General features: G+C 40.8%; 62 protein-coding genes and 1 pseudogene (2 of these 63 only partly in view). 33 read left to right on the top strand and 30 right to left on the bottom strand.

The features are described 5' to 3' along the window. Positions 1-316 carry the 3' portion of a C40 family peptidase gene (locus tag C6Y01_RS05020; RefSeq protein ID WP_034663692.1) on the top strand. It extends 518 nt beyond the left edge of the window, so the window shows 316 of its 834 coding nt (coding positions 519-834); its start codon lies beyond the left edge, outside the window; its stop codon occupies positions 314-316. 140 nt (positions 317-456) lie between these two features. Here the strand turns inward: C6Y01_RS05020 and C6Y01_RS05015 are convergent, their stop codons facing one another. From C6Y01_RS05015 to C6Y01_RS05005, 3 genes are read right to left on the bottom strand one after another with little or no spacing between them, the layout of a single operon-like run. After that, positions 457-747 (bottom strand): hypothetical protein, encoded by a 291-nt coding sequence (locus tag C6Y01_RS05015; RefSeq protein ID WP_034663689.1) that lies wholly within the window; start codon positions 745-747, stop codon positions 457-459. Continuing rightward, positions 735-1,793, bottom strand: a complete 1,059-nt coding sequence (locus tag C6Y01_RS05010) for an anti-sigma factor (protein ID WP_034663685.1) — start codon at positions 1,791-1,793, stop codon at positions 735-737. Before C6Y01_RS05010 ends, C6Y01_RS05015 begins: the two co-directional genes overlap by 13 nt. Next, positions 1,786-2,277 (bottom strand): sigma-70 family RNA polymerase sigma factor, encoded by a 492-nt coding sequence (locus C6Y01_RS05005; RefSeq protein ID WP_003211938.1) that lies wholly within the window; start codon positions 2,275-2,277, stop codon positions 1,786-1,788. The genes C6Y01_RS05010 and C6Y01_RS05005 overlap by 8 nt, the downstream gene beginning before the upstream one ends. 372 nt (positions 2,278-2,649) lie before the next feature. Between C6Y01_RS05005 and C6Y01_RS05000 the strand changes: the two genes are divergently transcribed. Further along, positions 2,650-3,252, top strand: coding sequence for a lysophospholipid acyltransferase family protein (locus tag C6Y01_RS05000; RefSeq protein ID WP_034663683.1), 603 nt, complete (start codon positions 2,650-2,652; stop codon positions 3,250-3,252). Positions 3,253-3,292: 40 nt separating this feature from the next. Here C6Y01_RS05000 and C6Y01_RS04995 read toward each other — a convergent pair whose 3' ends face one another. Both C6Y01_RS04995 and C6Y01_RS04990 read right to left on the bottom strand, forming a co-directional pair. Next, on the bottom strand, positions 3,293-4,624 hold the full coding sequence (locus C6Y01_RS04995; RefSeq protein WP_012009419.1) for a hemolysin family protein: 1,332 nt from the start codon (positions 4,622-4,624) through the stop codon (positions 3,293-3,295). A 58-nt stretch (positions 4,625-4,682) separates the two neighbouring features. Beyond that, complete coding sequence (locus C6Y01_RS04990; protein WP_034620022.1) at positions 4,683-5,123, bottom strand: MerR family transcriptional regulator; 441 nt, start codon at positions 5,121-5,123, stop codon at positions 4,683-4,685. Positions 5,124-5,457: 334 nt separating this feature from the next. Here C6Y01_RS04990 and C6Y01_RS04985 point away from each other — a divergent pair, with 334 nt between their 5' ends. Beyond that, positions 5,458-6,840, top strand: coding sequence for a hemolysin family protein (locus tag C6Y01_RS04985; protein ID WP_034663680.1), 1,383 nt, complete (start codon positions 5,458-5,460; stop codon positions 6,838-6,840). Positions 6,841-6,929: 89 nt separating this feature from the next. Continuing rightward, positions 6,930-7,322 (top strand): hypothetical protein, encoded by a 393-nt coding sequence (locus C6Y01_RS04980; RefSeq protein ID WP_024425732.1) that lies wholly within the window; start codon positions 6,930-6,932, stop codon positions 7,320-7,322. On the opposite strand, the gene crcB (C6Y01_RS04975) is transcribed toward C6Y01_RS04980, so the two are convergent. Genes crcB (C6Y01_RS04975) through C6Y01_RS04965 form a run of 3 tightly spaced genes read right to left on the bottom strand, consistent with a single transcriptional unit; the run spans position 7,319 to position 8,802 of the window. Beyond that, positions 7,319-7,684 carry a fluoride efflux transporter CrcB gene (gene crcB, locus C6Y01_RS04975; RefSeq protein ID WP_095284958.1) on the bottom strand — a complete coding sequence of 122 codons (366 nt, stop codon included), beginning with the start codon at positions 7,682-7,684 and terminating at the stop codon, positions 7,319-7,321. The two genes, C6Y01_RS04980 and crcB (C6Y01_RS04975), sit on opposite strands and share 4 nt — an antisense overlap. Continuing rightward, a complete protein-coding gene (gene crcB, locus C6Y01_RS04970; protein WP_060595870.1) occupies positions 7,685-8,080 on the bottom strand; it encodes a fluoride efflux transporter CrcB in 396 nt (131 codons plus the stop codon). 5 nt (positions 8,081-8,085) lie between these two features. Next, the gene (locus C6Y01_RS04965) at positions 8,086-8,802 is read right to left on the bottom strand and encodes a glycerophosphodiester phosphodiesterase (RefSeq protein WP_034663667.1); all 717 of its coding nucleotides are present in this window, start codon (positions 8,800-8,802) and stop codon (positions 8,086-8,088) included. A gap of 306 nt (positions 8,803-9,108) precedes the next feature. Between C6Y01_RS04965 and C6Y01_RS04960 the strand changes: the two genes are divergently transcribed. The 3 genes from C6Y01_RS04960 (at position 9,109) to C6Y01_RS04950 (ending at position 11,224) form a co-directional block, all read left to right on the top strand. Next, entirely contained in the window at positions 9,109-9,210 is a 102-nt protein-coding gene (locus C6Y01_RS04960) for a YhdX family protein (RefSeq protein ID WP_017360338.1), read from the top strand. Positions 9,211-9,374: 164 nt separating this feature from the next. Continuing rightward, positions 9,375-10,463 (top strand): mechanosensitive ion channel family protein, encoded by a 1,089-nt coding sequence (locus C6Y01_RS04955; RefSeq protein ID WP_034663662.1) that lies wholly within the window; start codon positions 9,375-9,377, stop codon positions 10,461-10,463. A gap of 29 nt (positions 10,464-10,492) precedes the next feature. Next, a complete protein-coding gene (locus tag C6Y01_RS04950; protein ID WP_411266052.1) occupies positions 10,493-11,224 on the top strand; it encodes an NAD-dependent protein deacylase in 732 nt (243 codons plus the stop codon). 43 nt (positions 11,225-11,267) lie between these two features. On the opposite strand, the gene C6Y01_RS04945 is transcribed toward C6Y01_RS04950, so the two are convergent. Beyond that, positions 11,268-12,122, bottom strand: coding sequence for a polysaccharide deacetylase family protein (locus tag C6Y01_RS04945; protein ID WP_034663654.1), 855 nt, complete (start codon positions 12,120-12,122; stop codon positions 11,268-11,270). 296 nt (positions 12,123-12,418) lie between these two features. Here C6Y01_RS04945 and dat point away from each other — a divergent pair, with 296 nt between their 5' ends. Beyond that, positions 12,419-13,276: a D-amino-acid transaminase gene (gene dat / locus C6Y01_RS04940; RefSeq protein WP_034663651.1), complete on the top strand. Its 858-nt coding sequence runs from the start codon at positions 12,419-12,421 to the stop codon at positions 13,274-13,276. A 46-nt stretch (positions 13,277-13,322) separates the two neighbouring features. Here the strand turns inward: dat and C6Y01_RS04935 are convergent, their stop codons facing one another. Continuing rightward, a complete protein-coding gene (locus tag C6Y01_RS04935; protein WP_003210990.1) occupies positions 13,323-13,829 on the bottom strand; it encodes a universal stress protein in 507 nt (168 codons plus the stop codon). A 557-nt stretch (positions 13,830-14,386) separates the two neighbouring features. Here C6Y01_RS04935 and bmrC point away from each other — a divergent pair. Next, positions 14,387-16,144 (top strand): multidrug ABC transporter ATP-binding protein BmrC, encoded by a 1,758-nt coding sequence (gene bmrC, locus C6Y01_RS04930; protein ID WP_106037889.1) that lies wholly within the window; start codon positions 14,387-14,389, stop codon positions 16,142-16,144. Further along, positions 16,141-18,156, top strand: coding sequence for an ABC transporter ATP-binding protein (locus C6Y01_RS04925; RefSeq protein WP_034663643.1), 2,016 nt, complete (start codon positions 16,141-16,143; stop codon positions 18,154-18,156). The genes bmrC and C6Y01_RS04925 overlap by 4 nt, the downstream gene beginning before the upstream one ends. 119 nt (positions 18,157-18,275) lie before the next feature. On the opposite strand, the gene C6Y01_RS04920 is transcribed toward C6Y01_RS04925, so the two are convergent. The 7 genes from C6Y01_RS04920 to C6Y01_RS04890 form a co-directional block, all read right to left on the bottom strand. Beyond that, positions 18,276-18,893, bottom strand: coding sequence for an NAD(P)-dependent oxidoreductase (locus C6Y01_RS04920; RefSeq protein ID WP_034663640.1), 618 nt, complete (start codon positions 18,891-18,893; stop codon positions 18,276-18,278). 288 nt (positions 18,894-19,181) lie between these two features. Further along, entirely contained in the window at positions 19,182-19,385 is a 204-nt protein-coding gene (locus C6Y01_RS04915) for an alpha/beta-type small acid-soluble spore protein (protein ID WP_034663637.1), read from the bottom strand. A gap of 233 nt (positions 19,386-19,618) precedes the next feature. Further along, the gene (locus C6Y01_RS04910) at positions 19,619-20,725 is read right to left on the bottom strand and encodes an ABC transporter ATP-binding protein (protein ID WP_034663634.1); all 1,107 of its coding nucleotides are present in this window, start codon (positions 20,723-20,725) and stop codon (positions 19,619-19,621) included. A gap of 139 nt (positions 20,726-20,864) precedes the next feature. Then, complete coding sequence (locus tag C6Y01_RS04905) at positions 20,865-21,740, bottom strand: helix-turn-helix domain-containing protein (RefSeq protein ID WP_106037888.1); 876 nt, start codon at positions 21,738-21,740, stop codon at positions 20,865-20,867. 20 nt (positions 21,741-21,760) lie between these two features. Continuing rightward, positions 21,761-21,970 (bottom strand): YheE family protein, encoded by a 210-nt coding sequence (locus C6Y01_RS04900; RefSeq protein WP_003211787.1) that lies wholly within the window; start codon positions 21,968-21,970, stop codon positions 21,761-21,763. A gap of 155 nt (positions 21,971-22,125) precedes the next feature. Continuing rightward, complete coding sequence (locus tag C6Y01_RS04895) at positions 22,126-23,484, bottom strand: YheC/YheD family endospore coat-associated protein (protein WP_106037887.1); 1,359 nt, start codon at positions 23,482-23,484, stop codon at positions 22,126-22,128. Beyond that, a complete protein-coding gene (locus tag C6Y01_RS04890) occupies positions 23,441-24,544 on the bottom strand; it encodes a YheC/YheD family protein (RefSeq protein WP_106037886.1) in 1,104 nt (367 codons plus the stop codon). The genes C6Y01_RS04895 and C6Y01_RS04890 overlap by 44 nt, the downstream gene beginning before the upstream one ends. A gap of 214 nt (positions 24,545-24,758) precedes the next feature. Here C6Y01_RS04890 and C6Y01_RS04885 point away from each other — a divergent pair, with 214 nt between their 5' ends. The 5 genes from C6Y01_RS04885 to C6Y01_RS04865 all read left to right on the top strand — a co-directional run bounded on the left by C6Y01_RS04885 (position 24,759) and on the right by C6Y01_RS04865 (position 30,650). After that, on the top strand, positions 24,759-25,892 hold the full coding sequence (locus tag C6Y01_RS04885; protein WP_106037885.1) for a DUF445 domain-containing protein: 1,134 nt from the start codon (positions 24,759-24,761) through the stop codon (positions 25,890-25,892). Positions 25,893-26,013: 121 nt separating this feature from the next. Then, positions 26,014-26,373 (top strand): YlbF/YmcA family competence regulator, encoded by a 360-nt coding sequence (locus C6Y01_RS04880; RefSeq protein WP_034663625.1) that lies wholly within the window; start codon positions 26,014-26,016, stop codon positions 26,371-26,373. 446 nt (positions 26,374-26,819) lie between these two features. After that, a complete protein-coding gene (locus C6Y01_RS04875; RefSeq protein WP_034663623.1) occupies positions 26,820-27,686 on the top strand; it encodes a Cof-type HAD-IIB family hydrolase in 867 nt (288 codons plus the stop codon). A 114-nt stretch (positions 27,687-27,800) separates the two neighbouring features. After that, positions 27,801-29,300 carry a coproporphyrinogen III oxidase gene (locus C6Y01_RS04870; RefSeq protein ID WP_034663621.1) on the top strand — a complete coding sequence of 500 codons (1,500 nt, stop codon included), beginning with the start codon at positions 27,801-27,803 and terminating at the stop codon, positions 29,298-29,300. 75 nt (positions 29,301-29,375) lie between these two features. Further along, entirely contained in the window at positions 29,376-30,650 is a 1,275-nt protein-coding gene (locus C6Y01_RS04865; protein WP_095284967.1) for a lysine N(6)-hydroxylase/L-ornithine N(5)-oxygenase family protein, read from the top strand. Positions 30,651-30,685: 35 nt separating this feature from the next. Here C6Y01_RS04865 and C6Y01_RS04860 read toward each other — a convergent pair whose 3' ends face one another. Continuing rightward, on the bottom strand, positions 30,686-31,909 hold the full coding sequence (locus C6Y01_RS04860) for a cation:proton antiporter (RefSeq protein ID WP_034663616.1): 1,224 nt from the start codon (positions 31,907-31,909) through the stop codon (positions 30,686-30,688). A gap of 3 nt (positions 31,910-31,912) precedes the next feature. Beyond that, positions 31,913-32,410: a cation:proton antiporter regulatory subunit gene (locus tag C6Y01_RS04855; RefSeq protein WP_034663613.1), complete on the bottom strand. Its 498-nt coding sequence runs from the start codon at positions 32,408-32,410 to the stop codon at positions 31,913-31,915. A gap of 352 nt (positions 32,411-32,762) precedes the next feature. Between C6Y01_RS04855 and C6Y01_RS18890 the strand changes: the two genes are divergently transcribed. Then, positions 32,763-32,951, top strand: coding sequence for a hypothetical protein (locus C6Y01_RS18890; RefSeq protein WP_080869524.1), 189 nt, complete (start codon positions 32,763-32,765; stop codon positions 32,949-32,951). A 29-nt stretch (positions 32,952-32,980) separates the two neighbouring features. Further along, positions 32,981-33,754, top strand: a complete 774-nt coding sequence (locus C6Y01_RS04840) for an enoyl-CoA hydratase (protein ID WP_080869535.1) — start codon at positions 32,981-32,983, stop codon at positions 33,752-33,754. Between the two features lie 31 nt (positions 33,755-33,785). Here C6Y01_RS04840 and C6Y01_RS04835 read toward each other — a convergent pair whose 3' ends face one another. Next, positions 33,786-33,974: a YhzD family protein gene (locus tag C6Y01_RS04835; RefSeq protein ID WP_034663606.1), complete on the bottom strand. Its 189-nt coding sequence runs from the start codon at positions 33,972-33,974 to the stop codon at positions 33,786-33,788. Between the two features lie 172 nt (positions 33,975-34,146). Between C6Y01_RS04835 and C6Y01_RS04830 the strand changes: the two genes are divergently transcribed. The 4 genes from C6Y01_RS04830 to C6Y01_RS04815 all read left to right on the top strand — a co-directional run bounded on the left by C6Y01_RS04830 (position 34,147) and on the right by C6Y01_RS04815 (position 39,521). Further along, positions 34,147-35,361 (top strand): metallophosphoesterase family protein, encoded by a 1,215-nt coding sequence (locus tag C6Y01_RS04830; protein ID WP_034663603.1) that lies wholly within the window; start codon positions 34,147-34,149, stop codon positions 35,359-35,361. A gap of 16 nt (positions 35,362-35,377) precedes the next feature. Beyond that, positions 35,378-38,167: an ATP-binding protein gene (locus tag C6Y01_RS04825; protein ID WP_095284970.1), complete on the top strand. Its 2,790-nt coding sequence runs from the start codon at positions 35,378-35,380 to the stop codon at positions 38,165-38,167. 62 nt (positions 38,168-38,229) lie between these two features. After that, positions 38,230-39,177 carry a 3'-5' exoribonuclease YhaM gene (gene yhaM / locus C6Y01_RS04820; RefSeq protein ID WP_034663598.1) on the top strand — a complete coding sequence of 316 codons (948 nt, stop codon included), beginning with the start codon at positions 38,230-38,232 and terminating at the stop codon, positions 39,175-39,177. Positions 39,178-39,293: 116 nt separating this feature from the next. Beyond that, positions 39,294-39,521, top strand: a complete 228-nt coding sequence (locus tag C6Y01_RS04815) for a sporulation YhaL family protein (protein ID WP_034663596.1) — start codon at positions 39,294-39,296, stop codon at positions 39,519-39,521. Positions 39,522-39,568: 47 nt separating this feature from the next. On the opposite strand, the gene C6Y01_RS04810 is transcribed toward C6Y01_RS04815, so the two are convergent. After that, complete coding sequence (locus C6Y01_RS04810) at positions 39,569-40,453, bottom strand: peptidylprolyl isomerase (protein ID WP_003211354.1); 885 nt, start codon at positions 40,451-40,453, stop codon at positions 39,569-39,571. 161 nt (positions 40,454-40,614) lie between these two features. Here C6Y01_RS04810 and C6Y01_RS04805 point away from each other — a divergent pair, with 161 nt between their 5' ends. Continuing rightward, entirely contained in the window at positions 40,615-40,701 is an 87-nt protein-coding gene (locus C6Y01_RS04805; RefSeq protein ID WP_008361129.1) for a YjcZ family sporulation protein, read from the top strand. A gap of 145 nt (positions 40,702-40,846) precedes the next feature. After that, entirely contained in the window at positions 40,847-40,936 is a 90-nt protein-coding gene (locus C6Y01_RS04800; RefSeq protein ID WP_017360317.1) for a YjcZ family sporulation protein, read from the top strand. Between the two features lie 53 nt (positions 40,937-40,989). Here the strand turns inward: C6Y01_RS04800 and C6Y01_RS19030 are convergent, their stop codons facing one another. Both C6Y01_RS19030 and C6Y01_RS04790 read right to left on the bottom strand, forming a co-directional pair. Beyond that, positions 40,990-41,175, bottom strand: coding sequence for a hypothetical protein (locus tag C6Y01_RS19030; protein WP_072368131.1), 186 nt, complete (start codon positions 41,173-41,175; stop codon positions 40,990-40,992). An 82-nt stretch (positions 41,176-41,257) separates the two neighbouring features. Beyond that, positions 41,258-41,776 carry a DUF3267 domain-containing protein gene (locus C6Y01_RS04790; RefSeq protein WP_034663593.1) on the bottom strand — a complete coding sequence of 173 codons (519 nt, stop codon included), beginning with the start codon at positions 41,774-41,776 and terminating at the stop codon, positions 41,258-41,260. A gap of 232 nt (positions 41,777-42,008) precedes the next feature. Between C6Y01_RS04790 and C6Y01_RS04785 the strand changes: the two genes are divergently transcribed. After that, entirely contained in the window at positions 42,009-42,353 is a 345-nt protein-coding gene (locus tag C6Y01_RS04785; RefSeq protein ID WP_034663590.1) for a YhaI family protein, read from the top strand. On the opposite strand, the gene C6Y01_RS04780 is transcribed toward C6Y01_RS04785, so the two are convergent. Together C6Y01_RS04780 and C6Y01_RS04775 are read right to left on the bottom strand one after the other, a co-directional pair. Next, positions 42,331-42,951 (bottom strand): HTH-type transcriptional regulator Hpr, encoded by a 621-nt coding sequence (locus C6Y01_RS04780; protein ID WP_034663587.1) that lies wholly within the window; start codon positions 42,949-42,951, stop codon positions 42,331-42,333. The genes C6Y01_RS04785 and C6Y01_RS04780 overlap by 23 nt on opposite strands. A gap of 187 nt (positions 42,952-43,138) precedes the next feature. Further along, entirely contained in the window at positions 43,139-43,495 is a 357-nt protein-coding gene (locus C6Y01_RS04775; protein ID WP_034663584.1) for a YtxH domain-containing protein, read from the bottom strand. Positions 43,496-43,623: 128 nt separating this feature from the next. Between C6Y01_RS04775 and yhzF the strand changes: the two genes are divergently transcribed. After that, positions 43,624-43,815 carry a membrane protein YhzF gene (gene yhzF, locus C6Y01_RS04770; RefSeq protein WP_003211362.1) on the top strand — a complete coding sequence of 64 codons (192 nt, stop codon included), beginning with the start codon at positions 43,624-43,626 and terminating at the stop codon, positions 43,813-43,815. A 49-nt stretch (positions 43,816-43,864) separates the two neighbouring features. On the opposite strand, the gene C6Y01_RS04765 is transcribed toward yhzF, so the two are convergent. From C6Y01_RS04765 to C6Y01_RS04755, 3 genes are all read right to left on the bottom strand, one after another. Next, positions 43,865-44,383, bottom strand: coding sequence for a tryptophan transporter (locus tag C6Y01_RS04765; protein WP_024425455.1), 519 nt, complete (start codon positions 44,381-44,383; stop codon positions 43,865-43,867). 125 nt (positions 44,384-44,508) lie between these two features. Then, a complete protein-coding gene (serC, locus tag C6Y01_RS04760; RefSeq protein ID WP_106037884.1) occupies positions 44,509-45,588 on the bottom strand; it encodes a 3-phosphoserine/phosphohydroxythreonine transaminase in 1,080 nt (359 codons plus the stop codon). Positions 45,589-45,748: 160 nt separating this feature from the next. After that, positions 45,749-46,177: an HIT family protein gene (locus tag C6Y01_RS04755; RefSeq protein ID WP_034663580.1), complete on the bottom strand. Its 429-nt coding sequence runs from the start codon at positions 46,175-46,177 to the stop codon at positions 45,749-45,751. Positions 46,178-46,664: 487 nt separating this feature from the next. Between C6Y01_RS04755 and C6Y01_RS04750 the strand changes: the two genes are divergently transcribed. From C6Y01_RS04750 to C6Y01_RS04740, 3 genes and pseudogenes are all read left to right on the top strand, one after another. Continuing rightward, positions 46,665-47,405: an ABC transporter ATP-binding protein gene (locus C6Y01_RS04750; RefSeq protein WP_003212171.1), complete on the top strand. Its 741-nt coding sequence runs from the start codon at positions 46,665-46,667 to the stop codon at positions 47,403-47,405. Continuing rightward, the gene (locus tag C6Y01_RS04745; protein ID WP_106037883.1) at positions 47,398-48,618 is read left to right on the top strand and encodes an ABC transporter permease; all 1,221 of its coding nucleotides are present in this window, start codon (positions 47,398-47,400) and stop codon (positions 48,616-48,618) included. The genes C6Y01_RS04750 and C6Y01_RS04745 overlap by 8 nt, the downstream gene beginning before the upstream one ends. A gap of 53 nt (positions 48,619-48,671) precedes the next feature. After that, positions 48,672-49,378 (top strand): annotated as a pseudogene (locus tag C6Y01_RS04740) (EcsC family protein). Positions 49,379-49,603: 225 nt separating this feature from the next. Here C6Y01_RS04740 and C6Y01_RS04735 read toward each other — a convergent pair. Further along, positions 49,604-50,791, bottom strand: coding sequence for a M20 family metallopeptidase (locus tag C6Y01_RS04735; RefSeq protein ID WP_060595923.1), 1,188 nt, complete (start codon positions 50,789-50,791; stop codon positions 49,604-49,606). 283 nt (positions 50,792-51,074) lie between these two features. On the opposite strand from C6Y01_RS04735, the gene C6Y01_RS19025 reads away from it, so the two are divergent. Then, on the top strand, positions 51,075-51,227 hold the full coding sequence (locus tag C6Y01_RS19025; protein WP_223249501.1) for a hypothetical protein: 153 nt from the start codon (positions 51,075-51,077) through the stop codon (positions 51,225-51,227). 64 nt (positions 51,228-51,291) lie between these two features. Here C6Y01_RS19025 and C6Y01_RS04725 read toward each other — a convergent pair whose 3' ends face one another. Further along, positions 51,292-51,777: an antibiotic biosynthesis monooxygenase family protein gene (locus C6Y01_RS04725; RefSeq protein WP_106037882.1), complete on the bottom strand. Its 486-nt coding sequence runs from the start codon at positions 51,775-51,777 to the stop codon at positions 51,292-51,294. Between the two features lie 127 nt (positions 51,778-51,904). Between C6Y01_RS04725 and C6Y01_RS04720 the strand changes: the two genes are divergently transcribed. The 4 genes from C6Y01_RS04720 to hemY all read left to right on the top strand — a co-directional run. Further along, a complete protein-coding gene (locus tag C6Y01_RS04720) occupies positions 51,905-54,040 on the top strand; it encodes a transglycosylase domain-containing protein (protein WP_034663567.1) in 2,136 nt (711 codons plus the stop codon). A 124-nt stretch (positions 54,041-54,164) separates the two neighbouring features. Beyond that, positions 54,165-55,223 carry a uroporphyrinogen decarboxylase gene (gene hemE, locus C6Y01_RS04715; protein ID WP_034663562.1) on the top strand — a complete coding sequence of 353 codons (1,059 nt, stop codon included), beginning with the start codon at positions 54,165-54,167 and terminating at the stop codon, positions 55,221-55,223. 32 nt (positions 55,224-55,255) lie between these two features. Beyond that, entirely contained in the window at positions 55,256-56,194 is a 939-nt protein-coding gene (hemH, locus tag C6Y01_RS04710; protein WP_034663560.1) for a ferrochelatase, read from the top strand. Positions 56,195-56,216: 22 nt separating this feature from the next. Further along, positions 56,217-57,188, top strand: partial view of a protoporphyrinogen oxidase gene (hemY, locus tag C6Y01_RS04705; RefSeq protein WP_095284976.1) — the 5' portion only. The gene runs 441 nt beyond the window's last position; the window shows 972 of its 1,413 coding nt (coding positions 1-972); it begins with the start codon at positions 56,217-56,219; its stop codon lies off the right edge, out of view.

Here is a 57,188-nt window from a genome sequence, read left to right as displayed (position 1 = left end):
CACACCATATAGATGGGGTGGAACGACACCAAAGGGTTTTGATTGCAGCGGGTTTATGTGGTATATCATTAACAAACAAAAAAAGATTTCAAGACAAACAACTGAAGGTTTCTGGGGATCAATGAAAAGCGTATCAACACCAAAGGTTGGCGATTTTGTGTTCTTTACAACATATAAATCGGGTCCATCTCACATGGGTGTCTACATTGGGAACAACAAGTTTATTCATGCTGCTTCTGATGGTGTGACGATCAGTAATATGAATTCAAGCTACTGGAAGCCGATTTACCTTGGAGCGAAAACATTTGTGAACTAATTTATTCTAAGAGACTGCTTATGAAGCAGTCTTTTTTTATTTGCGCTGTAGACTTACCGTTGGGTATATTTAAGAAAATACCAAAAAGCCAGTGCTGCTTGGCGTTAGTCAAGTAACACTGGCTATTCATCTAATGAGATTTAAAAACCTAATTGAAGATCGACATCGATCGATACGATGGTGTAGACACAAACAATAACAAAGATATTCAGTACGACACCAAGGAACCCTGGGCCCGTACGGCCTTTTTTAATGAACAGTTCAATAATGCCAAATGGAACTGCGGCCATTGCAAAAGGAAGCATCTGAAAAGAATAAAATGTCACGTTGCTGATAATGGCGAGGTTCAGCATGAGCAGGGATAATATCGCTGTACCGACGGAAATCCAGCCAAATACATTATGCTCTTTAAAAATTCTTACCAATTCCATAATTCCACCTCGCTCACTTTTGCCGTTTTAATGCGTTTTGTCTTCACAAATTTCTCGATTTCTTTCGAAGGACCTGTGATCACAGAGCCATAAATCGTGACACCATTTTGGTTGATATAGCGTATTCGGTTTGACAGATCCAGTTCAGGTCTGCCAGAGATCGTTTTTGCCCAGGTTGGGTGCTGATCGACATAAGCAAGGGCATCTTTAAATTGATCTACCTCTGTTTTTGATGTGTGCTGAAGCTCTTTTAAGAATTCAGAGTCTTTCCCAGGGAAGCCGATTGGCCGCTGATTCCCGCTTAATGAATCCTCTGTTTTAATCGCATTCCAGAGCACTTTCATATCATATTTTTTAGCAAAGGAATAAACGTCCTTTGGTGTATAAGCTTTGTCATAGGATACATACACTTCACTGACTGTTCCTTCAGGAAGCTTGTCTAAAGTAGTGAGTGTTTGTTTTTTTGATGCATCTGGCTGCGCCGAAGGATGGGTAAAGAAATCCTCCGTATCGCGTGCGCTGTCACCATAATAAGAGATGGTAGGCTGCTTTAATTTATCGAAAAACATCTCGATTTGTTCACTGCCAATGGCTTCTGTTTTATTGCCAATTTGTTTTTGCAGCTTCAATTCGGTGTTCATCCCAAAAAGCTTGACTTGGCCTTTTAAATCCTTCATATCAATCGCCACGTTTGGTTTCGTCAAAGCGACGGTGACAGCGGCTGTTTCCATGAAGTGATTCCCTTTGCTCTCTGCTCCGCCCACACCGTAGTATAGATAACTTCCTAATGTACAAAGCGGTAAAATAATGAGTGTCGATATGACAGCAAGCACGGAAATCCGTAAATAAGACTTTCTTTTTCCGTATTGTAAGATGGCTTTTTGCTTTTCAGGACTGATGGAAAAATCTGTCCAATCCGAGTCGTTCAGTTCCTGACTTAAGCGTTTTTCGTTTTCTTCAAGTTCTTCTTCAAACGCCATCATTTCTTCCTCGTTCATCTCACCATTATTATATTGTTCCCATCGCTTGTTAAACTCTTCATTCATCATTAACACCTCTGTTGTAAAGTGCTTTTAGGCGCTGCCTTGCACGAAATAAAACACTTTTAAAATTTGCTTCAGTAATATTCATGACCTTGGATGCTTCCTTGTAATTCAGTTCTTTTAAATAATACAATGTCAACGCTTCCTTGTAGTTATCTGGAAGCTGCTCTAAATACATGTTGAGGACTTCTTTTATTTCAACCTGTTCAGCAGGGCTTTGTACAGACGTTTGTAAAAGGCCGCCAATTAGATCATCCGATATGGTCACTTCTTTTTTATGTTTCCTGACATAATCAATAAAAGCATTTCGTGCCACCTGAAATAACCAAGGTTTCACTTTGCTATGGTCGTAGGAATGAATATGTATATAAGCACGCATAAAGGTTTCCTGCAATAAGTCTTCTGCCAAATGTTTGTCTTTTGTCATGGAGAGCAGAAACCTGTAAACATCGTTCATATACATTTGATAAATTTCATCGATCGTCACTGATTTTTCTCCCCTCTATGTTATACACGCATAAGAAAGGCATAAAGTTGCACGAAACTTCTCAATACCGTACATTACTTATCTCTTTCGCCGAATCAAAATCATTTCTCCTTATCATAGCGAAATTTACGCCATTTATAAAGCATTTTCAATAGAACAAATCAGGAAAAAACCTTAAAAAACGACAATTTTGGACACAATTCCTCTTCTATTCTCTCCTAAAACCATGGACCTGGATACAGAAAGACCGGTGATTCTTAACGAAAAATGATGTGATGGTTTGGCTGTTTCATGAAATTTTTAGTACCAGGTAATAAAAAATTTGTTATAATAGAAACAAATCCTTCATTCTTCAAACAAAGGAAGTGCACTATGTATAAATTTTCAGGCTATACCATCAAAGTATTATTTTCTCTCCGAGGCGGAATCAAAGTATATCAAAAAGAGAATCTGCCAACGGATCGGGGGTTTGTCATTGCATGTACACATGAGGGTTTTGTGGATGTTCTTGCATTAGGCGCAGGGATTCTTCCGTTTGAGATCCACTACATGTCGAAAAAAGAATTGTTTGCAAATAAATGGATCGGTGGATTTTTAAAGAAGATTCATGCCTTTCCAGTTGATCGAGAGAATCCTGGGCCAAGCAGTATTAAAACGCCCATTAAATTATTAAAAGAGGGGAAGATCGTTGGGATTTTTCCAAGCGGAACACGTACAACAGAGGATGTACCTTTAAAAAGAGGTGCGGTCACCATTGCCCAGCTCGGTAAAGCGCCAATCGTTCCAGCAGCGTACAAAGGACCGTCCAATGCGAAAAGTCTTTTCAAAAAGGGGAAAATGCGCTTAATTATCGGTGAACCGATTGAGCAGTCAGAATTTGAGCATCTGCCGCCAAAAGAACGGTTAGGTGCCATGACGGAAGTATTAAACACGAGAATTAAAGAACTTGAAGCTCAATTAATGGAAAAGGCATAAGAAAAACGACCGCTTGCTTTGGCAAGGGTCGTTTTTTTTCTTAAGAAGCGCCTTCTTCAGCGGCTTCTGCTAATTGTTCATTTAACTTTTTGACTTCGATATATACCACATGGTGTCCATCGACTTCATTAATGATAAATTCATAGCCTTGTTCACGAATGGTGTCATTTTTCTCAACTTCATATTTCTGTGTAAGGAACCATCCGCCGATCGTATCGACCTCTTCGTTATCAAGCTGCGTACCTAAGAGCAGGTTGACTTGGTCAACTAGAACCTTTCCATCAAAGATGTAATGGTCTTCTCCAAGTTTACGAACTTCGTTGATTTCATCAATATCGAATTCATCACGAATTTCACCGACGATTTCTTCAAGAATGTCTTCTACAGTCACAAGACCTGCTGTACCGCCGTATTCATCTGATAAAATCGCCATGTGTACACGTTCACGCTGCATTTTGAGCAATAAATCATGTACAGGAACTGTTTCAATCACATGAATAATCGGGTTGACAAACTTTTCGATTGTATCACTTGTAGAACACTCACCGCTAATGCAGGCAGTGAGAACCTCTTTAATGTTTAGAACACCAATCATATTATCTTTATCGCCATCTTCAATTGGATAACGTGTATATTTCTCTACCTTGGTCACCTTCAGCATTTCCTCAATGGTAATATCATGAGGGAAGCTGACAACTTCAGTACGAGGAATCATAATTTCTTTCGCCAGACGGTCATCAAATTCAAAAATTTTATTTACATATTTGAATTCAGACTGGTTAATTTCGCCGCTTTTATAGCTCTCTGATAAAATAATCCGCAATTCTTCTTCAGAGTGCGCCATGTCATGCTCAGAAACTTGCTGAAGACCGAACGCTTTTGTTAACAAACGAGCAGATCCATTTAATACCCAGATAAACGGGAACATCACTTTGTAAAAAATCATGAGCGGTCTAGCAAAAAGAAGAGATACTTGCTCCGCCTTTTGAATGGCGAGTGTTTTTGGTGCAAGTTCTCCAACCACAACGTGTAAAAACGTCATAATACTAAACGCAATAATAAAAGTGACAATAGAACTAGCTGATTGAGGAATGGACAGCTCTACAAATAGTGGAGCAAGCATGTGCGCAATTGTTTCTTCCCCTAACCAACCAATACCAAGGGCGGTAATGGTAATACCGAGCTGACAGGCCGACAGATACTCATCAAGGTGAGTCGTGACATGCTTGACAGCAACTGCTGTTTTATTACCTTCTGCGATTAACTGATCAATTCTTGAGCTTCTTAAGCGAATGATCGCAAACTCTGATGCTACGAAAAATGCGGTTAAAGCTATAAGCAAAGCAACTATAAGTAAATTAACTATGTCCAATTAAGGCCTTCGTTCTGACTTTGAGAACGAAGGTAACACCTCCTGTTTAGTAAAAATTTTAACTTAACAGCAGTAAAAATGATTGGACAGCCGTCATCTTTTCAGGTGTAAGCTGCTCTTTTAATTTTTCTCGTTGTTCTGGCTGAAGCTGCTTACAACGTACCAAAATGCGGTCCATATGCTCGTTCATCCGATCGATATCAGAGGTTAAATGGACAAGTTCATCAGGATCTTCCTTTTGAGAAGGGAATTGTTCATCTAATCTGGATTTGATGTCAGAAAGAGCCAATCTCTGCTGTTTGCAAAGAACGATTAATTGTAATCGTTTTAAAGCATGTTCATCGTAATAACGATAATTTGAGCAAGATCTAACAGGCGCAAGCAAACCTAGATTTGTATAATAATCTACAGTTCGTTTCGTCACCTGTGCAATCTGTGCTAGTTCACCAATACGATACTTTTTCTCAGCCCCATCTGAACATCTCCTCCTAACCGTCACGTTATAGTTTATGAAAATAGTTTAATATAATTCGAGTCTGAAATACAAGTTAATTGTTCATATTTCCTGCCGATATGAACATTAGAGAGGGATTTCTCAGTCTAGATTGTCCTGTCAAATTTAACATAGTGATACAGGAATTTTCAGATTATTTATGGTAAGATAAAATGAATACCGTTTCATATATATGTAGAGAAGCGGATTTATACGTGAACCGGAGGTGGTTAAGTGGGGCCCTCAATGTAGTCTTATTTAATCAGTTAACCGTTTTGCAAAATATAACATCATCAATCAGGAGGTGACTCCTTGTTCTTCTAAGAAAGAGCAAGGTTAAATGGACGATATTGTTAATCTGAGTATAGTCGGTGTTTTGATTGCTTTAACAGCTTTCTTTGTTGCATCTGAATTTGCCATAGTAAAGGTGAGAAGTTCAAGAATTAATCAACTTGTTGCCGAAGGGTCCAAAAAGGCCATCGTGGCGAAAAAGGTGACATCAAGGCTAGATGAATATTTGTCAGCCTGTCAGCTCGGTATTACAGTGACATCCCTTGGTTTAGGGTGGATTGGTAAGCCGGCTGTAAAAGAACTTTTGGTTCGAGGTTTCGGTTTGACAAACATTCCTGATTCAGCAATCAGCCTGATCTCAGCAACACTTGCGTTCTCTATTATTACCTTTTTGCATGTAGTTGTCGGTGAGCTTGCACCAAAAACGCTTGCGATTCAAAAGGCGGAAAAAATGACGCTCTGGCTGTCAGGCCCGCTGCATGCATTTTATATCCTGATGTTCCCTTTCATTTATGTGTTAAACGGGTCAGCCCGTGTTCTAACCAAAATGATGGGCATCGATATGGGGTCTGAAAAAGAACATTCCCATTCTGAAGAGGAATTGAAGATTTTATTATCTGAGAGCTTAAAAAATGGGGAAATCAACCCATCAGAATATAATTATATGAACAAGATTTTCGACTTTGATAATCGAATTGCCAGAGAGATCATGGTACCGCGGAGAGAAATTTGTGCAATTCCAGAAGATATGCCGCTAGATGATATCCTCTCCATCATGACGCAGGAAAAGTATACACGCTTTCCCGTGTTTTCAGGGGATAAAGACCATGTCATCGGCATGCTGAACAAAAAGCAGCTCTTTGCAGATCTTGTGTATCAAGGAGAAAAAGATCAACTGAAGATTCAAGATTATATATATCCAGTGATTGAGGTCATTGACACGATTCCTATTCAGGAGCTTCTCGTCAAGATGCAGCGCGATAGAATGCATTTGGCGATTTTAACCGACGAATATGGCGGAACGTCTGGACTTGTCACAACAGAAGATATTTTAGAAGAGATTGTTGGAGATATTCGAGATGAATTCGATGAAGATGAGCAGCCGGTTATTCAAAAAAGAGCCGATCATCATTATGTTTTAGATGGCAAAGTAAGATTAGATGAAGTGCAAGATTTGATCGAAATGTCATATCATGATGAAGAAATTGATACAATAGGCGGGTTAATCTTAAAAGAGAATATTGATATCCGAGAAGGACAATCCATTTATCTTGATGATATTCGGATGAAGGTCTTGGAGATGGATGGACGCTATGTGAAAAAGATCGATCTGAAGAAAGGCGTCACATCATCAGAAAAAGGAAATGCACGCACTGGGCTTGATATAAAAGAGCCGCTGTTAGTAAATGAAATGACCTTGAGCGAAAAATAAGCTCAAGGTTTTTTTAGGTATTTAGTCTCTTTTTACGAATGTGCGTTCGGGTTATAATAAGAACAAACGTTCGATAGAGGGGGATGGACATGCTTTGGTATGAAACAGCAAGTATCACAGAGAAAAAAACCTCAATGAAACGAATTGAGTTCCATTTAAAGAATTTCAAAAATTACCAGGCAGCGATTTTAAATATCGAAAGACAGCTTGAAAAAAGAAGTCCGCATCATCTGGATCACATGACACGGAAGAAGTTAGAAGAGCAAAAAAATCAGTATGAACTCATCGTTGCATGTATTGAAACAGCATTAAAAGAGCTGGATGAAATAGAGCAGCAGCTCATCGATTACAAATATTTTCGAGATTGGCGGATGGCCAAATGTGCGATGGAAATCGGCTACAGTGAAAAAACACTCTTTTTAATGAAGCGCCAGCTCATGGATCAACTGCTCATCAGCTTAGCCGCCATTACCAATATTTAAAAAAGGTGATGTCCTATTTGATAGCTCGCAGCAAAGAGACAGAAAGACCCGATGATTGTCATCAATAAGTAGACAGCAAGTTTTCCGATTTGCCGCTGTTGCAGCATGGTCGCAGACTCTACACTAAACGTAGAGAATGTTGTGAAGCCACCGAAAAAACCCGTTCCAATGATCACAAGCAGCGGATGATTGGCAGTCACGGCACCTGTCAGTATACCTAAACCGGCAGCACCTAATAAATTGATGAGAATAATACTATACGGGAAACGAGCATGAGACTTGGTTTTCTGTATCGATTGGCTAATGAAAAAACGAAGGGCGCTGCCAATCCCGCCGGCAACAGCTGTATATAAAACGATCATTTATCTGCCTCCTCTCTGCTGCTTATTTTGATGAAAGAGCCGCTGAGCAAGCATCAGTCCACATAAGGCAGCGGCTACTCCGGCAATGACTGAGAGCAGGATGTAGATCACACTTGAGGTGAATTGCCCAGTCTGTAATAAAAGAACCGTTTCTTTAGAAAAAGTGGACATTGTCGTAAAACCTCCGCAAAATCCTGTTCCGATCAAAGCGGCAAGATATTTTTTTCCCTTCTGGAACATAAAATATCCTGTTGAAAAACCAAGAAGCAGACTGCCTGTTACGTTTTCGATTAGCGTTGCATAAGGGAATGTTTGGCTGACAATCGATTGGCTTAGTTCATATCTGCAAAGTGTCCCAAGCAGTCCGCCTATAAATACAGCAAGATACGCTTTCATTTACATCATTTCTCCTTTAGAAAAAATGGCGGGTGATCCGTCACCACTCCATCAACGGGATATTTTTTGATCCGATCGGCTGTTTTTTGGTCTTTCACAGTCCATATAAACACATCCATCCCGAATGAGTGGATGCGGTCTATCCACCATCTGTTGATCATCGTTTTCTTCATATTAAGACAATCAGCAAACGAGCTGTATGCAGTTAACTTTCTTTTCGCCAGTTTAAATGCAGTAGGCTTTATAATCAAAGCTGTTCGAAGAGAAGGGGCGAAAGCTTTGATTCTTTGAAGTGCATGATCATCAAAAGATTGAATCATGATATGACGAGAATAGGCAAACCGATTGATGATGTCGACAACTGCCTTTTCAATTCCTATCTGCCGTTTTGGGTGTTTGATCTCGATCAATATCCCGATCCGCTGGCTGTATCTCTCAAGAACTTCTTGTAATGTTGGAATTCGTTCATTCGTGTACTGCTGGTCAAACCAGCTTCCTGCGTCAAGTTTTTTCAGCTGATCAAGTGTATAGCTTTTGACTAAACCGTTTCCGTTCGTCGTTCGGTCAACTGTATCATCATGGATCACGACGACGTGCTGATCCAATGTGAGCTGTACATCTAATTCAATATAATCTGCACCCTGCTGAACAGCTAAATCAAACGCGGCAATTGTATTTTCTGGGGCAGCGCTTGATGATCCTCTATGCGCAATAATATACACATGCTCCAGCTCCCTGACATAAGTTCTGGTCTTATCATATCAAATGCTTTACCGTTTTTCCTTCTTTACTATATGGAGGGAAGAAGAGCTGTATGTAATGGTGAATCGCATTGCCAAGAAAGTATGATGCTTCAAATGTGAAAAGTTGCAGGAATATCCCAAGCCATGATTGAGTAAATCTGAAGTACATCAATTTTTCTTCGATCAATTTTGTCCAAATCGTCAGCGTTCGCCAAAATATTAGTGCTTTCGTCATGTTGACTGAAAATTCTGATGTTTTATAATGATGAAAAGGAGGCGAGATGATTGGGTAAAGGGAGAATTAGAGTGGAAGAACGTATTAAGGCCGAAACGGATGCTGAAATGTTTAAAGCGACTCTCCTTGATCAGGCTCAGAAGAAAAAGTAGTTTGCTGCCCGTCGATATGTCTCTAGCCAAAATTTCATAATTGAACATCATGCCTCGGGACTGGTCCCGAGGCTTTTTATATAGAGGTCAGACATTTATGAGAGGACATAAACGAAGGTTATATTATAAACTAGAGAGGATTGTTTTAAAGGAGAGAGACAAACATGTTTACACAAAAATGGATGGATACATATTTTACAGTAGATGTTGCGATCCAAATCGGTATTAGCCTTTGTATTTTATTGCTTTTTTTATTGCTTCGGAAAGTATTTACGAAGTACTTATTTCATCTTCTCTTTAGGCTGACCAATCGGTCTAAAACGGAGGTCATTAACCAAATTGTTGTGGCTTTCGAAAAGCCAGCCAGACTGTTTTTTGTCGCACTTGGGTTATATTTTGCGTTAAGACAGGCACCATACTTTGAGCATCATATGGATGTCATCGTCAAATTATATAGATCCTCCATTATATTGATGCTGACATGGGGGCTTTGTAATTTAACCGCAGCTTCTTCTTTCTTATTTCAAAAAGTAAATTCTAAATTTGAATTGGAAATGGATGATATTTTAGCGCCGTTTTTATCAAAGGTACTTCGCTTCATTATCATTGCACTAAGTATTAGTGTCATTGCACAAGAATTTAATTATGATGTAAATGGACTTGTGGCAGGTCTTGGTCTAGGTGGTCTAGCCTTTGCGCTTGCTGCACAGGATACGGTGGCGAACTTTTTTGGAGGAATCGTCATCATTACAGAGAAGCCTTTTACAATGGGCGACTTTGTGGAGACGCCTAGTGTTCTTGGGACTGTCGAGGACATTACATTTCGAAGTACAAAGTTTAGAACACCTGCTGAAGCTGTCGTGACAGTTCCGAATTCTACGCTTTCAAAGGAACCTATCACGAACTGGACGAGAATGAATAAACGCCAAATTACGTTTTCCGTACGTGTATCCTATAATACACCAAAGGAAAATCTTGACCGATGCATCAAACGTCTCAAACAAATGCTTTATGAACATGATGGGGTGCACAAGGAGACGATCATGGTAAATCTCGATGTACTGGCGGACAGTTATTTGAATTTATTTTTCAACTTTTACACAAACACGACGGCCTGGGCTGAAAACCTTGATATTAAACAGGACATTAACTACCGTATCATGGATATCTTCCATCAAGAAGGTGTAGAATTTGCCTTCCCTGGACAGACCATTTATATGAAACAAAAAGGCGAAAAACAGCTGGGTGAATAAAGGAGGAATGGTGAGTGGATCAAACAAAGGTGGCAGCGCTAAGAGAGAAATTAATGCAGGCTTCACATATTATGGTACTTTCAGGTGCGGGTATGAGCACAGAATCGGGTATCCCCGATTTTAGATCAACGGGCGGCTTATGGACTGAAGACACCGCCCGCATGAAGGCGATGAGCCGGTCCTACTTTTTATCAAACCCTCAGCATTTCTGGCCGAAATTCAAGGAATTGTTTCAGATGAAAATGAGCGGAGAGTACGAGCCCAATAGTGGACATACCTTTTTAGCCAGCCTTGAGAAACAAGGAAAACATGTGGATATTTTCACCCAAAATATTGATGGCCTGCATAAAAAAGCAGGAAGCCAGCATGTATATGAACTCCACGGCTCCATTCAAACAGCTACTTGCCCATCGTGCCAAGCGACATATGAACTGCCTTATTTATTACAAGAAGAAGTGCCTGTATGTCTAAAGGTTTCCTCAGACGGACGGACATGTGGGCGTGTGCTGAAAACAGATGTTGTCCTTTTTGGAGACAGGGTTAAACATTTTGATCAAGTAGAGAAATCACTTCAGCGAGCGGACCTTCTGCTCGTCATGGGGACTTCCCTAGAAGTGGCGCCAGCAAGATATATTCCAGAAGATGCCGCTCAAAATCCTTCCATCTTCAAGGTGATGATGAATTTGAGTGAAACAGAATACGATCCACTGTTTGATCTTGTCTTTCATGAGCGAATTGGCGATCTCGTGAAAGCTTTATAAATCATCAAAGACCCCGCATCCAAAAAAGGTGCGGGGTCTTTCTTTATTGTTGCAGCGGCTTCATCGATTCATCAAGGACTTCAAATGTATAGCCCTTCGCTTTTAGCTGTGTGATTAAACTGTTTAAGTATTTTGCTGTCGCTGGCTGATCGTGCATTAAGATGATTTTTGGTTCTTTTGGATGTTTTGTCTCAAGCACTTGCAGCTGATTTAATACCTCTGGTACATATTTTGAGCTTTTATATTTCCAGTCAAGACTGTCAATTGTCCAATCCCAGTATACAAAGCCTTTTTGTTTTAAACGTGCCTTTTGCTGATCCGTTAAATTTGGGGCGCTGCCATAAGGTGTTCTCACAAGATGTGTATACTCACCTGTGACAGAAGCCAAAATGCGCTGATCTTCCTTCATCTCATTGACGGGAGAATCACTTTTTTGATAAAAGCGTTTCACATCATGTGTGATACCATGAAGCCCTAACTGATGACCTTCTTGATGAAGTCTTTTCACAGCTGCCGGGTGTTCCTTAATCTGCGGCCCAAGCATAAAGAATGTGGCCTTTACTTGATGCGCTTTGAGCACATCTAAAAGCTGATTTGATGTCGCTGACGGACCATCATCAAAGGTTAAAAAGATCGTTTGATCCGTTACATGTTTGTTTGGGTTGATCTTAAAATGTGCATCTAATGTTTTCGTAGAATCATCTTTTGCTTTCAGACTTGTGCTTGTGTTTCGGAATTGACTGCTCGCAGACATTTTAGCCGGCTGATCTGCTGCCTGCATATTGGTTTTAGATATATCCCATATAAAAAAGAGGATCAGTGACAGAATCACTAAACCAATCGCTTTTGAGAGCAGCATCGTGTTTGAAGGTGTCTGTTTTTTCGTAACCCGTTGCATTACAATCGCTCCAATAAATCAAAAATTTGTGTCGAATCATGTAGTAGATTCTGTCTTTTTTCGCTGTTTTTTGTCGTGCTCATATGGATTAAGTATACAGGAAAAAAGAGCCTATGAATATAGAAGATGCTAAAAAATTGGAATCTTTTTGGTTATGAGTCTATGTTTGTTACAATAGAAAGTTGACCATTTATCATGATGTGAAATAATTCTGAATAATCATTGAAACGTACTCATTTATCCGCTAAGATAGCATCAGACTCAACCATTAATGCGAAGCGAAGGGGAGATTCCGTATGAAAGTATTGTATAATGGCGATTTCATTGAAAAAAAGGATGCACATGTTGATATTGAAGACAGAGGCTATCAATTTGGTGACGGCGTCTATGAGGTCATCCGTGTATACAATGGGACTTTGTTTACATTAAAAGAGCATACAGAGCGTCTGTTCAAGAGTGCAAAAGAAATCGGCATTCATCTTCAAGGGGCAGTATCAGATATGGAAGAAAAGTTAAAACAGCTCGTCGCCCACAACCAATTAACAGATGGAGGTGTGTATATTCAAGTCACGCGGGGCGTCGCACCTCGTAAACATCAATATGGCGATTCTCTCACTCCTCAAATCACAGCATATACGTTCCAGGTGAAAAAGCCTGTTCATGAGCAGACAGCTGGTGCAAAGGCCATATTATCTGAGGACCTTCGCTGGTTAAGATGTGATATTAAAAGCTTAAATCTCTTATATAACGTCATGGAAAAGCAGAAGGCATCTGAAGCTGGTGCATTTGAAGCCATTCTCATTAGAGATGGTTTTGTGACTGAGGGAACCTCCTCGAATGTATATGCCGTCATTGATGGCGTGATTCGCACACATCCAGCAAACAATCTTATTCTAAACGGTATTACCCGTAGAAAGCTTCTTGAGGTATGTGAAGAAGAGGGATGCAGTGTTGAAGAAACTCGTATAAGTAAAGAAGAGCTGCTGCGCGCGCAGGAAATCTTCATCAGCTCGACGACGGCTGAAGTCATTCCGATTGTTGAAATTGATGGCCAGCCAGTAGGGGAAGGCGTTCCAGGAGAGTTGACAAAGCGTGTACAGGAAGGCTTCCAGCAAAAAATTAAACATGAAAGTGAAGCATCTATTTCTTCATAAATAAAGAGAGGCTGTAAACCAATGTTTACAGCCTTTTGTGATTCTTTTATTTTACAATAAGCACAGGTATATCTGATTTTGATGATAACTTTTCACTTACACTGCCAAAGAGCATTTTTTTCAATCTGCTTTGGTCACGTGCTCCCATGACGATGAGGTCTGCTGATATGTCTTCAGCATATTCGATAATCGCTTCCGCTGGTTCCCCCTCAACAATTTCAATGGCAGCTTCAAACTGCTCCTCATTTAAAAGCATTCTTGCTTCTGCAACGACCTCTTCTGTATGATCTTCAAAAATCAAGGGACTTTGCTGTTCATCATGAGGTACATACACAGGGGGTGTTTGAAGGTCTGCCATGCCGCCGCCGATATAAGCTCCGCCAGTCATTGGGCGTGGTGCATCAAACACCTGTCTGCTTGATTTGCCATCATGTGCATAGGCAACAGTCAGCTTGGCATTCAAGGTTTTGGCTAGAGCGATTGCCTTTTTTAATGCTTTCTTACTGTCTTCATGTCCATCAAACGCAACGACCATCCGATCAGCTTGAAACAATGTCCTCATTCCTTTCAAAAGGAGTCTTTACACTCATGGTATACCCGTTATCTGAAAAAGATACACATGAAGGCGGTGAACTTTTTGTTAGAAAATTTCATTTATTGAAAAATATTTATTGACAAAATGGTGACAGCCGCTATAAGATAAAAAAAGATTCAAGAGCCAAAAGGAGGAAATGTCATGTGCAACATTGGAAGAATGAAATCAAACTGCATGAATGGGTTGATTCACGTGACAATTACACCTTCATTGGTCATTGAAAAGGGACTCGTATGTTCCAATTGATCGGATGAATCAAGGCGTATGTTGCGTATTTGTCAACATGCGCCTTTTTACATGACTAAAAGAGGCGTACCAGACAGCTGGTTGCCTCTTTTTTTGTTGTATTCATTTCGCATTTCGAAATAAAGGGATGGAGATCAACAAGTAAATGAAGAGGAGTGAAAGCATGTGAACATGCCAAAAGCAAGACAAATGACAAAAACCAAAAAAACGAAACAAGGTGACAGCCAGGAAAATCTAGAAAGCGGCTAGCTTTAAAAGGAGAGACAAACATGTTTTCAGTATTTGCGAAATTAGGCTGGTTCTTCAAACAAGAGTGGAGGCGTTATACGATCGCCATTACGCTTCTGCTCATTGTGAATGTGCTTGAAATGCTGCCGCCAAGATATCTTGGGCAGGCAGTTGATGACATTCGTTCTGGTCAATTTACAACATCCAGTATTGTGTTTTATGTAACCATTTTTTGCTTGCTAGGTGTCGTCGTCTATACGCTGACATATTTTTGGATGTATCAGTTATTTGGCGGCGCAAATGTCATGGAGCGTGTGATGCGCGGGAAGCTCATGCGTCACTTACTTAAGATGACACCCACCTTTTATGAAAAGAAAAAAACCGGTAATTTAATGGCATTAGGTACAAACGATTTAAATGCTGTGGCTTTAACGACAGGTTTTGGCGTTCTGACATTGGTTGATTCCACTGCTTATATGCTGATGATCTTCTTTACGATGGGGCTGACGATTAGCTGGAAATTAACCTTAATGGCGATCATCCCTATGCCGCTGATGGCGCTCTTGATTGCGTATTATGGCAGCAAGATTCATGATCGCTTTACAGTTGCTCAAGATGCATTTGGTGATATGAACGATCGCGTCCTTGAATCAGTCGCAGGTGTCCGGGTTATTCGGTCTTTTGTACAGGAGAAACAAGATGTCGAACGCTTTCGCCAAATGACAGATGATGTATTTCAAAAAAATATGAGAGTGGCGATCATTGATTCATTGTTTGAGCCGACAGTGAAATTACTTGTCGGTGTCAGCTACTTAATTGGAATCGGCTACGGAGCCTATCTTGTGTTCCAAAGTGATTTAACCATTGGTGAGCTTGTCGCATTTAACGTCTATCTTGGAATGATGATCTGGCCAATGTTTGCGATAGGCGAATTGATTAATATTATGCAAAGGGGAAATGCGTCGTTAGACCGGTTGAATCATACACTCAGCTACAAGCCGGATGTCACAGACGCTTCTCAGCCAAAAACGTTACAAGAGCCTGGCGATATTCAGTTTGATCACGTGACATTCAGGTATCCAACTTCCCCTAAAGATAATTTAATTGATGTGTCCTTTACGGTTCGAAAAGGGCAGACAATCGGAATTACAGGCAAAACAGGAAGCGGTAAAACGACTATCGTAAAACAGCTTCTACGCCAGTATCCAACAGGTGATGGTCAAATCCTGCTATCAGGAGTCCCAATCCAAGAGATCGAATTGGATCAGCTATTTCGATGGATCGGATACGTACCGCAGGATCATATCCTTTTTTCAAAAAGTGTAGAAGAGAATATGCGCTTTGGTCTTCGGGACGCAAAACAAAATGAATTAGCACAAGCGATCAAAGATGCTTACTTTGAAAAAGATTTACGTCTTTTGCCAGAGGGTCTCGAAACCATGGTGGGGGAAAAAGGTGTGGCACTGTCAGGTGGACAAAAGCAGCGAATTTCCATTGCACGCGCTTTATTAATAGACCCCGACATTTTAATACTGGATGACTCGCTTTCTGCGGTAGATGCAAAAACAGAAACCGCTATTTTAGAAAATTTAAGGCAAAATCGTCATGGGAAAACGACGTTTATTACGACTCATCGTCTATCAGCTGTTGAGCATGCGGATCTCATACTTGTCATGGAAGAAGGATGCATAGTCCAAAAGGGCACCCACGAAGAGCTCATTCAGCAAGATGGGTGGTACAAAGAACAATTTTTGCGTCAGCAGCTGACAAACCAGCTGGAAGGAGGGGATGAGGCATGACAACAGGAAGAAGACTCCTTGCCTACGCACTCCTTTATAAGAAAGTACTGTCTGTTGCCTTGATCTTTCTCATCATTGCAGTAGGTGCTGAACTGACAGGACCATTTATTGGGAAGAAAATGATTGATGATCATATTTTAGGTGTAGAAAAACCGTATGTCGAAGTCAATGAAAAAACAGACAAAACCGTTTATTACCAGGGAAATAACTATATACGAAGCGATCGATTAGACAGTGGTATGAAATCCGGAAAACAAATCAATGTGGTGCAAGTCGGATTCGGTTACTATTTTGTAAATGAGCCGATTCGTTTTGATGGAAACCGAAAGATATCCGGAGATCAGCTTACCATTGAAAATGGGAACGAGCGCGAGACATATGAAGTACAGCGTTTATCAAAAGAGGAAATTTTCTCTTTTTATGAGCCGGAAATCAGTGGTTTGGTGCAGCTTGTTCTATTTTATCTAGGGCTTCTCGTCATTGCGATTTTCTTTCAGTATGCGCAGCATTATCTGCTACAGCGGATAGCCAATCGAATTATTCAAAAAATGAGGGTTGATGTATTTGAGCATATTCAAACGCTGCCTATCCGGTATTTTGATAATTTACCGGCTGGAAAGGTCGTAGCGAGGATTACCAATGACACAGAAACCATTCGTGATTTATATGTGACAGTCCTCGCTAATTTCGTGACGAGTGCTATTTACATGATTGGAATTTATATTGCCATGTTTTTATTAAATGTGAAGCTGGCACTCATTTGTTTGGTGGCGGTACCGATTATTTTCCTATGGTCAATGACCTACAGAAAGTTTGCATCAGTGTACAACCACCGCATTCGTTCGATCATTAGTGACATCAATGCCAAGCTAAATGAAGCCATTCAAGGGATGACCATTATTCAAGCGTTTCGTCATGAAAAAGTGACGAAAGAGGAATTTGATGAGCTGAACAACAATCACTTTCGATATCAGCGAAAGATGCTGCATTTAAATTCACTTCTGTCGCATAACTTGGTTAACCTGCTTCGGAATTTAGCATATGTGGCACTCATTTGGTATTTTGGCGGTGCGTCCTTAAGTGCGACGGGCATTGTGTCAATTGGTGTGCTCTATGCGTTTGTCGATTATTTAAATCGATTATTTCAGCCGATTACAGGCATTGTGAACCAATTCTCGAGATTGGAATTAGCAAGGGTTTCATCGGAAAGGGTTTTCCGATTATTAGATGAGCCAGGAACAACAGTGGAAGAACCTGTTCAAAAGAAAATGGAGGGACACGTTCAGTTCCAAGATGTCACCTTTGCTTATAATGAAGGAAATAATGTATTAAAGAACATTACGTTCGAGGCCAAAAAAGGCCAGACGGTTGCACTTGTGGGGCATACCGGTTCTGGGAAAAGCTCGATCATGAACTTGCTGCTGCGTTTTTATGACATTCAGCAAGGAGACATTCTCATAGATGGGGAAAGCATTTATCACCAGTCACGCCAAACGTTGCGCAAACAAATGGGCATTGTGCTTCAAGACCCGTATTTATTTTCCGGAACGATTGCATCCAATGTCAGTTTAGGAAATGAAGACATTAAAAGAGAAACGATTGAATCATCATTAAAGCAAGTAGGCGCAGTAGAGTTATTGAAGCACCTGCCAGAAGGATTTGATGAACCAGTCGTTGAAAAGGGAAGTACTCTTTCCTCAGGGGAACGTCAGTTAATCTCATTTGCCCGTGCATTAGCGTACGATCCAGCGATCTTAATTTTAGATGAAGCCACTGCAAACATTGATACAGAAACAGAAGCGATCATTCAGCGGGCGCTTGATGTCGTCAAAGAAGGACGAACGACTTTTGTCATTGCTCACCGATTATCCACCATTAAGAAAGCCGATATGATTTTGGTATTAGAAAAAGGTGAAATTGTCGAACGAGGCAGTCATGATCAACTCATGCAGCAAGAAGGGCTGTATGCGCAAATGTACGAACTGCAAAAGGGTGCTGTTGCAAACAGCTGATGAATAACAAAAAAGAGCCTATTCACTTTGAATGAGGCTCTTTTTATTTGCATAAAAAGTCGAGGATTCGTTTTTGACCTCGACCTTTACTAGTTATATCGTTTACATGAGCTGCATCATCAGTAGGCAATGCCGACGCGTTGATGTACAAATTCCTTCGAATTTAACTGCTGATATAAAAAGTGTGCGGTATCTTCAACTGAAATTTTCTTTCCATCTATAGGGAGAAAATCTTTTTCATAGCGATATGACCGTGTCACATCTCCATCTGGTAAATAGGTTGGACAAATAATGGTCCAATCTAGATCAGTCGATTGAAGGATTTCAAACGCTTTGGCATGCTCTTTAGCTGCTCGGGAAGTAGTCCGCCTTGATTCATTTGTTTCAAAACGGTAAAGTTCCGGCTGCTGCCTTGCCTTTAAAATACCTGCCGTACCAATTGTAATAATTCTTGAAGTATTTGATTGCTTCATGGCTTGTACGATATGCTCCATTGAAACAGATAATGTATCATCACCATCTGTTGATAGACAGCTCACAACAATATCTGCTCCTTTGATCGTCTCAAGCACATCTTCTCGATTTCTTGAATTGCCGGTGACTTGAAACATACCCGCAAGCATTTCTTCTCGGTTTGTCCGAATCAATGAACGAACTATGTAACGATCATCTACTTGAACGAAACGAAGAAATGCTTGTCCTACACGTCCATGAGCACCGAAAAGAGCTATTTTCATCTGTTCGATCCCTCCACTACATACTATAAGTGAAAAGAACCCAAAATGGTACAACTTTTATGTGATGCTTTTTTTATAAAGGTGAAAGGACCGAATACTATGAGCATATTCACATAATAGAGAGATCCCTACAAATTGTAGAAGTTCAAAGTTCATACCGGAAATAATGTCCATGAAGATCCGCTCCTTTCTACTACATGATATGAGCTGGAAAGGAGATTGGTGAGGGATAAAAATAAAAAAAGAAGACACCTTAAGAGAGGTGCCTTCTATGATCCAAATATGAAATTAAGCTTGTGTTCCACCCATGTGTTGTTGAGCGTAAGATACAAGACGCTTAGTGATTTCTCCACCAACTGATCCGTTAGCGCGAGATGTTGTTTCTGCACCAAGGTTTACACCGAATTCAGAAGCGATTTCGTACTTCATTTGGTCGATTGCTTGCTCTGCTCCAGGAACTAGTAATTGATTTGAACTATTAGAATTTGCCATGATGTGAATCTCCTTTTTGTATATGATTTGGTTTTTGGTTGGGTTTGCTGGAATCGCACCAGCGAAATGAGCAAGTCATTTGCCACTTGGCGAAACCCAATGCAGTAACTGCTTTGTACTAAGTATTATGGTGATTTCTGAAAAAAACATACGAGAAAAGAACATGGTAAATGTTGTTCAACATGCAAAAAAACCATCACTCAATCATGAGTGATGGTGCTGCATGTATCTCTTTATTCAGCGGAGCGAATGCGGAGCTCCGTATCCGAGTCAAAGAAGTGGGCTTTGTTCATATCGATGGCAAGAGGTATAGACTGTCCAGCCTGAACATCGGTACGAGAATCAACACGAGCAATAAACGATTGACCATCGAGAGAAGAGTAAAGCATCGTTTCAGCTCCCATTAATTCAGCAACTTCTACGTTGGCATCGATCTTTGTGCCCTCAGATGCCTCTATAAACACGGGTTCATCATGAAAATCTTCTGGCCTGATACCAAGGATGATATCTTTTCCGATATAACCTTGGCTGCGTAATACCTTCATCTTTCCTTCTGGTACACGAATATGCGTTTTTCCAACTGCAATGGCACCGTCAGAGAGCTTTCCTGTGAAAAAATTCATCGCAGGAGAGCCAATGAATCCACCTACAAATACATTCTCTGGATTTTCATATACATCCTTCGGCGCTCCAACCTGCTGAATAAAGCCATCTTTCATCACAACAAGGCGAGTAGCCATTGTCATAGCTTCAGTCTGATCATGTGTGACATAGATAAATGTCGTTTGCAGACGCTGATGAAGCTTAGATATTTCAGCACGCATCTGAACGCGAAGTTTTGCATCTAAATTAGAAAGCGGCTCATCCAAAAGAAAGACCTTTGCATCACGCACAATTGCTCTCCCAAGTGCAACACGTTGTCTTTGACCGCCAGACAGAGCTTTTGGTTTTCTGTCTAAATATTGCTCAAGCCCCAATATTTTCGCAGCATTTCGAACCCGCTCATCAATTTCTGTTTTCGGGAACTTCCGCAGCTTTAATCCAAAAGCCATATTATCGTATACATTCATGTGAGGGTACAAAGCATAGTTTTGGAAAACCATTGCGATATCCCGGTCTTTTGGTGCTACATCATTCATCCGTTTTCCGTCTAACAGAAAATCCCCTTGTGAAATCTCTTCAAGTCCTGCAATCATGCGAAGGGTTGTTGATTTTCCGCACCCAGATGGACCAACAAACACGATAAATTCTTTATCTTCTATATGTAGATTAAAGTTGTCTACTGCTGTTACCTTGTTATCATACACTTTATAAATTTGATTGAGCATCATTTCAGCCATAGATGATAACCTCCCCATCCTCTTATTGAAAACGCTTTACTTGTAAATAAAGTGTATAAAATGGGGAAGCGTCTGTAAATGGACAACGTGCACAACATCTCATTTTCACTTTTGGGCAGGATGCTCATGTCATTGATTGTTATGAAAGGTCGAGAAGATTCATCATAAAATAAACAGCAGATGCTTCTGGAAAATGCCGTATATCGATTCCTGTGCGCTCAATAAATTTATCGATTCGATATTGAAGGCTGTTTCTGTGAACATATAAAGCTTTTGCTGCCTTGGATGCATTTAAGTTACATTGCATATAGGTCATGAGGGTGCGATAAACGTCCCGATCAAGGACCGCCTCTTTAAAAGCATCTGAAATAGCATGAGAGAGCGCGGATTCATTATAACGCATGAGTGATGGCAGACATTGATAAAATGTGGAAATCCCTGATCTAAGCTTGCCTCGCTGCACATGGTCCAAGAAAAGTTTCTGTTCATTTAACAATTTCTTTTGTAAATGTCCATTTGGCAAATGGAGCTGTCCTTGTAAAAAGACTGAGTCTGTTAAAAAGTCACTTGTAATGGCTAGAGACAAATCATTTAGCAGATCTAATTGACTATTTTCTGATGTAGCGTTTGTTTGAATCAGCATCGCTGTATCAGCGCCTGTCCAAATGAAATGAGCATGTTCGAGGCTGTGAACCACAGCCTCTTTTATTTGCTGCCTTTGTTCTGCTTGATGGGACATTTTAAAATAATATACACGGACGGGGTGCTGAACAGTTAGTGGTTTGTTATCAAAAAGATAGCTGTACCATTTCTGTTCATCCTCAGTCTGCTTTGTATGAGAAAGATCAATTGGTGTAAGGAAAGTATTGAGAAGAAGTGTTTCTCTCGCTGTAAGCTCTGATTTGTCTACTCCAAATAATTCGCCTTCGTCTGTTTGATACCAAAGAATTTGATGGTCATTTGTAGGTGAACTGATGATATGCTCTCCGTAAACAAGCTTTAATTTTTCTAACATGGCGAAGCTCCTTAAACAGTTTAATCATAGACATGGAATAGCATTAATTCGTGGATTTCTTCTTTTAAGGTTGGTTCGACTTCATGAGGTGGAAGCTGGGAGCCCCATTCAATATCACCTGTTTTGTGGTAGATGCCTTCGTAGTGCGCACCATTGTGAAAAAAGGATATTTTCCAGCCTGGCAACTGTGCTTTCTTAAAGAGAGGTTTCCATTGAAAATGAGAAATCATATCATCATTGCCTCCTTGCTTTTATTGATGAAACAATAAATAAACACGACAATACGGAAACAACCTTGAACTTGATTTTATTGTATCTCATCTGATGAAAAGAGCATAGGAAAAGCATAGATTTCATAACACCATCAATTTAAAACGAAAAACAGTTAGAAGACGTTCGTGTGGTCTGTAGTTGTTGAGGTCGTTTGTGAAAGATAAGATGCATAATCCATGATTCTTTTCCCAATCAGTCTTTCTGAGTTTCGCAATGAAACCTGCTGGAAAATCTCGCGGCCAGGGCGAGAATTGGCTTCAAACATCCAGATAGCTCCTGTCTGATCAATGCCTAAATCAAAACCGATTTCACCAATATGGCCGGACATTTTTTCATCTATCACCTGACTAAGCGTGATGGCAGTATAAGAAAGCTGCTCTAAAGTTTTCAAACGCTTCTTCTTTTCTGGAAAAACATCATAAAGTGTTTTTACTAAGCCACCATGTAAATGGTGAGTCGTTACTGTGTGATTGCCAGAGACTTTTGCTGCTGCTGCCGTGACTGTCCAATGGCCGTACTTATTTTTATTCGTATGAACTCTGAAATCCATTGGTTGATTGTCTATTTGAAGAAGTGCAATGCCTTGTTGAGCCATAAAGTCTTGAATTGCGTGATCTTTTCGGAGCTTGGTCACGAAATGCTCTATTGAGTCATATGGAACAGCGCTTCCGTGATTTGAGCATACAGTGATTCCATGAGCCGTCTTCTTTAATTGATAAATACCGTCGCCGTGACTTCCATTCGATGGTTTTAAGTATATGACCTGATGTAGATGGAGGAGTGTTTCTATTTTATTTAGAGCGTCCACCGGATCCAATTGTATGGAATGTGGAAGAAAAGGACATGTTTTTTCATCTGTTAACAGTTGTTCATGAATATCCCATTTATTAAAAAAATAAGGGTTGAACCAAGGAATATCATAGTCTTGTGTGAGTTTACGCTTTGTTTCTTGAATGAATGCCGACTGAGCAGCCTTTCTATTTGGAAGACGGTCGTAAATGACTGACGGCAGAGGCATCTGTTTTTTAACCCATGTTTGCTGTTGGTGCAACAATCCTTCTACTATTCCTTTATCCCAATCAATAGAATGTGTACCAAAAAGGTAGGCAAATCCAGCATGCTGCCTGAAAGAGTGCAGCAGTTTGATAAAAAAGTCTGATCTCGTTCCTAGTGGCTGCGTGCTTTGCCCAAAACCTGCTGTGAAAATGCCAAGCAGCGGCCCTATAAACAGTGTATGATCAACGGCGATCACATCAGCTTTTGATTGATAAGGAATTAGTAAATTTCTATATAGATTTTCTGATAATAAAATTTTATTTGGATGTTGATGATAGGAAACGGTGAAGTCATCTACTAAACGGGATCCTAAAGCAAGAGAATAGATCGCATCCTGCTGTTTAAAATGGGCGGGAAGATGAACTGTTTTTTCACTTGTGAGATGAGGGGCGATGATGAAGCGATTTTTGTTCATAAGAAACCTCCTTCGGTTGAGACGTCATCGATTGAGCATGTGCAAGAATGGTACGAATCAATTGATCTTCCTTGTCAGGATAAGCTTTTAAAAAAGCGGATCGCCCTGGCTTTGATCTTATATTTGATATGAAAAGCCTGCCTTCACTTGTATGGAGTAAGTCTACAGCGAATTCAAAGCAAGGGGAGAAGGTTTTATCTATATATGCTGGGAGAGATGCTTGAATGGATGCAATATCATCTAAAAGAAGCTCTTTGATGTGCGGCTGCAATGTGTTTAGATAGTGATCAAAGCCTATCATGGGAGCTGATTTTTGTGTAATGTTTAAATGACTATTTTCTGTAGGTGATTTTGTGTGAATCCCTATGCGATTCCATTGATTTTGTGAATCTTTCATAAGGAAAATCCTTATTTCATTGAATAAAAAGTCTTTTTGATCACTCGTCTGAAAAAATTGAAGGAAATATCGGCCTACGTACTTTTTACACCAGCGCTCTATATCTGATGGACGCGAAAATGTGATGACTTGCTCGGGACTTAGCTGAACAGTGAAAGTGTTGTCTTTTAAGAAAATGAAGTAAGTAGATGCTGCATGCTGTTGAGAGAGCGGCTGCATTTTACAATAACCGTCTTTCCTTACCATGTTGAGAAGGTCTGATGGCTCTTTTAATAATGAGCAGACAGGTAAATATGGCTGTAAAGAAGGGAGGAGACGGAGCTGCTCGAATAGCATCATTTTATTTGAAATACCTGTATTTAAAAAATCTGTTTTCGGATACTTTTTCAGCCATTCCATGATTGGTTTTGCTTTTTTAGATTGTGCGTCATGCTTGTAAAGGCATCGATCGTAAATCAAGTCAGGAATCTCAAATTCTGCTGCGGCAAATCCTTGACCATTCGTATAAGTTTGACCTTGTATCAAATTTGAAGCCGGCTTTAAATCAAATGGTGTAAAACGAACAACCTTTAAACCATAAGAAGGGGCAGCTTTGGCTAACCCACGAGTGAATGCCTCTTCATACTTTGAAGAAAGGGTCACAATACCTAATGTTGATGTCATTAAAAAACACCTTCTTTTCAACTTCTTTTTTTACCAGCACAAAAACACTTTTTCATGATTTTACATAAAGATTGCGCTCCTTTATCATTACGACAGATCGATTGATCATATGTCTAGCAACATGCTTCATTTGCTTGGGGACTTGACAACAACTATAATACGTATAGATTAAACCAATAAACATCGGGTGTTGTTTGAAAGGTAGATGACGACTTTGAATATATTCACAACGTTTATCTTTATGATTGTTATAGGCGCAGTCATAGGAGCAGCGACAAACCATCTTGCAATTAAAATGCTTTTTCGGCCTTATAAGCCATACTATTTATTTGGGAAACAGCTTCCATTTACACCAGGGCTCATTCCTAAAAGAAGAGATGAAGTAGCCAAGCAGGTTGGTGTCATGGTTATGGAGCATTTGCTCACGCCAGAAGGAATTCAAAAGCGATTTGAATCATCGGAGGCAAAGCAGGAGATCTTGCATACAGTCCATCGATATATTGACAAAGGCGCTGTAATGGAGATAACAGTGCTATCTTTGCTTGAAAGATTCGGCGTATCACAGGCTGACGTCAAAGCAGATGAATGGATCCATCAGTGGTCTGATCAAAAGCTCAATTCACTGCTTGAAAAATATAATGAGCAAACTTTATCTGAATTGCTTCCGCTAGATGTGGAAAACAAAATATCTTCAAAAATTCCAGATGCAGCAGATTATATTTTAAAGAGAGGGATTCATTATTTTGAAAGCGAGGAAGGTAAAGCAAGACTTGGCAATATGATTGATGATTTCTTAAAGGAACGAGGCATGCTTGGCAGTATGGTTCAAATGTTTCTAGGGAATTCAAGCTTAATTGATCGGGTACATCCTGAAATCATCAAATTTTTAAGAAACGCAGAAACAAAAAGATTTTTATCAGATTTGCTTGTTCAAGAATGGGACAAGGTGAAGCAGTTTTCTCTTCAGGAGCTAGATGAAAAATGGAATGTGAAGGAGCTTGCTTATAGTGTGAAAAAGCAATTGCTTTCACACTTCTCTACAAAGCTGATATTAGACAAGCCAGTTGGATATTATGTCAGTGCAGTAGCGCTTGATCTCAAAACACACTTTGCACCAGTGCTTGTCGACAAGGGGATTAAAGCAGCATCGAATGCTTTAGAGGGACTGCTCGCAAAGCTCAAATTTGAAGATATCATTCGTGAGCAGATTGAACATTTTCCGCTTAAAAAAATGGAGGAGCTTGTGATTAGCATTTCCAACAATGAACTTAAAATGATCACGTTTTTAGGCGGTTTTTTAGGCGGATTAATCGGCGCAATTCAAGCAATCTTTGTCACGCTATTTTAAGACAAGCTAGAGAAATTTTGATGAATTCATTGTATATATGTGAAACGAAAGCCATAGTTTGTTATAGTGGAGTGGTGTCCGCCGATCATATCGGTGATAACGGATAGAAAGGAGACATAACATGTCTGTAAATGTTTATGATGTTGCATATGACCTTGAAAAAGCTCTGCGTCATAGCGAAGAATATTCAACTTTAAAAAATCTTTATGATGAGGTAAACGCGGATGAGTCCTCTAAAAGAATGTTCGAGAACTTCCGGGACATTCAAGTAAACCTTCAACAAAAACAAATGACTGGTCAAGAGATCACACAAGAAGAAGTGGAGCAAGCTCAAAAAACAGTGGCACTTGTTCAACAGCACGATAAAATCTCTCAGTTGATGGAAGCAGAACAACGTGTGAGTGTTCTCATCGGAGAATTAAATAAAGTGATCATGAAGCCTCTTGAAGAGCTTTATGGGAATCCAGAAGAAAATGAATGAAAAGGGCGATGATATTCGCCCTTTTTTTATTTCACATGTTCCCTGTCCAACTTTTCAAAAAAAGGTTGTCGAAGCTCATAAATTCTGCGATAATACTTATATTGAAAGTGCTTTCAAATGAGCGCTCTCATGGGACAATTGGGTGCGTTTCACTTGGGATTTAAGGCGATTAGCCAAACGAGAGAGAAGCGCTTCTGGGAGAAACGCAAAGCATAAGGGGATCTGATATAAGCAATGCTTTGGTGTGTGAAAGATAAGGGGATCATGGGGAGCTTCATCACCTCATTGTGACGCATCCAAACCATACATAAAAAAAAGCCTAGGGGTAGGCTTTTTTTATTTGCAAAAGATTCATAACACAGGGCTCTTTTAACTGCATGTTCTAAAGCACCAAGCTAGGGCATATCCTCATCGTAAGTACAGTCATCAAGAAGGGGGATGCCTCAGTGTCAAAAAAACTACTTGCACTCAATATAGATGGAACGTTACTTCGTTCCAATGGAAAAATCCATTCCGCTACAAAAGAAGCTGTGGAATACGTGAAGAAAAAAGGGGTTTACGTGACGCTTGTCACCAACCGGCATTTTCGTTCCGCACAAAAAATAGCCAAGGCGTTGAAGATTCCAACGTCAACCCTTGTGACGCATAGTGGTGCATTTATCGCGAATAAACTCGATGAGCCGCTTCATGTGAAGAAACTAACGGAAGAAAAAACATTTAATCTTGTGCAAATTCTTGAAAGCTTTGATTGTAATGTTCGCTTACTGCATGAAAAATTCTCAATTGGCAACCGGAAAAAAACGCAGTCACAGCTGATGGGAAAGACGTTGATTCATCCGTCTGATCCAATTTTCTATCCTGTGCAATTTGTTGAATCGCTAAGTGATATGCTGATGGATGAACCGGTCAGTACACCAGTGATTGAAGTATATTCGGCCGCAGAGCTTCAGCCTGAAATTCACCGAACCATTCAACAAGCTTTTCCATCTGTCGATCTTATTCAGATCAGTGATGAGAAAATGAATATCGTATGCAAAGGCGTATCGAAAGAAGCGGGGCTTTCTCTTTTGACTTCAGCATTAGGTTTGACTTTAGAAGATACGGTGGTCATTGGGCAGGGGACAGATGACATCCCAATGCTCGAATTGGCTGGCTTAGGCGTTGCGATGGGAAATGCCCCTCATTCTGTTAAGCGTAAAGCCGATTGGGTGACACGTTCGCACGATGAACAGGGAGTCGCTTATATGATCAAAGAATACTTTAGAATGCAGCAAAGAGAAGGATTTTTACATCAATTCGATATTAAACGATAATATAGACGAAGGCCCTGTCAATCAAGAAATGGCAGGGCCTTCAACTGTTCCAGTCATTGCTTTTCCTACATAGATTTTGTAAAATGAAACAAGTTTGAAGATAAAGGTGATACGATGCGAATTTTAATTAAAGGGCTGTCAGATGAACGATTTCATCGCCCGCTTGTTAATATAGCCAATTTATTTGAAGAAGATAGTGAAGTGCTGTTTGATACAGGAGAATTAGAAGATGGCTTAACCATGGTGTTTAGCTGGAAAGAAGAAAATGGAACGGTGGAAGCATCTGGTCACATCGCTGGATCAGACATCACTAGTCGTTTTTCGCGAGACGTCCCAGAGGGCTTGAACGATAAGGAGCGCTGGAAGCAAATCAAAAACACAGTGCTGTCTGTTTATTTACATCTGCTTCAGGAGTACACAGGAATGACGCAAAAGTGGGGTATTCTCACAGGGATACGTCCTACAAAATTACTCCATAAGATGCTGAGAGAAGGCATGACAAAGGAAGACGCGCATGCCGCATTAAAGCGTGATTATTTGATTCATGATGAAAAAATCGATTTGATGCAGGAGATTGTCGACCGTCAGCTTCAAGCGATTCCTGACCTGTATGACCTTCAGCAGGAAGTAAGTATTTATATTGGTATTCCTTTCTGCCCAACCAAATGCGCTTATTGCACGTTTCCTGCTTATGCGATTAAAGGACAAGCTGGAAGAGTGGGAACGTTTTTGTTTGGTCTGCATTATGAGATGCAAAAAATCGGTACTTGGCTAAAAGAACATGGTATCAAAGTGACGACTGTTTATTTTGGCGGAGGTACGCCGACGAGTATCACTGCGGAAGAAATGGATTTGCTGTATGAAGAAATGTATCGCTCGTTCCCTGATGTGAAACATATACGGGAAGTGACTGTCGAAGCAGGACGTCCTGATACGATTTCACCTGATAAGCTAGAGGTGCTAAACCGATATCATATTGACCGGATTAGCATCAATCCACAATCGTATGAGAATGAAACACTGAAAGCCATTGGCCGGCACCATAGTGTAGAAGAAACGATTGAAAAGTATCACTTATCAAGACAGTATGGCATGAATAACATTAATATGGACTTAATTATTGGTTTGCCGGGAGAAGGGCTAAAGGAATTCCAGCATTCCTTGCAGCAGACTGAAGAACTTAAGCCTGAATCGTTAACTGTGCATACGCTCTCCTTTAAAAGAGCTTCTGAGATGACGCGCAATAAGGACAAATATCAAGTAGCAGACCGGGAAGAAATCACACGTATGATGGATGAAGCGGTCGCTTGGACGAAAGCACATGACTATCATCCCTATTATTTATATAGACAAAAAAACATCTTAGGGAACCTTGAAAATGTCGGGTATTCATTGGATGGGCAGGAAAGTTTGTATAATATCATTATTATGGAAGAAGTGCAGACAATCATTGGGATTGGATGCGGTGCTGCTAGTAAATTCATTGATCCGCGTTCAGGAAAAATTACGCAGTATGCCAATCCAAAAGATCCAAAATCGTATAATGACCGCTATGAACACTATACCGAAGAGAAAATTGAATTTCTTGAGTCATTATTTGTTCCTCACGTTTAAACACTGCGGTGACGCAGTGTTTTTTTCATTTGTAAAAGGGTATATAAGTGATAAAAAGTTAAAGCAGGTGTACATATGATTGATGTGATCGGAATTGGGATTGGGCCCGCCAATTTAGGTTTGGCGGCTTTGTTAGAGGAGTATGAAGATGTTTCATGCTGTTTTTTTGAACAGGAGTCCGAGTTTGCCTGGCATCCTGGTATGCTGATCAAAGGAACGGATTTACAAGTCTCCTTTTTAGCTGATCTTGTGACGATGGCGAATCCAAGGAGCAGGTATACATTTTTAAATTATTTACATGAATCAAATAGACTTCACCGGTTCTATACATTTGAACAGTTTGACATTCCGCGAAGAGAATTCAATGAGTATTTATCATGGGTCGCAGGTGAATTAGATAGCTGTCAATTTGGGATGAAGGTAGAGGAAGTGACGGACTGCCAAGGTGGTTATCTTGTGAAAGTCCGGCGATTGAAGGATGGATCGCTTTCTGAGTATCGTGCAAAGCATGTCGTGCTTGGAACAGGGAGCAAACCGATGATTCCTGTCGATGTGCCTGATGCTGCACTGCCATATGTGACACATAGCAGCCGTTATTTAGACCAGCAGGAAGAACTTCATGAAGCTGAGTCGGTGACGGTGATTGGCTCTGGGCAGAGTGCAGCCGAAATCTTCTTAGACCTGCTTCAGCATCAAAAGAAAGGACAGCAGCTTTCGTGGTTTACGCGATCTAGTGAATTTAGAGAGCTGGAGACGGCAGAGCTTGGCCAGGAGCTATTTACACCGAAGTACGTCGAATATTTCCATTCGCTTCCTTATGAAGAACGAATGAACACATTGCCTAGGCTGACTGGATTAAGAAATGGTATAGATGCATCGACGCTCTCGCGTATTTATCAGGAATTGTATCATCGGTCTGTTACAGGTGAAGAGCCATCTGTGGTGATTCAGCCAATGACCGAGCTTGAAGCGATTCAGGTGGAGGAGAATCAGTCCCTGAAGCTGCACCTAAAGCAGTGGCAGCTAAAGAAAGAAAAGAGTATAACAGCTGATCGTGCCGTATTGGCTACAGGGTACACTCCGAATATCCCGGCGTGGTTTAGTGCGTATGAACCTTTGATTGAATGGGAAAGTGAAGAGCATTTTAAAGTGACAGAAGACTTCAGGCTTGTGTTCAAAGACAAGCGCCCTCATCATTTCTTTACATTCACGCATCTTGATCACTCTCATGGAACAGCGGCGACCAATTTAAAACTATCCATCTACCGCAACCAGAAAGTGATTCAAACGATTCGCGGGATGAAAGAAGCGTCAGTCAAGCAAGAAACAGCATTTCAGCAATTTGAATAAGATGAAAAAGGGCCCAAGCATAGGGCCCTTTTTCATTAGATCGTTGTTTCCTTTTTCACTTTTGGTTTTTCTGTTTTCCATTTGAAGATTTTGTTTAGGATTTGATAAATTCGCTTAGATTCCTTCGTCACAAGCGGTCCTAAAATCGCAAGGATTAAGACGTACAATGCAGCAAATGGCTTCAAGGTAGCGGCAAGTCCGCCCGCAATACCGAGCTCGGCTACAATGATTGAAAACTCTCCTCGTGATACGATGGTTAATCCAATATTAGAAGAGGCTTTATGAGAAAATCCAGCTCTTCTTCCAGCGAACATTCCAGCAGTGAAGTTCCCAATGAAGGTGAGAATCACAGCGCCGATCGCAAGCCAGAAGGCATCACCTAATGTAAATGGATCAATGCTGAGACCGAAGCTGAAGAAGAACATGGCCCCGAAGAAATCTCTAAATGGAACCACAAGATGTTCGATGCGGTCAGAGTGCTCTGTTTCTGAGAAAACAAGACCAAGTAAGAGTGCCCCAATGGCCTCTGCTACATGGATTGTCTCTGAGAAACCAGCGACAAAGAATAAAGCCGCAAAAATCACAATGATGAACACTTCGTTCGAACGGATATCGAACAACTTGTTTAATAGTTTTGGCAGCTTACGTGCGATGATAAAGAAAAGCATCATATAACCAAAAGCAATGAAAATGGATAATAAGGCACCGCTAACCGTTGTGGCATCTCCAAGGACAAGACCAGATACGACGGATAAATAAACAGCGAGGAAAATATCCTCAAACATAATGATCCCAAGAATTAACTCAGTTTCAGGGTTCGCAGTCCGTTTCAAATCAACAAGGACTTTGGCCACAATGGCACTGGATGAAATCGTGATAACCCCTGCCATAATGAGAACCTCAAGGAACCCAAACCCTGTGATAAAACCGTAAAGCAGTCCTAAGCTGAAGTTAATCAAAATATAAATAGATCCGCCGACAGCAATGGATTTGCCCGATTTAATAAGCTTTCCGACAGAGAACTCAAGTCCAAGATAGAAAAGAAGGAACAAGACGCCCATTCTGCCAAAAAACGAAATAATTTCGGTGCTTTCGATAAATTTTAGATCAATGATCCCGATGGTTGGAGCATGCGGCCCAACGATCATACCGAGGACAATGAGAAAAGGGATGATAGAGAATTTTATTTTATTGGCGATTAAGCTGGCGATGGCGATGAGAATCAGCGCCGTCCCAACTTCAAAGACTAAATGATCCATTCATCACTCTCCCCCTCTAGAAAGAAAATCACGAATCAATCGCTTTAAGTGTTTTCTTTCGCCTGAAATGACCATCGTATCATTTGCTTCAATAATCGAATCGGCACCAGGGTTCAGTAATTTTTCATTTGTATGTTTAATGATCGCAATGACGGTGACTTCATAGTTTTGCCGCACATCTAAATCACCGAGTGTATGTCCAACCGCTTTTGCGCCTTTTTCCACCTTAAACCATTCAATCATTAAGTCATTGAAGGCCATTTCAATGGTTTCAAGTGCCTGCGGTTTATACACCATGCCGCCGATAATCGCAGCGATTTGCCTTGATTCAGCATCATCGAGAGAAATGGTGGACAGCACTTCATCTGGATCATCATCGTCAAAACGATAAATCTCCCGTCTGCCATCATCATGAATCACTATCGTCATTTTTTCTCTATTTCTCGTTTCAATTTCAAATTTCTTTCCGATCCCAGGAAGATCATTTTCTTTAATATTCATTTTATCCCTCCGAATATGATAGGTTGTGTTTTTCATATAGTAATACGGATGAAATAAAATGAATCAGTAGAGGTAATTTGATTGACACATAATGGGGATCGCACACTTCATTTCCAAAAAACATAGATCAATGGATAATGCAGCTGCTGGAGCAGGCTTGAGAAGAAAAACCTTTGAATCAGCCAGTGATAATCTGTTCTTTAACAGAATAGAGGAGGCATGTTTTTTTGAAAATGGAGGTGTCTTCACAGCTTGAATTTCTTCATCGTAGATGGATGGAGAAATAAGACTAGGTGCACTCGCTTCTGCCTGTGGAGCAAAAACGACATTTGAAAAAGGAGAAAACATGACGATGAAACTAACCAATATGAATATGGAACACCTTATCAATCATCCTCCCCCTTTCAAAATCATTTTCTTTCTTCATTTACTATATAAAAATATATTTCTTGTTTCAACAATTATGCTTGTTTTGGTATCAATTGATCTTGAAATTTTTTATGAAGAGGAAAAGGGATTATTCGGGTTGAAATGGAATTAAGTCATGAGTTTAAAAGAAAAGGGGGATGGATGATGACATATATCAATTGTCAGTTAGACGGGGATATTTTTGAAATCGTTTTCAACAGGCCTGATGCTTATAATTCATTTCATGTGGACATGTTTGCTGAATTCAAAGAGGCGTGTGATGCAGCGGAAGAAAGCAGTGCAAAAGTCGTTGTGATCAAGGGAGCGGGGAAAGGGTTTTCAGCAGGCGGAGATATTGGCATGATGCTTAAGCAGGAAAGTGAAGAAGATTTCCATCGTGTGATGGATTTGATCGAGGGAATTACACTTTCTCTAGCCGGTATGAAAAAAGTGACGATTGCCCTTGTCCACGGGTCAGCGGCAGGCCTTGCTTTTAGCTTTGCTTTAAGCTGTGACTACTTGTTTATGCATCAGGATGCACAGCTCGCCATGAATTTTAATGGAGTAGGGTTAATTCCAGATGGCGGAGGGCATTTTTTTCTCACAAAAAGAGTCAGTGAACAAACCGCGAAACAATTGATTTGGAGCGGACAAAAGCTGCCGGCTGAAGAAGCGTTAAAACTGCGCCTTGCAGACGGGGTGTTTCAGGATGAAGTCGATGCGTATCAAAAAGTATGTGTGAAGCCGTTTATGAACATGCCGCTTCAAGCATTTATTGAAACAAAGCTGATCTATTTTCAGCAGTCAGAACCTGAGCTGCTAGCCGTTCTTCAAAAGGAGAGGGCAGCACAGGCAAGACTGAGGCAAAGTCATGATCATAAGGAAGGCATTCAGGCCTTTTTAGAAAAAAGACGACCTGTGTTTCAGAACGTATAAACGAATGTGAGGCCGGCGAATGCCGGTTTTTTTAACGTTCAAATAAAAGAAGCTTGCCTGCATCATCAACGAGCCGGTGGGAATGCTTCGTGTATTGCTGTTCGATTAAGCGATGGCGCCCTAATTCCTTTGCCTTTTCATCACTATCCGTTGTGATTTTTTCATTTAATAAGGTCTCACCCGACCGGTCAAATACAGTTAAAAAGTATGTCTTCTCCATTCCTCATCTCCCTTTCCTCTGCTTTTCTATGTAATTAAACAATGAATAAGGCAAAACCTCTTTTTTAGCTCTTAAAACTGTGTTTTTTAGAATGAGAGCGATAGAACGTGCATTCGTAAAAATGGCATGATAAAATATGGACAATGACAGTATCGGACAAGGAGATAGACGTTTGACTAAGCTCACCTTTATTCATGCCGCAGATTTACATTTAGACAGTCCATTTGCAGGAATGTCGAATATCCCTAGCTTACCATTTAAGCGGCTCAAAGAAAGTACATTTCAAAGTGCGAAGAATATGTTTGATCTCGCCATTGCTCGAGCAGTAGACTTTGTGCTGCTGAGCGGAGATTTATTTGACGAATCCAATCGCAGTCTGAAAGCACAGCTGTTTTTAAGAAATCAGTTTCTAAGACTGCAAACTCAAGGGATTGACGTCTTTATTATTTATGGTAATCATGATCATTTAGGCGGTGAATGGACACCGATTGAGTGGCCTGAGAATGTGCACGTTTTTTCAAGCAGTACACCAAGTGAGCAATCCTACTATAGAGGGGGGCAGCTTGTTGCAAGTATTTATGGGTTTAGCTACAAAGAGCGGGCTGTCTATGAAAATATGACATCTCATTATGTCAAAACGACAGATGCTGCCTATCACATTGCGATGCTTCACGGTACATTAGCCGGACAAGAAGGGCATGATGCGTATGCACCATTTCAGCTTGAGCAGCTTCTTTCACGGGATTTCGATTATTGGGCGCTTGGACATATACATAAGAGAGCCCTTCTGCATGAAGACCCGTTGATTATTTACCCTGGTAACATGCAGGGCAGACATATTAAAGAAACAGGAGAGAAAGGCTGTTACGTTATTCAACTCTCCGAGGATTCTGAGACAGCGGAATTTATTAGCTGTGCGGATGTGATGTTTGAGACACTTGCAATAGACATGACAGAAACGGTTCATATGACGGATCTTGTGACACTTGTGGATAGCAAAATCAGTGAGCTGAAAGAGGAGGGCGTCCCTCATTTTGTGAAAATTGAATTGACGGGTGATGCTCCTCCTTACTTTGAGCGTACTCAGCTTGAGGTACTTGAGGAGCTGTTGACCGTTCTTCATGAACAGGAAGAAGATGAAGAGGTATTCGTTTGGGTGATATCGATTGACTGCCGAACAAACGAGGATGTCGTCTATCCAGAAGATTCTTTTTTGAAGGAACTCACTGCTGAAATTTCACAGTTTGAGGCATATGAAGAGCTTCTATCACCGATCAAGCGTCACCCAACCTATAGAAAGTCAGGAAAAGCTCTCACAAAAGAGGATGAAGTGGATATAAAAGAAGAAGCACAAAGGCTGCTGACAGAACAGCTAAAGCAATTATGAGAAAAGGAGAGGCACAATGAAAATACGTTCACTCCATATCGCCCATTTCGGGAAATTTTCAAATCGGACCTTTCACTTTTCTGATGACGGTTTTCAGCTAGTTTACGGCCTGAATGAATCGGGGAAAACGACATTGAAAACGTTTATTGAATCGATGTTATTTGGTTTTCCGAAAAACAAGATGTACAAGACGAAACAGGGTTCTTTTTATGGTGGTTCCCTTACTTGCCAAGATGATGAGTTAGGCGTTATTCATATTGAGAGAACGTCCGATCGCGGTGGGCAAGCACAGGTATTTTTACCGAATGGTGAAGTGAAAGACGAAGCTTTTCTACAGACACTTTTAAAGGGAACGGATCGCAGATTATATCAATCAATCTATTCATTTGATGTGTTTGGACTGCAAAATGTCCAAGCCTTAAACCAGGACCAAATAGGCGAATTTCTACTTTTCTCAAGTTTATTTGGCTCGGATGCAGCCACCAAGATGGATAGCAGGCTGCTAAAGCAGCAGGAGCAGCTGTTTAAACCAAATGGACGCAAGCCTGAATTAAACCAGCAGCTTGATCGTTTAAAAGAGCTGACAGGTCAGCTGAAACAAGCGAGATTGGTAGAAGGCAGCTATACCGAAAAGAAACGGGAGCAATCTGAATTAACAGAGACGATCGAAAAGCTTCAAAGTGAAATGAAGCAAGCTGAGGAACACATTCAGAAACTGGCTGAATCCATTCAAGTTTATCCCATGATTGAGAAAAAAGTGGAATTAAAAAAGGAATTAGCCCGCTATCCAGACCGAGTCAAACGTTTTAGAGCAGAAACAGAGCATGAGCTGGATAAACTAGAATCACACCTTCACCCGAAAAAGGCTCAATTGACTGCACTGAAGCAGAAGTTAGACCATTTGCAAACCTCACTCGTACAAGTTCAACCGCTCTATGACAAGGATACCATAATGGAGATGAAACGAGTCGTAGATGAAGCAGCTGATGCTGAGCTTGTGAAAAAGCACATAGCAGAGTGTCGAGCAAACCGTGATTCATTGAAACAAAAAATAGACGAAGCGGTAGCAAAGCTAAAGTGGGAGCGCCCGATAAAGCTCGAACAAATTGACGATTCGCTTGAATTTGAGTGGGAATTAAAGGAGACTGTCACTCAATACGTTCGTCTCATGGATAGAAAAGCGCAGTTAGATGAACGATTTGATCACGCAAGACATGAGCTGGACGAAGCAGAAGCCGCTCTAAAAGGATTAAAGGAACAGCAAGTCAGACAGCACGGAGCAGAAGATGATGCGAAGGGGACAAGATCGAAAAAGAAACCGATTCATTCCCGGGCGTCGTTATTCCGAGGCTTGATCGCATTTGATGTGGTGCTTCTGCTTGTTCTATTCTTTTTAACAGAGTGGTGGATCACGCTCTTGTTTGCGGGATTTTCTGTTTTTCTCTTCTTTCTCATTTACCCATTAAGTCAAATGAGCCCTATGAAACAAAGAAGCGGCGAAGGGGCCTTTGATTCATTTCAAGTGCAGGCAGCTTCAGCTGAAACACTTATGAGGCAGAAGGAGCTTCTGTACGAAAGAATCATTCGGCAATATGAAGACTGGGAGCTAGAGCTGGAACCTGTCCAGCAGCAAGTAGAGGAAAAGAAGAGACAGCTTGGCTTGTCGTCTGAGCTTTCTTTCCTAGTAGAGGCCTTCCATATCCTAAAACAATTAAAAATGAATACAGCGGCATATGAGGAGCTTCATCGTGAAATAGGCATGCTTTCCGATCAGCAATCGATTTATGAGGGCAGGGTTTCAGCGTTAAGCAGTATCCTTCAAAAAAAGGAAGGAACCATTCAGGAGAATATCTCAGCTTTTCAAGAGATATTGAAAGATGAGGCGAGAAGAGAAAAAGAACGCCAGACATTGCACGTATCTATTCAACATGCGATCCAGCAGCTCACGACACTAGAAGGGGAAATTCAATATTACGAAAAACAAACTGGCGAGCTTTTTCGTCAAGTAGAAGCAGAGTCCAAAGAAGATTACCAAGTGCTTTCTCATCTATCTAAAGAATACCGGGAACGGCTTTCCCATTTGCAGCAGCTAAATCAAGAGCTTCATAGAAGCGGTTGTTTTGATGAGGAGGAATGGATTGTTCGCAAAGGATTACCTCTCCTTGAAGAGGAGTGTGCAGAAGCAAGGCAGCACCTTCATGACGTTCAATTGAATGCGGAGAATATGGAAAAACGTTTAGCAGAACTAGCGGTGGAAATCCGGCAAATAGAAGCTTCTGGAACGGTGTCTGATTTGACTCATCAGCTTGCCGCAGAGCAGGAGCATGCGAAGCACCTCGCAAAAAAATGGGCGGCAATTCAGCTTGTCCGCTCCGTCATACGAGAAAAATTGAATGAGCATAAAGAAACAAGGCTGCCTGCATTGCTTCAAACAGCCTCAAGTTTTATTCAACCGTTAACAAATGATCGTTATGAAGCGATTTTATTTTCACCTGAAGATGACTTGCTGATGGTGAAAAGAATGGATGGACGAATATTCCGTCCAGAGGAGCTTTCACAGGCAACGTGTGAACAGATCTATCTGGCGATTCGTTTTGCGCTCGCTTTGTCTCATCAGCAAGATTGTCAGCTTCCGTTTATGATGGATGACAGCTTCGTTCATTTCGATCACGTTCGTCTAGGAAGAGTGCTGGAGATGATGAACGAGCTCACACGTTTTGAAACACAGCTGTTTTATTTCACCTGTCATGAGCATATGAAGCAAGCAGCAGAAGATGGACAGATTACGAGTTTAGCAGTTGAATGATTGACAAATAATGACTTATGTTATACTTATATGAGCAGAAACATGGAAGGAGCTTTTATTGAATGGCTAAAGGGATCATGACCTATGATGTCGGCGAACAAGTTGACCTGCATTTATTAATTAAATCATCTACTAAAGGGATTGCGAGTAATGGCAAACCATTTTTAACGTTAATTCTTCAAGATCAAAGTGGAGATATTGAGGCGAAACTATGGGATGCAAAGCAGAATGATGAACAAACCTATGCCGCGCAAACCATTGTGAAGGTAGTAGGCGATATTCATCATTATCGCGGGAGGAATCAGCTGAAACTTAGGAATATACGCCCTGTTGCTGAAAATGAGCAAATTCGAATTGATGATTTTCTCGAAACAGCTCCTATTCCAAAACATGATATGATGGATACGATTATGCAATATATCTTTGATATGAAAAACCCTAATATACAGCGTGTTACAAGGCATTTGCTGAAAAAATATGGACAGGAATTCGCTGACTATCCAGCAGCGACAAAAAACCATCACGAATTTGTCTCTGGTCTTGCTTATCACGTGGTGTCCATGCTGCATTTGGCTAAATCAATTGTTGACCTATATCCATCATTAGATCGAGATCTTTTATATTCAGGCATCATTCTTCATGATTTAGGAAAAGTCAAAGAGCTTTCGGGCCCAGTCTCAACCACCTATACGGTGGAAGGGAATTTAATCGGTCATATTTCGATTATGGTGACAGAAATTGCGAAAGCTGCAGAAGAGCTTGGCATTGATTCAGAAGAAATTCTGATTTTACAGCACTTAGTACTGAGTCATCACGGAAAAGGAGAGTGGGGCAGCCCGAAACCACCAATGGTGAAGGAAGCCGAAATACTCCACTATATTGATAATTTAGATGCGAAGATGAATATGATGGATCGTGCGCTTGAGCATGTGAAGCCAGGAGAATATACAGAACGTATTTTTGCGCTAGAGAATCGTTCATTTTATAAACCAACCTTTCATCACGAATAACCATGTCAAAACGTCCGTTTATTGCGGGCGTTTTTTTCATAACTTGTCTTCTTTTCGCATAAGCATGTAACACAAAGGAAGAGAGAGCTGTTCTGAAAAAAGGAGGCGATGAAAAAATGTTGTTTTTTCCATGGTGGGTGTATGCATGTATCATTGGCATTATTTTCTGTGCGTATAAATTAATGACAACGGCCAAAGAGGAGCAAGAGATTGATCAATCCTTTATTGAAAAGGAAGGAGAAATTTTTATCGAGCGAATGGAACAAGAAAGAGAGCGTAGACGTCAGGATCAGCAAGTGAAAAGATCACATGATACGGCGGCACATGAAGACTCGATTGCTTAATCACAAAAAACCCCTCTGCACGATCACGGCAGAGGGGTTTTTTGTGATTACTGGTTTTGTTGAGGTTGTTGATTTTGTGCGGGTTGTTGAGACTTTTCTTTGAATGTGTTTTCAAGTTCTTTATCTTTTACTTTCACATCGGCATCTTTCACCAATTTGTTTAAGATCGTTTGGATTTCATTTGTGTCTGCTTGTTTTTGGTTAAGCAGTTCTTTTTTCAAGTCTGCTTTCATGTCATCGTATTTACCGCGTTCTTCGGTCTTTTTAATGATATGGTAGCCGAATTGTGATTTCACTGGTTTGCTGATTTCATTCACTTTTAGTTTGAAAGCAGCTTTACTGAAGTTCTCGTCCATTTGGCCTTCTTTTGCGAACCAGCCTACATCGCCGCCTTGTGCTGCTGAAGCGGTATCAGTTGAATATTCAGACACAACGGCATCCCATTTTTCACCTTTATCTAATTTCTTTTCCACTTCGTCAGCTGTTTTCTTATCAGCTACTAAAATGTGGCTTGCGCGGATTTTCCCTTTTAGGTCATCGTAATACGCTTTTACTTCTTTATCAGTGATTTTGATGTTAGCTTTGGCAGCCTTTTGAGTCAGCAGCTCATATTTCACTTGATCTTTGATGTAATCTTTTCCGAATTCATCTTGAAGTTGTTTTAAACGATCTTCACCAAGTGTCTTTTTATATTCTTCCATTTTCTTATCAATTTCTTTATCTGATACTTTGTATTTGTCAGCAAGAACCTTTTGTTGAACAAGTAGATTTAAAGCATCTCCACCTGCTTGTTTCTTAAGAGTTGTATAAAGCTCTTCTTTTGTGACATCTCCTGATTTTGTTGTTGCGATGACATCTTTATCACCGCTACTGCATGCGCCAAGAGTTAAAACACTAACTGCTGTTACAGCTGCTAAAGCCATTTTTTTCATTCAAAAAACACTCCTAATCTTTCCAATTTATTTATCATTGCTTGTATCATAACATATTGTGACACGCTGTAAAAAGAAATGCAAATGGGAGGGCATTCGTCTAGTCAAAAATTTGCGCGCGGCATACACATATAGTGATCACAAAAAGGAGGCTGAATTATATGGGAGCAGGATATTCTAATGGGTTTGCTTTATTGGTCGTGCTATTCATTTTGCTGATCATCGTTGGTGCAGCATATCTTTACTAATTAAATCGCTGTGACAGAAAGGAGCCGTCCTGCCATGCGTGCGGGCGGTTCTTTTTTCAAACGATGACAGGCGCCTAAACGTTTTCATTTTTTTTGCATACACTGAGCTTAGAACAGAGCAAGAACTGGCAGGAGGTGTTTTTACATGGGAGGAGAAGTCTTTGCTGGCGGTTTTGCACTAGTCGTCGTGTTATTCATCTTATTGATCATTATCGGTGCATCTTGGATTTGCTAATCAATCAATATACACAAAAAGCTGCCCTCAAACTGGCAGCTTTTGCTTTGATCTTAAATAGAAATGGTAATTTCAACAAATGATGAGATCAGTAAGATCAGTATCGATACATTGATAAAGCGAAACACCTTATCTTGCCGTTCTTCAGGAATCTCTCTGACAAGGCATAATGTATTAGTAAGCCTGTTTATTGAATACACAATAAACGCGGCAAAGACGATGAAGTAAAATAAAACTATCGGAGATCCCCCCTCTCTATGCTATTCCCATACTACATTACCAAATTTTTTATGAAAAAGATAGAAGTTGGCTTTAAAAACCTTATGATGAGGAAGTTTGGTCAACTAAAATATCAAACTCGTCTTGGGCTTGATCGATGATGCAGGATTTAGGTGCTTTGAGCAGTTTCCATGCAAATAAAAAGTCAGGCAAACAATAGCCTGCATGAATACTTGCGATGATGATAAAATAGTGTGCATACATTGGAAACGCCACGCCTAACACAAAGTAAAGCGTTGAAATCACACAAAATGGACTGAGAAGTGAATAAAGCATTACTTTCTTTGGCACACGCTTCCAGCAATTTCGTTTAAATAGCGTCATTTTTTTCTTGTTTTTCATCACTGGGATCAAGTGAACCACACGGTGGACAAGCAATGTCATAAGTAAAAGTACAGCAAAAAGCGGTGCGTTGTGGCTGCTTAGTCTCGTTTCAGGATGAGTCAGTTGAAAACATAAAAAAGCCATAATGAAAAAAAGTATAGCAAGACTTATGGCTGAAATCAGCAGTCTCGTATAACCATAATCCTTTTCAAGATTAATGGTTTTCCAACAATTCATTTTCATCCTTCCAATCTTAAAAAACTAATTGAATATCTCAAGATAATTTACTCTTCCTGAGGATAAAAATCAATGGTTTTGTTGAAAAAAAATAAAATGTTGCCTTCATATGGAATAAAGAGAGGAAACTTTGGGTTTTTCAAGAAAAAAAGACAGAAGAGGGAGGTTCGTCTCTTTCGTCAATGAGTAATTTCGGCTAAAATAGAAAGACTAAGAGAAAGAGGGAACGTACATGAGTATTGAGGAACGAATGAGCCAGCTCGAATATTATATGGAACTTTTGCTGACGGCGACCGATATGAGCCGTTATCCATATTATGCATTATTGATCAGGCAGCGGGTATCGAAAGAAGAGGCGAAGGAAATTGAGCGTATTTGTGCTGAGCTTTCAGAGGAAATGGACAAGCAAAAAGCACAAGGCTACGTCATGTTTGACGATATGCTTGCGCTTTTTGCAGGACAGTTAATTGAAAAGCTGGATGTGCATGAGACGATATTTGCATTGCATGATCAAGGGCTGTTTCAGCCGTTAATGAATGAATTTATAAAGATCATTAAACAATTTGATTTGCTTTAGCCGCTTTTTCTGCTGCATCAGCTGAGTCTTCAAGTTCCTCAGGCTTTTTCGTGACTTTTCCTCGCTCATTCAAAAAGTCCTTCTCAATGTTTGAAAACGATTTCTCAAAAATCTCCATGAAATCCTCACCATAGATGTTTCGGATAATACACATCATTTCTAAAATCTCAGGGAACTTTCCGTAAATGTCATGAAGCGGCTGTGCGCCTTTGACAATACCAGTTCGTGCCGGGTCATAATCTTCAAGTAGTTTATGGAATGTCTCTTCGCCTTTTGGCGTTAGCTCAATATACGTATTGCGTTTATCGTTTAACTTTTTAGAAAATTTTAAAAATCCTCGTTCCTCCAGTTTCTTGGAGAAGTTAAACGCCGTTGATACATGCATGACGCCAAACTTTGCAATTTCTGATATTGAAGCTCCTTTTAATTGATACGCAATCCACAAAATATGATGTTCATTGATATTTAGGTTATACGGTTTGATCCACTGCTGCCAGTCCTTTTCAATGGATTTCCAAAGAGCTTTGCTCAATTGGGCCATTCTTTGACTGAATAAAAGTGCTTCTTTTACATCGAAAGGCTGTTCCGAATGATTCATCCATTTCACCTACTTCTCTTTTTCTTGTAATTCTATTATGCCAATAAAATAAAGATTAATAAAGCTGAAAATTCAAGAATTTTTAAAACTCATGAAAAACATTGACAAAATAACCTTTTTTCAACAAAAAAAGTGCGGGATACGCACCCCGCACACTTTTGTAAACGAATATTTTTTCGTGAGTATATTAGTTTTGTAAGGTTTTCTCCAGTTGTTTGAGCTTTTCCTCAATTTCCTGAATTTCCTTTTGCAAGTCCTGCTGGTGAGGTTTGATTTCTTCGCGCCATTGCTGAATCGATGCTTGTAATTCAGTTCCGACTTCTTTAATGACCTCTGCGCTTTCTTTTGCTGTTTCAACAATTTGCTCTTTTAAAGCTTGTCCATCTCTTTTTAATCTTGTCAGCGTATCTTCGAATTTGTCATAGCCGTCTTTCATCTTTCCGCGCACATCTCTGCCAGAAGAGGGAGTCGTCAGGAGCACTGCCGCACCTCCGAGGAGACCGCCTACAAATAATCCTGTTAATAAAGAACGTCCACTAGCCATTCAAATCACCTCTAGTCAAATTTTACACATTCGCATGTTCTCTCTGAGCTGACGATCAGCTTCATTGAACTTCCATACATAGCTTGCTTTATTTTAGCATACTTTTGAAGAAAAGGGAGGGGAGAAGGTTGTCTGTCTTTCTGTTCGTTTTTACGTGTATCGGTGTCGTTTTTACAGGTGGTTCTATTCATTATGCAAGACAGCTGGGGTATGCAGGGTCTTATCCGCCAAAACATGTATTAAAGCAAAAAGCACTTGTGTGTGCGGCAGGTGCAGGGATTTCGCTCCTCATTTTGCTGCTGACCCTTTTTCTTTTATAAAAGCATGAAAAAAACCTCTTCATCTATTATGAAGAGGTTCGATTATTCGTTAAGCAACTTCTATCATTCTTGCACGCCTTAGAATGGACTGAGCAATTGGGAAGACAAATACCATGGCAATGGTATTAATCACGGCTGCTGGAAGGACAACGCCCACAAGAAGTGCCGGTAATGCAGCTGGCAGTCCAGTAATTAGTAAAGCGGCAGATAGGAAAATCACGCCGGATACGATGGTTCCAATCGCAGTTAACACAGCGGTCAGCACCACTTTGTTCTTTATCTTCAAGCAAGATAAGAAAAGGGCTAGGAAGATAAAGGCTGTCACTGGTTTATCAATCATATTTGGAATTTGTCCGCCTGGGAAACCCGTTGTTAATGCAGAAATGACGCCAGTTACTAGGGCAATAACCACTACATGCTGTACCTTTGGGAAAAGGATGATGCTTAAAAACATCATGACCAGCATCATATCAGGTTTCATTCCGAAAAAGATGGGCGGGAAAATCGTATGCAAAACAGCTCCCATTGCTGCAAGCAATGACATAATCACTAATTCTTTTGTTTTCATTTCTATGCTCTCCTCTGCTAAGCTCTTAGGACTCTCCAATAATATGGCTCATCATTTATTGCAAGAGTCATCACTTTATATTTCTCGTTATTATAACAAATTTATTTCTCTATAGAAAAGCTTTTTTACTCATTTTCTTGCTGGAACTTTTTCATAAAGTCCGCAAGCTTTTGGCAGTCTTCAATCGATACCGCATTGTAAATAGATGCTCTGCATCCACCGACAGAACGATGGCCGGCAAGTCCAACCATTTGTTCCTGCTTTGCTTTCTCTACAAAGGAAGCAGTGAGCGAATCATCACGAAGGGTAAACGTGACATTCATATGCGAACGGCTGTCAGTGCGTGCGTGTCCTTTGTAAAAACCACCGCTTTGATCAATTGTGTCGTAGAGAATGCCTGCTTTTTGTTCATTGCGTTTTTCCGCTGCTTCTACGCCGCCAGCCTGTTTGACATGCTCAAGGACAAGAGACAGCATATAAATCGCAAAAGTCGGTGGTGTGTGATAAAGAGAGTTGGCTTTTGCGTGTGTTGAATATTTTAATATTTTCGGTGTGCTGCTTTTCTCTTTCTCTAATAAACGTTTGCGCGCGATCACAATCGTGATACCAGAAGGCCCTAAGTTTTTTTGTGCCCCAGCATAAATGAAATCAAATTGAGAAACATCGATTTTTTTGCTGAGAATATCACTGGACATATCTGCAACGAGCGGCAATGACGTGTCTGGGAACGTTATCCATTGAGTGCCGAAAATCGTATTGTTTGATGTGATGTGTAAGTAAGCGCCATCTGTTAAACCGGAGGCATCTACTTCTGGAATATACGAGTAGTTGTCGTCTTCACTTGAAGCAAACACAGATGTTTCACCAAACCCTTTTGCTTCTGATAATGCTTTTTCTGACCAAGCGCCTGTTTGAATGAAATGAGCCGTTTCGCCTTCATGTAAGAAGTTCATAGGAATCATCGCAAATTGAAGACTAGCTCCGCCCTGTAAAAAGAGGACTTCGTAATCTTCAGGAATATCCATCAGTTCCACCAACAGTGCTTTTGCCTTATTGTGGACTTCTTCATATTCACAGCTGCGATGAGACAGCTCCATCACAGACATCCCAGTTTGTTTAAAATCAACAAGTTCTTCCTGTGCTTTTTGAAGCACTTCTAGCGGCAGTGCCGCCGGACCAGCATTAAAATTCGTCGTTCGCTTCATCACAATCTCTCCCTATTTCTCGCGTTAATGGATCAAAAGATAAAACCATCCTATCACAAATTTGAAGCAATTGGACAAAAAATTTGAATCGTTCTAAATATCATACTATTAAGAGATGGAGGGGATAAAAAGGGGGTAGAAATAAGAAAAACCTCATCTATTAAGATGAGGTAAGCCGCGTGTGGATGGCAGAAGAAATATCTTTTAAATCCTCTGACGTGTATTGCTCTTGATGTGATTTCCATACGGCACCAAAGCCATCGCCTTTTCCGTAGCGCGGAATGATATGCATATGGTAATGGAACACAGATTGTCCGGCTTTTTCGCCGTTGTTGTTCAGAAGGTTTAACCCAATTGGTTCAAATTCCTGTTTGATTGCTCTTGCAATTTTCGGAATCGCTTGGAAGTAGTGATTAGACACTTCTGGTGTCATCTCGTAGATATTTTCTTTATGTATTTTCGGGATTACAAGGGTATGTCCTTTTGTTACTTGGCTAATATCTAGAAAAGCCAATACATGCTCGTCTTCATATACTTTTGCACATGGAATGTCTCCATCAATGATCTTGCAAAAAATACAATCGCTCACGTCATGTCACTCCTCATTCATTTTCCTTCATCGTATCACAAAAAGAAGCAAAAAAGAAAACAGGACAAGCGAACTCCTTTGGTCGCTCATCCTGCTCCTGCAGAAGAAATGCTGATGCTTTCATTCGATATGCCTTTTGAATTCTCTATTTACTGAAATAAAGAATTCATATGCCTGCTATTTCTGCCGTAAACACCTCATTTGACGTTTTGGTTTGTCGTATACATATTGTATAGGACACAAAAATCAAGAATCAGTGAAGCAAAACAGAAGCTAAGGTTTTTAGATGAAAAACCAACTTGTCATGCGGTTCTTTGCCTTTAACAAACACCTCATTTACTTATTGGTCATCAAGTTCATTTCTTCTACATACATTATGATGACCAAAGCGCCTATTTTTTATTCATGCCGCGGTTATAGGTAAACATTTCAAATTACCTTTCGTTTTTGTTACTATAAAGGAAAAAAGAAAGAAAGGAACGAATTCATGTCCCTTCTCACTGTAAAAGATGTAACGGGTGGATATACGAAGAATCCCGTTCTAAAAAATATCTCATTTGAATTAGAAAGAAATCAAATCGTCGGTCTCATCGGCTTAAACGGGGCGGGGAAAAGCACAACCATTCGCCATATCATCGGGCTCATGAAACCGCATAAAGGTGTCATTGAATTGAATGGACGAACTCTTCAAGACGATCAAGAGGCGTATCGTTCGCAATTTACGTTTATTCCAGAAACACCTGTATTATATGAAGAATTAACCTTAAAAGAGCATTTAGAGCTGACAGCGATGGCTTACGGTCTGTCAAAGGAACAATTAGATGAACGTCTGCCGTCATTGCTGAAAGAATTTCGAATGGAGAAACGTTTGAAATGGTTTCCTGCTCATTTTTCAAAAGGAATGAAGCAGAAGGTCATGATTATGTGTGCATTCCTTGTTGAACCAGAACTGTATATCATTGATGAACCGTTTTTAGGGCTTGATCCTCTTGCGATTAATGCACTTCTTGAACGGATGAATGCTGCGAAGAAAAACGGCGCAAGTGTCCTGATGTCGACGCATATTTTGGCGACAGCTGAGCGCTATTGTGATTCCTTTATTATTTTGCACGAAGGGGAAATCAGAGCGAAAGGAACACTGACAGAGCTGAGAGAACAGTTCAATATGAGAGATGCGACACTCGATGATCTTTATTTGGAATTAACAAAGGAAGAAAGCTATGAGTAAAATGACGCAAACCATTTGGAAATCCCGATTAGAGGAACACATGCAAGATACAAGAAAATATTTAAAATACATGTTCAATGATCATCTTGTCATTGTGCTCATTTTTTTCCTTGCAGGCGGAGCGAGCTGGTATAGTAACTGGCTCAAACAGATTCCGGCTCACTTCCCATCCTACTGGGTCATGGCAGTTGTTTTTTCATTGGTGCTGACAAGCTCTTACGTGCGTACGTTGATCAAAGAAGCAGATCTCGTGTTTTTGCTTCCCTTGGAAGGGAAGATGGAGCCTTATTTAAAACAAGCTTTTAATTTTAGCTTCATTTCTCAGCTGTTTCCTCTTATTGCCGTATCCATTGTTGCACTTCCGCTTTATTCTGCGGTGTCTTCAGGCGGCCTCAAGATGTATGTGCTGATATTGGCGCAAATGATTTTGATCAAGGGTGTGAATACAGCAATTCAATGGAGGATCACTTATTTTCAAGGAAAACAGATCAGATGGCTTGATGCAGTCCTTCGTTTTCTATTGAATATGATTTTGATCTATACCGTTTTACAGGCATCCTATGCAATCGCAATCGTTTTTTATCTGATCTATAGTGTCTATCTTGTTTACTTAACCAATGCAGTAAAAAAACAGCCTTTTCAATGGGAATTGCATATTTCTGACGAATTAAAACGAAAACAGCGTTTTTATCGTCTGGCAAACTTATTTACAGATGTGCCTCATTTAAAGAAACAGGTGAAAAGAAGAGCATACATGGACTGGCTTTTGCAGTTTGTTCCGTATGACCAGCGTAAAACTTTTTCTTACATGTATGTGAGGGCGTTTTTACGTTCAAATGACTATTTTGGTCTCGTGTTTAGGCTAACCGCCGTGTTTGTGCTGATTATTTTGTATACAGGTGCAGCAGGCTGGGTGGGTGCGCTGCTTGTCTTGTTCACCGTGTTTATCACAGGTGTACAGCTTGTGCCGTTAACGAAGCACTTTGCCCATCTTTCATTACAGGCACTTTATCCAGTTGCTCATCAAGAAAAGGATCGGAGCTTTTTTGTTCTCGTTCGTAATGTGCTTATTATTCAATCGATATTGCTGAGCTGTGCAGTACTCCCGGCAGGAGGATGGCAGGGAAGTGGACTTGCCCTTCTGATTTCGCTGGCATTTGTGCTTGTCCTCTTCAAGCCTTACGTACTCAGTCGATTAAAAAAGATGAGATAAGCGGAGATATGTTTCTGACAGCGAGCGTATGATGACATTAAGGAGGGATCCGGATGAATGCAGCTGAACGGGAGTTATATGAAGAAGCCATTCTTTTTCAAACGCGTTTTTTAAGAAAACCTTCAAAGATCGAACGGTTTTCAAAAGGAGTTCAGCAGCAGGTGAACCGCAAAATCCCTGCTCGATTTCATCAAGTCATCACAAGTGCGGTAAAACAATGGTTGAATCCACCGTATCAGGATCGCACTTCACTTCATTTTCGGTGATTGATGAGCAATTATCTATCATCGAGCGAAATGAACTGGCAAAGGAGAAAGTGAAGTACTATCAAAAGGCAGCTGCGATCGAAGGAATTGGAACAGGCGCTGGTGGTATATTGCTAGGTATGGCAGACTTTCCGCTGCTGCTTAGCATTAAGATGAAATGTCTTTATGAGCTGGCATGTATTTATGGCTTTGATTTGTCTCAAAAAGAGGAAAGACTCTTTTTGCTCTGTATATTTCAACTCGCCTTTTCCGGCAGTGCACATCGTCAAAAAATGATGAACATCATAGATGATTGGGAAACGAGCCGCGAGGAAATGAATTGGTACAGCTTTCAGCAGGAGTATCGAGATTACGTTGACCTAGTGAAGCTATTTCAATTAATGCCGATCGTCGGAGCCGCTGTTGGCGGTGTGGCAAATCATCAGCTGACAGGACAGCTCGGAGATGTCGCTCGTCATGTGTTTCACTTACGAGTGTTGAAAGAAGTGAAATAGAAAAGCCGCTGGTGACAGCGGCATCAGCGTGTAGACAAACCCTCGCATTCGTTGTCAGGTCTGCGTTCCGGTACTCACGAATGTTCAATTCGCTCCGCTCCGGTACTCGTCCTTCCTAGACTTCAAAGGTTTTCTATCACACTGAAAAGAAGACAAAGGGCTAAAATAAAAATCATTTTAGCCCTTTGTCAATAATCTAAAACCGCTGGCGACAGCGGCTTTTTTTCATTCATCGTAGGAAAGGACGGCACGGGCGAGTACCTTTGCTGCGACAGGCATTGCTTTTTCGTTGATATCAAATTTTGGGTGATGATGGGGATACACGTCTTGGCTGTTTTCAGGCATGGCGCCTGTGTAAAAGAAGGTACCAGGGACATGCTGAAGGTAGTAAGCAAAATCTTCTCCACCCATTTGGGTTTCCGCTTCTTTTACTTCTGTGACACCTTCTGTCTGTTTTGCGATGTCAGCAATATATTCAGTCGGCTTTGGATGATTTTTGACAGCAGGATATCCTCTCACATATTCATATGTGTAGTCGGCATCATGCATGTCGCACACCCCTTTCACGACCTGTTCAATTTCTCGTTCGATGGTGTGTCGTGCACTTTCTTCAAAGGATCGTGCAGTACCAGTTAAAACAGCTGAATCTGCAATGACGTTAAAAGCATTCTCTGCCACAAAACCTCCAACAGATACAACAGCAGAATCAACTGGATTGACTTTACGGGCAACGACTTGCTGCAGGTTTGCGACGATTTGTGAACCGATGAGTACAGCATCTTTCGTTAAGTGAGGCTGGGCGCCGTGTCCGCCTTTCCCCTGAACTCGAATAGAGAAGCGGTCGGCGGCTGCCATAAAGTTCCCGCTTTTATAAAGAACGGTGCCACAAGGCTCTGGAGACCAAAGGTGCGTACCGAATATGACATCGACACCGTCTAAGCAGCCGTCTTCAATCATTGGTTTTGCACCGCCTGGCGCATATTCTTCTGCGTGCTGATGAATGAGGACGATTTTCCCTTTTAATTGATCGCGGTGCTCATTCAAGATTTTCGCTAAGACAAGTAGTGTCGCTGTGTGCCCATCGTGCCCGCATGCATGCATCACACCTGGCTTTGTTGATTTGTAAGGCACTTCCTTTTCATCATGGATGGGAAGTGCATCAAAATCAGCCCTGAGGGCAATCGTCGGCCCCGGAGAAGCTCCTTCGATAAAGGCGAGTACACCATGGCCGCCCACCTGTGTACGTGTTGGTATATGTAATGTGTCATAGTAGTTGGCGATGAAAGCGGCTGTTTCTTCTTCCTGGAAAGAAAGTTCAGGATTCATGTGGAGATGGCGTCTAATTTCAACCATTTCCTCATAATGTTCATCAAGACGTTCATTAATGCTTTTTTGTAAAGTGGATATTGTCATTGAGTCGAAAACCTCCTTCATGCTCTTTTACTGATTGTATGGTAATTGTTAGAATCTTTCAACAGAAGAGGATTTCGCATGCTGCATCAAAAGGTCATTTTACATAAAAGTCGAAGTTGATATGAAGCGGGGAAAGGGAGGAATCGTGTTGGGAAGCTGTCCAAATTGTTCAAAAGCATTTTCTTTCGTTGAAAAGTTTCATCTATCACATACGAAAATGATGATGTGTCCAAGCTGTCGTCATCAAGTCAAAGAAACCTTTGTCTCCAAGATGAGTTTTTTCATGATCTGCTTGATTCCGCTATTGGTGATGCTCATTCAATTGAAAGGTGCTTCACCTATGTTGAAGTGGCCGATCTTATTAGGATGGATACTATTGAATTTCTATGTGCTTCAGCCGATCATTCATCGGTACGAGCTGACATCACGACGATAAAATGAAAAGCCCAGCTATTGGGCTTTTTTTCATGAAAAAAAGAAGTGCTGCTTTCAGCACTTCCTTAATTGTCTGTAACGGCATGATAGGATGTGAGAAAAGCAGGACGAGAGAAGATGGAGCCAGTATCCTCATTTGGCTGAAAGAACGCTTCTGATTCTTGAAAGTCTTCAAATAAGTCCTCTGATTCCCAAAGTGTCATAATCAAATACACTTCTTCATCTTTTTTCGGTCTTAACACTCGAAGAGCCTGGAAGCCCCACTGATGTTCTGAGATGTTCGTCTTCTTCTGAAAAGTAGATTCAAAAAGTGCTCTGCTTTCAAGCTTCACAGGGATATGATTCAAGGTGACGAAGCCAGATTGGACTAGCTCACCTTTCGCATAAATCACATCATAGGCATGAGGGGCTTTAAAAACAGTCTCGCCCTCCGTCTCATGGAAAAGAGCTGCTTGTTCTTTTCCGACCATATAAAGCAGATTCTCCTGATCGTGTTTCTTTGCGATTTTATGCAAGAAATCTGCTGTTCCATATGTGATATAGACATTCATCTAAACCGCCTCCTGCTTGATAGTATAACAAAAGAATGATATATAATTCTTTGGTAGTCAATCCATAAAACATATTATGAAGCAATACATCCCATACTATCCTTATAAAGGAATGAGGTGACCTAATTTGAAGAAAAAGAAGATAATCATTCCATTAGTCATTGCAGGAAGTACCATCGTACTTTCATTTATTGGCTATCTGACCATTTTATTTTTAGGACATTATGTCATAGATGAAAAGAAGCTTGTTTTTCACGCTTCATCCCAAATCATTGATCAGAATGGAAAAGAACTTACAAGTATGTATTCAGAAAATCGGGACCCTGTCTCATTAAAGGATGTACCTGATAAAGTAGCGAAAGCTTTTGTGGCTGTCGAGGACAAACGATTTTATGAGCATCATGGTATTGATGCACAGTCAATTTCAAGGGCGGTTTATCGAGATATATTAGCAGGAGGAAAGGTAGAGGGCGGCAGTACAATCACTCAGCAGCTCGCAAAAAATATTTTTCTCACAAATGACAAAACCTTTCTTCGAAAAACAAAAGAAGTCATTATTGCCATTAATTTAGAAAGAGATTATTCAAAGGATAAACTGCTCGAGATGTATCTGAATCAGCTTTACTTCGGTCATGGCGTCTACGGTATTCAGGCAGCAGCCAATTATTACTTTAGTAAAGATGTGAAAGATTTAACTGTCAGTGAAGGGGCTACACTCGCTGCGATGCCAAAAGCGCCGTCTACTTACTCGCCTGTTTTACACCCTGATAAAAATAAACAAAGGCGGGACACCATCCTTAATTTAATGAATGAGCAAGGATATTTATCATCAACAGAAACAGTAGAAGCAAAAGGGAGAACACTAGGCATTCATTTGAAAAAGAAATCAGAAACACCTTGGGTGGACAGCTATGTCGATCTCATCATTAAGGAAGCAGAATCAGAGTATGCCATTTCACATGAACAATTGCTTCAAGGCGGTTATACCATTACAGTTCCGATCGATATGAATCTGCAAAAGATCGCCTACGATGCGATGAAAAACAACCGTTATTTCCCGGGAAAAAGCGGTTCTCCTGAAAGCAGTGCCGTCTTTATTGATAACGAGTCTGGCGGAGTAAAAGCAGCGATTGGAGGACGAGAATATCAAGCAAGGGGCTATAACAGGGTTACCGCTGTTAGACAGCCTGGATCTGTTTTCAAGCCGATCGCGGTATATGGTCCGGCAATGCAGGAGAAAAAACTCCGGCCTTATTCCCTGCTTGAAGACAAAGAAAAAAGCTATGACGGCTATTCACCAAAGAATTACGATGGGCAGTATGAAGGCAAGGTCACGATGGTGGAGGCCCTCATGAAAAGTAAGAATACAGCTGCGGTGTGGACATTAAGCCAGCTTGGCATTGATACCTCGAAATCATATCTCGAGAAAATGGGAATAGATATTTCGGATCAAGGACTTGCCATGGCGCTTGGCGGTTTAGAAAAAGGGGTTTCTCCACTTCAAATCGCTGGAGCTTTCCACACATTTGCAAATGAAGGCGTATATAAAAAGCCTTTCTTCATTCAGAAAATCACCAATGATGAAGGAGAAACGGTAGAGAAGAATCACAGTAAGTCAGAACGAGTGTTTAGCGTTCAGAATGCTTGGAATATGACAAGAATGCTGCAACAAGTCGTCAAAGGCGGAACAGCTCAGAGCGGTTCATATGCTGGAGATTTAGCAGGTAAAACAGGCACGACCACATATTCAGGTGTGAAAGGTGCAACAAAAGATGCTTGGTTTGCCGGCTATACGCCAAGTACAACAGGTGCCATCTGGATGGGGTATGACAAAACCGATAACAGTCACTATTTAACTGGCGGCAGTCAATACCCGGTTCAGCTGTTTAAGGATATTTTAACGGCAGGCCAAATCACCAATGAAACGTTTGAAAAACCAGAGGGGATTAAAGAACTTCAAGCGCCAATCCATTTAGAGGGACTTTCAGGATTTGAAGCCCGCTATGCGTTTAAAATCAAAGGGTTGTTTACATTAGAGCTGTCTTGGGACAAGCAAGAGGATAAACGGGTTGAATACCGTATTTATGAAAAGAGAAATGGAAACGAGACGATGATCGATTCAGTGACAGGCGTGGGCAGCTACACAATGCCGTATGCCAATGTGTTTTCAGATGCGGAGTATAAGGTGGTTCCATATAATACCCAAACGCAAGAAGAAGGAGAAGGCAGTCCATATGTCAAGCCAGAGGCTTTTGGACGTTAATATTCGGCGATTTTTTGAACAATGAGCCGGTTTAGTATACCGTGCCTTGAAAAAGCGGTATAGTAAAAGCAGTGTTTGAGCCTTATACAAAGAGAGTGTAAGGCGAAAGGTGGAATGAAAGGTAATGGGAAAAACGAAGGCTTTTAATGACACGTTCTTAAAGGCGTGCAAAGGGGAAAAAACAGACCATGTACCAGTTTGGTATATGAGGCAGGCAGGACGCTCACAGCCTGAATATCGTGCCCTTAAAGAAAAATACGGGCTATTTGAAATTACGCATCAGCCAGAATTATGCGCTTATGTAACACGACTTCCTGTAGAACAATATGGTGTAGATGCCGCGATTTTATATAAAGATATTATGACCCCGCTTCCGGCTATTGGAGTGGACGTTGAAATTAAAAATGGAATTGGACCTGTGATTGATTCACCGATACGGACAAAAGCAGATATCGAACGTCTTGGGGCACTTCATCCTGAAGAAGACCTGCCATATGTGCTTGACACCATTCAGCTTTTAACGAAGGAGCAGCTGAATGTACCGCTCATCGGTTTTGCTGGTGCACCATTTACGATGGCTAGCTATATGATTGAAGGCGGCCCATCTAAAAACTATCATAAAACAAAAGCGCTAATGTACAGTGAGCCTGAGACATGGATGCTGCTCATGAACAAATTAGCTGATATGACGATCACGTACATACGCGCGCAGGTAAAAGCAGGGGTCAGTGCGTTTCAAATCTTTGACTCATGGGTTGGTGCTTTAAATGCAGCAGATTACCGGACATTCATTAAACCTGTCATGCAGCGAATTTTCACAGAGTTGAAGAGTGAAAATGTACCAATGATCATGTACGGAGTTGGGGCAAGCCATCTGGTGAAAGATTGGCATGACCTGCCGCTAGATGTCGTTGGACTGGATTGGCGTATGAGTGTAGACGAAGCTCGAAAAGAAGGGCTCGCAAAAACGTTACAAGGGAATCTTGATCCAACGATCTTACTTTCTCCTTGGGAAGTCATTGAAGAGAGAGCAAAAGATATTTTAGATCAAGGGATGAAATCAGATCACTTCATCTTTAACTTAGGTCATGGGGTATTTCCAGATGTTTCACCAGATACGTTAAAGAAGCTGACCGATTTTATTCACGACTATTCAGCTAAACATAAAAAAACATCCATCTAAACTATTTCAAATGATCTGAAGGAGTGTTGGTTGTGGAGAAAAAGAAAATGGGGCTTCTTGTCATGGCATATGGCACCCCATATAAAGAAGAAGACATTGAGCGTTATTATACACATATTCGTAGAGGCAGAAAGCCGGAGCCAGAAATGCTGCAAGATTTAAAGGATCGCTACAAGGCAATCGGCGGTATTTCTCCTTTATCAAAAATTACAGAGCAGCAGGCAAATGGTTTGTGTGAGCACTTGAATGACATTCAAGACGACATTGAATTTCATGTCTACATTGGCTTAAAACATATCGAGCCTTTCATTGAGGATGCAGTTGCTGAAATGCACAAGGACGGCATTACAGAAGCCGTGAGTATCGTTCTTGCGCCGCATTTCTCAACCTTTAGTGTGAAATCGTATAACAAACGTGCACAAGATGAGGCAGACAAGCTGGGCAATTTACAGATTACGTCGGTTGAAAGCTGGTACGATGAGCCGAAGTTTGTGGACTATTGGGTGAAACAAGTGAAGGATACGTATGCATCAATGAGTCAAGAGGAACGAGATTCCGCGGTACTTATTGTGTCTGCACACAGTCTGCCTGAAAAAATTATTGCAGCAGGAGATCCATATCCTGATCAGCTCGCACAATCGGCCAAAATGATTGCGGAAGGTGCGGGAATTGAACACTATGAAATTGGCTGGCAAAGTGAAGGCAACACGCCGGATCCATGGCTTGGACCAGACGTGCAAGACTTAACGCGGGATTTATTTGAACAAAAAGGCTATCAAACATTCGTGTATGTGCCTGTTGGTTTTGTCGCTGATCATCTTGAAGTGTTATACGACAACGATTATGAATGTAAAGTCGTGACAGATGAAATTGGTGCAGCCTACTATCGTCCAGAAATGCCAAATGCGAAACCAGCATTTATTGATGCTCTGGCAACAGTCGTATTAAAGAAGCTTGACGAAAGCAAGTAATCATATAAAAGAAGGCGATCCTATGCATGACAATCAAAAACACCTTGTCATCATTGGCGGTGGCATCACTGGTTTAGCCGCCGCCTTCTATTTGGAAAAGGAAGTCGAAGAAAAAGGTCTTCCGATTCAAATATCTCTTATTGAAGCGAGCCCTAGGCTAGGTGGAAAAATACAAACATTATATAAAGACGGCTACATCATCGAACGTGGACCTGATTCATTTTTAGAAAGAAAGGTCAGTGGACCGCAGCTGGCTAAGGATGTCGGTTTGTCCGATCAGCTCGTCAATAATGAAACTGGGCAAGCGTATGTACTAGTCAACGAAACCCTTCATCCGATGCCAAAGGGTGCTGTGATGGGTATTCCAACTCAAATCAGCCCATTTATTACAACTGGTCTTTTTTCAGTTGCGGGAAAAGCGAGAGCGGCGATGGATTTCGTGTTGCCAAAAAGCAAGGAGACCGAAGATCAGTCGCTTGGTGAATTTTTTAGAAGACGTGTGGGTGATGAGGTCGTTGAGAATTTAATCGAGCCGCTTCTATCAGGCATTTACGCAGGGGATATTGACCGCCTGAGCTTAATGTCCACCTTCCCGCAATTTTATCAAACAGAACAGCAGCATCGCAGTTTGATTCTTGGGATGAAAAAATCACAGCAGCATGCGAAAGCACAGCAAGTGACTGCGAAAAAACAAGGACAGTTCCAAACGATCAATCAAGGACTGCAGTCGCTTGTGGAAGCAGTAGAAAGTAAGCTCAAGCTGACAACGGTGTATAAAGGGACAAAAGTGAAGCAGATTGAAAAAACAGAGGGAGGCTATGGTGTGCAATTAGACAGCGGTCAAACGCTTTTTGCCGATTCAGCCATTGTCACGACTCCGCATCAATCGATCTATTCCATGTTTCCTCAAGAAGCAGGGCTTGAGTATTTGCATGACATGACTTCTACTTCTGTTGCAACGGTAGCACTTGGTTTTAAAGAAGAGGATGTTCAT

It is taken from the genome of Bacillus sp. NMCC46 (assembly GCF_002998465.1).
Classification (GTDB): domain Bacteria; phylum Bacillota; class Bacilli; order Bacillales; family Bacillaceae; genus Bacillus.
The sequence above is the reverse complement of the archived record's forward strand: the minus strand, read 5'-3'. Positions and strand labels throughout refer to the sequence as shown.

Coding starts and splice junctions, on each gene's coding strand:
- C6Y01_RS05015 (WP_034663689.1), bottom strand. CDS start 747: ATGGAATTGGTAAGAATTTTTAAAGAGCATAATGTATTTGGCTGGATT.
- C6Y01_RS05010 (WP_034663685.1), bottom strand. CDS start 1,793: ATGAATGAAGAGTTTAACAAGCGATGGGAACAATATAATAATGGTGAG.
- C6Y01_RS05000 (WP_034663683.1), top strand. CDS start 2,650: ATGTATAAATTTTCAGGCTATACCATCAAAGTATTATTTTCTCTCCGA.
- C6Y01_RS04985 (WP_034663680.1), top strand. CDS start 5,458: ATGGACGATATTGTTAATCTGAGTATAGTCGGTGTTTTGATTGCTTTA.
- C6Y01_RS04980 (WP_024425732.1), top strand. CDS start 6,930: ATGCTTTGGTATGAAACAGCAAGTATCACAGAGAAAAAAACCTCAATG.
- crcB (WP_095284958.1), bottom strand. CDS start 7,684: ATGATCGTTTTATATACAGCTGTTGCCGGCGGGATTGGCAGCGCCCTT.
- crcB (WP_060595870.1), bottom strand. CDS start 8,080: ATGAAAGCGTATCTTGCTGTATTTATAGGCGGACTGCTTGGGACACTT.
- C6Y01_RS04955 (WP_034663662.1), top strand. CDS start 9,375: ATGTTTACACAAAAATGGATGGATACATATTTTACAGTAGATGTTGCG.
- C6Y01_RS04945 (WP_034663654.1), bottom strand. CDS start 12,122: ATGCAACGGGTTACGAAAAAACAGACACCTTCAAACACGATGCTGCTC.
- dat (WP_034663651.1), top strand. CDS start 12,419: ATGAAAGTATTGTATAATGGCGATTTCATTGAAAAAAAGGATGCACAT.
- bmrC (WP_106037889.1), top strand. CDS start 14,387: ATGTTTTCAGTATTTGCGAAATTAGGCTGGTTCTTCAAACAAGAGTGG.
- C6Y01_RS04925 (WP_034663643.1), top strand. CDS start 16,141: ATGACAACAGGAAGAAGACTCCTTGCCTACGCACTCCTTTATAAGAAA.
- C6Y01_RS04920 (WP_034663640.1), bottom strand. CDS start 18,893: ATGAAAATAGCTCTTTTCGGTGCTCATGGACGTGTAGGACAAGCATTT.
- C6Y01_RS04915 (WP_034663637.1), bottom strand. CDS start 19,385: ATGGCAAATTCTAATAGTTCAAATCAATTACTAGTTCCTGGAGCAGAG.
- C6Y01_RS04910 (WP_034663634.1), bottom strand. CDS start 20,725: ATGGCTGAAATGATGCTCAATCAAATTTATAAAGTGTATGATAACAAG.
- C6Y01_RS04905 (WP_106037888.1), bottom strand. CDS start 21,740: ATGTTAGAAAAATTAAAGCTTGTTTACGGAGAGCATATCATCAGTTCA.
- C6Y01_RS04900 (WP_003211787.1), bottom strand. CDS start 21,970: ATGATTTCTCATTTTCAATGGAAACCTCTCTTTAAGAAAGCACAGTTG.
- C6Y01_RS04895 (WP_106037887.1), bottom strand. CDS start 23,484: ATGAACAAAAATCGCTTCATCATCGCCCCTCATCTCACAAGTGAAAAA.
- C6Y01_RS04890 (WP_106037886.1), bottom strand. CDS start 24,544: ATGACATCAACATTAGGTATTGTGACCCTTTCTTCAAAGTATGAAGAG.
- C6Y01_RS04880 (WP_034663625.1), top strand. CDS start 26,014: ATGTCTGTAAATGTTTATGATGTTGCATATGACCTTGAAAAAGCTCTG.
- C6Y01_RS04870 (WP_034663621.1), top strand. CDS start 27,801: ATGCGAATTTTAATTAAAGGGCTGTCAGATGAACGATTTCATCGCCCG.
- C6Y01_RS04865 (WP_095284967.1), top strand. CDS start 29,376: ATGATTGATGTGATCGGAATTGGGATTGGGCCCGCCAATTTAGGTTTG.
- C6Y01_RS04860 (WP_034663616.1), bottom strand. CDS start 31,909: ATGGATCATTTAGTCTTTGAAGTTGGGACGGCGCTGATTCTCATCGCC.
- C6Y01_RS04855 (WP_034663613.1), bottom strand. CDS start 32,410: ATGAATATTAAAGAAAATGATCTTCCTGGGATCGGAAAGAAATTTGAA.
- C6Y01_RS18890 (WP_080869524.1), top strand. CDS start 32,763: ATGAAACTAACCAATATGAATATGGAACACCTTATCAATCATCCTCCC.
- C6Y01_RS04840 (WP_080869535.1), top strand. CDS start 32,981: ATGATGACATATATCAATTGTCAGTTAGACGGGGATATTTTTGAAATC.
- C6Y01_RS04835 (WP_034663606.1), bottom strand. CDS start 33,974: ATGGAGAAGACATACTTTTTAACTGTATTTGACCGGTCGGGTGAGACC.
- C6Y01_RS04825 (WP_095284970.1), top strand. CDS start 35,378: ATGAAAATACGTTCACTCCATATCGCCCATTTCGGGAAATTTTCAAAT.
- yhaM (WP_034663598.1), top strand. CDS start 38,230: ATGGCTAAAGGGATCATGACCTATGATGTCGGCGAACAAGTTGACCTG.
- C6Y01_RS04815 (WP_034663596.1), top strand. CDS start 39,294: ATGTTGTTTTTTCCATGGTGGGTGTATGCATGTATCATTGGCATTATT.
- C6Y01_RS04810 (WP_003211354.1), bottom strand. CDS start 40,453: ATGAAAAAAATGGCTTTAGCAGCTGTAACAGCAGTTAGTGTTTTAACT.
- C6Y01_RS04805 (WP_008361129.1), top strand. CDS start 40,615: ATGGGAGCAGGATATTCTAATGGGTTTGCTTTATTGGTCGTGCTATTC.
- C6Y01_RS04800 (WP_017360317.1), top strand. CDS start 40,847: ATGGGAGGAGAAGTCTTTGCTGGCGGTTTTGCACTAGTCGTCGTGTTA.
- C6Y01_RS04790 (WP_034663593.1), bottom strand. CDS start 41,776: ATGAATTGTTGGAAAACCATTAATCTTGAAAAGGATTATGGTTATACG.
- C6Y01_RS04785 (WP_034663590.1), top strand. CDS start 42,009: ATGAGTATTGAGGAACGAATGAGCCAGCTCGAATATTATATGGAACTT.
- C6Y01_RS04780 (WP_034663587.1), bottom strand. CDS start 42,951: ATGAATCATTCGGAACAGCCTTTCGATGTAAAAGAAGCACTTTTATTC.
- C6Y01_RS04775 (WP_034663584.1), bottom strand. CDS start 43,495: ATGGCTAGTGGACGTTCTTTATTAACAGGATTATTTGTAGGCGGTCTC.
- C6Y01_RS04765 (WP_024425455.1), bottom strand. CDS start 44,383: ATGAAAACAAAAGAATTAGTGATTATGTCATTGCTTGCAGCAATGGGA.
- serC (WP_106037884.1), bottom strand. CDS start 45,588: ATGAAGCGAACGACGAATTTTAATGCTGGTCCGGCGGCACTGCCGCTA.
- C6Y01_RS04750 (WP_003212171.1), top strand. CDS start 46,665: ATGTCCCTTCTCACTGTAAAAGATGTAACGGGTGGATATACGAAGAAT.
- C6Y01_RS04745 (WP_106037883.1), top strand. CDS start 47,398: ATGAGTAAAATGACGCAAACCATTTGGAAATCCCGATTAGAGGAACAC.
- C6Y01_RS04735 (WP_060595923.1), bottom strand. CDS start 50,791: ATGACAATATCCACTTTACAAAAAAGCATTAATGAACGTCTTGATGAA.
- C6Y01_RS19025 (WP_223249501.1), top strand. CDS start 51,075: ATGATCTGCTTGATTCCGCTATTGGTGATGCTCATTCAATTGAAAGGT.
- C6Y01_RS04725 (WP_106037882.1), bottom strand. CDS start 51,777: ATGAATGTCTATATCACATATGGAACAGCAGATTTCTTGCATAAAATC.
- hemE (WP_034663562.1), top strand. CDS start 54,165: ATGGGAAAAACGAAGGCTTTTAATGACACGTTCTTAAAGGCGTGCAAA.